This window comes from Allobosea psychrotolerans, assembly GCF_002917105.1.
Classification (GTDB): Bacteria; Pseudomonadota; Alphaproteobacteria; order Rhizobiales; family Beijerinckiaceae; genus Allobosea; species Allobosea psychrotolerans.
Map to the genome: position 1 here is coordinate 113,718 of NZ_PQFZ01000009.1, position 56,640 is coordinate 170,357.

The window sequence follows — 56,640 nt, forward strand, 5'->3', positions numbered from 1 at the left end:
CCAGCTCCTTGTTGTCGAGATTACCGCCGAAGGCGCGCGGTATGAGCGAGGTCAATTTGCCCCAATGCGCCGGAGGCGCGGTGCCCATCACGCCGAAGAAGGGCGCCAGCGGCAGCTCCATGCCCCAGGGCAGATGCGCCAGATTGGTTTTCGCATCGAGCCCGATATGGATCAGCTTATGTGTGTCGAACTCGTCGGGCAGCGTGCCGGCAAGCGGCTTGATCATGGTGTAGCCCCAGTCGGTGCGCAGCTTCACCTCGCGGATGCGCACCTCCAGGACCTGGCCGGGCCTGGCGCCCTTCACCGCGACCGGGCCGGTCAGGATATGGCCGGGCACCGAGCGGTCGGCCTTGGCATGGATCTCGTGGATCTCGGGCAGGACATGGAAGCCGGATTTCGGCTGCGCCTCGGCCGGGCCGGTGACGGTGCGGATCGTCACGCTGTCGCCGCTCGCGACCGTCAGCACGGGCTTCAGCGCGGCGTCGAAGAAGCCCCAATGGCAGGTCGGAAGGCCGGCCTCGAGCAGATGATGGGTCACGGGCGGCCTTTCGGATGTGAGGCAGTTCAAGGGCCCGGGCTGGGAGCGAGCGCCGGCCGGGCATTCTTGCGGATGGTGTAGAGCGTCGCGCCGATGACGATGGCGGCGCCGATCCCGGTGGTCAATGCCGGGATTTCGGCGAAGAACACGAAGCCAGTGAAGCAGGACAGGATCAGCCGGGAGAAGTCGAGCGGCGCAAGCGCGGCCGCCTCGCCGACCTGATAGGCCCGCGTGAGCAGCCATTGTCCCGCAGTGCCGAAAAGGCTGAGCAGGACGAGCCAGAACCATTGCTCCGGGCTCGGCTGTGTCCAGAACCACCAGCACGGCGCGGCCAGCACCGCCATCAGCACGACGCCCTGATAGAGCAGGATCGTCTCGGTGCGCTCGGTCGCCGCCAGCATGCGCACGCTGACGGTAACGCCGGCGCCGAAGAATGCGCCGGCGATCGAGGCCAAGGCATAGATGTTGAGCCCGCTCGCGGACGGATCGAGCATGATCATCACGCCGGCGAAGCCGATGACGGTGGCGATCCAGCGCCGCGAATCCACCTTTTCCTTCAGCACGAGCACGGCCGCGATGGTGACGAAGAAGACCTGGCTGAAGCCGATCGCAGTCGCCTGCGCCAGCGGAATGTGGATGACTGCCGAGAAGCCGCACAGCATCGAGGCGAGCGTGATCAGGCCGCGCGTGATCTGCAGTCCGGGGCGCGTCGTTCGCATCAGCATCGGCAGCGCCGGGCCCGCGATCGCGACGATGACCAGGCTCATGATGATCTGGCGGATCATCAGGATCTCGATCAGTGGGATTGCGGCCCCGACATGCTTCATCGCGCCGACCATGACGGCGTAGACCAAGAGCGACGACAGCATGTAGACCGAGCCGCGCAGATTGGGGCTCGCAATAAGCCAGCGATGGGCGAGGCGATGCCGCAGCCGGACCATCCAGCCGCGCCGCGCGGGCGCGGCGATTTTGGATATCGAGCCGACAACGATGGGCGGAGCCGCCTCCGGGGGCGACTCGTTGGCATGCAGCGGACGGAACGAGGCGTCTACGGCGTCGTCATCGAAACCCGAACGGCCCTGCCGCCCGGTTAGCCGCTCTTCACTCATCGCCCGAACCATCGGCCGCACTTTCTAGCGCGCGGCTCAGTTTCCATCCCCGATGCGAAACCATTGATGAAACGGACATCTTCCGCCAGAGGCCCGGACACATGCCTGGGTTGTGCGCGGCGGGCCGGCCGATGCGTGGCAGCGGCAAGGGCGGCATTCCAGTCCCGGTCTGTTGCGCCCATGCAAAGGCGTGTAGGACGCCTCCAACTTGCGCGGGCGTGTGCCTGCTTCATGCTTGCCAGGGTTCAAGTCGGACGTATGAGGGATCTGCTGTCGAGTCTGTCGGGGGGCCTTCGCGCGCTCGCGCCGGGGCGCTTCCCTTATCGGCGTTTTGCGTTGGCGTTGGTCCTTGGCGGTCTCGGCGGCTGGCTCTTCGTGCAGGGGCGGTTGCCGCTGCCCTGGATGCTGGGCTCGATGGTGATCTGCACGATCGCCGCCCTGCTGCGCGTGCCAGTCGCCGCGCCGCCGGTGATCCGACCGCCGATGACGATGGTGATCGGCGTCATGCTCGGCGCCGGCTTCAAGCCGGAGGTGATCGGACAGATTCCCAACTGGCTGCCGACCATCGCCGGCCTTGTGCTGTTCATGTGCGCCTGCGGCTTCGCCTGCGTCGGCTATTTCCGAAAATTCGCGGGGTTCGACCCGGTCACCGCCTTCTTCGCCGGCATGCCGGGCGGCCTGGTCGAGATGGTCACGGTCGGCGAGGAAAAGGGCGGCGACGCCCGCATCATCGCGCTCATCCACTCGGCCCGCATCCTGCTGGTGGTGATGACGCTGCCCTTCATCGTGCAGTGGATCGGCGGCGTTCCGCTCGGCGGCACGCGGGTCGCGGGACCGTCATTCCAGCAGACGCCGCTCCTCGCCGAGGCCAGCTTGCTGGCCTGCGGGCTGGCCGGCATCGTCGTCGGGCACTGGTTGAGATTGCCGGCAAAATTCCTGCTCGGGCCGATGCTGGTCAGCGCCGCAGTGCATCTGGCGGGGCTGAGCAACGCCGTTCCGCCTTTCGAGATCGTCAATGCAGCCCAGCTCGTGCTCGGCGTCACCATCGGCTGCCGTTTCGTCGGCACGCCGCCACGCATCATCCTGCGCGTGCTCATGCTCTCGGTCGGGTCGACGGTGCTCCTGCTGGCGCTGACCCTGAGCTTCGCCTGGCTGGTCGCGCTGGTCTCGGTCCACGGCCATGTGCCGTTGATCCTGGCCTATTCGCCGGGCGGCCTCGCCGAGATGAGCCTGATCGCGCTGGCGCTGCACACCGAGGTCGCCTTCGTGGCGGCTCACCACATCATCCGCGTCTTCCTGGTGATGGTCTGCGCCGGCCCGCTCTTCGGCGTCATCATCGGACAACGCAAAACGACCGATGGGCGAGTGGCCAATCGCGAGTAGCCAATAGAGATTGGCTACGGTTTCACCGCGTGGATCGACGCTCGAACAACCGGGCGCGCAGCATGCGCAGGACGAAGACCGGATTGCCGAGCACATAGCGGCGCCAGAGCCGGCTGGGCTCCAGCCAGAGCCGGAAAAGCCATTCCAGCCTCAATTGGCGGAACGCCTCGGGAGCGCGCGGAACCTCGCCGGCCAGGAAATCGAACAGGGCGCCGACGCCGGCCGCAACCGAACAATGCTGCGGTCCCAGCTTCTGCGAGATCCAGCGTTCCTGCCGTGGATTGCCGAAGGCAACCAGAAGGAGATCGGGCGGCGTGGCCTCCAGCTTCGCCAGCAGCGCGGCCTCCTCACCGGGAGCGAAATAGCCGTGGCTGAGCACGCTGAAGCGATGCTCGGGATATTGCAGGGACAGGCGCACGGAGGCACGGGCGGCGACACCGGGGCGCCCACCGATCAGGGCGACACGCAGCCGCCGCTTTCCCGACGCGAGCAAGCCGGGGATGAAGTCCGTGCCGTTGAGATTGGCCGGGAAGGAGGCGCCATGCAGCAGCCAGCCGCCGAGATCGATGCCGATCCCGTCGGCAAGGACCAGGAAGCCAGCCAGATCGCGGCGCAGCGCCTGGTCATGCGCCGCCAGATTGACGAGATTGGCGTTGCAGAAGGCAAGCTTGAGATGGCGCTGGTTGGCCATCGCATCGTCGACTTCCGCGAGCGCGGCGGAGCGCGTCAGCACCGCGATGCCGATGCCGCCAATGTCGCGCGTGGCGAAGCCCGGCTTGGCCGGGGCGTCCGCTTGGGTCGCGAGATTGAGGGACAGGGTGGCGGCCACGGGTTCACGCTTGCTCGATGGAACTGGAGCTTACGTCAGCGCCGATAGGGACCATGGGTCAAGTTGAACCCAACGGGAAGGTGAACGGCCTCTTCCTGCAATTGTAGCGTCCGGGTTAATCGAAAATCGCTGCAGATCGACGGTCTGTTTCGATCCGGCACGTCACCGAGACGATGCTCTCGCAACTACAGCTGTAAGTCGAAAAATCTAACCTTTCCGAGTTGCACGCTTCATTCTGGCACGGCGACCTGGCCGCGCGGCGATTGCTGATATGGTTACCGAAATCTATCGATTGATATCCAATCTTGACGCGGCCCGGGCGAACGTGGTGCAGCCGCCGGCTTTCCCGGCTTGCTCCTCTCCCGCAGCGTCCGCTCCAATTGGAGCGTTCGACGGCGCCTGCTTTTTTGCCTTAACGCGCTGTCTTCACGCGACCCGGCGCCCGCCGCGCTCGAGACGCATCTGTTTCAGCCGCCGTCCCTGTCGCGGCCGAATCCGTGCGTTCTGCGCGCGGGCCCTGATGCTGGAATGGGTTCACAGTCGCGGCGGTCACCCGGCTCGCATCGACGAGCGAGCGGGCTCAATGCGAAAAACCGGTTCCCACTTTTTCGCATCCTGCTCTAGGTTGCGGCACCACCGAGCCAGGGGCCGAAGATGAATCAAATCGATTTAAAGAACCGCGTCGCCATCGTCACCGGCGGAGCCCAGGGCATCGGCCGCGCCGTCGCCGAGCGTTTCGCCGCCAGCGGCGCCAAGGTCGCGATCTGGGATCTCGACGGCGATCTCGCGCGCAAGGCCGCGGCCGAGATCGGCGGCGAGGCGACGGGCCTCGCAATCGACGTGACCGATGCGGCTGCCGTGAAGGCGGCGAGCGACGCGCTGGAGGCCCGGCATGGCAGCGTCGACATTCTCGTCACTAGCGCCGGCATCGCCGGCCCCAACCTCAAGACCTGGGAATACCCGCTGGAGGAATGGGCGCGGGTCATGCGCCTCAATGTCGACGGCACGCTGCATTGCTGCCAGGCGGTGATCCCGGGGATGATCAAGCGCAACTATGGCCGTCTCGTCCTCGTCGCCTCGATCGCCGGCAAGGAAGGCAATCCCAACGCCTCCGCCTACTCCGCCTCGAAGGCGGCGGTGATCGCGCTGACGAAGTCGCTCGGCAAGGAACTGGCGACGCAGGACATCGCGGTGAACTGCATCACTCCCGCCGCCGCGCGCACCCGCATCTTCGACCAGATGAGCGAGGAGCATATCGGCTACATGCTGGCCAAGATCCCGCGCGGCCGCTTCCTGCTGCCCGACGAGGTCGCCTCGATGGTCGCTTTTCTGGCCTCGGCCGAGAACAGCTTCACCACTGGCGGCGTTTTCGACCTTTCGGGCGGCCGGGCGACTTACTAAGCTGGTTGCATGACTCAAATGCTTCCCTCCGCAGCCGTGCTCGGTGCGCGCGCCTTCGCCGCGCTTTCCGGCCTCAACCGTTTCACCGACGAGCCGGGCAGGTTGACGCGGCTTTATCTCTCGCCGGCGCACAGGCAGGCGGCCGAGTGGACCAAGGGCGCCATGGAGGTGGCCGGGCTGACCGCCTTCATCGACGCAGCCGGCTCCGTGCAGGGTCGGCGCGAGGGCGCGACGCCCGGCCTGCCGGCGGTGATGATCGGCTCGCATATCGACACGGTGAAGGATGGCGGGCGCTTCGACGGCAATCTCGGCGTCGTCGCCGGCATCCTGGCGGCGCAGGCCTTGCGGGATGCGGGCGTCGTCCTGCCCTTCGCGCTCGAGGTCGTGGCCTTCGGCGACGAGGAGAATGTCCGCTTCCCGACCCATCTCTCGACCTCATGCGCGCTCGCCGGCGATCATGATCCGGCCTCGCTGGAGGCTCGCGATTCCGAGGGAACGCGGCTTGCCGACGCGCTCGTCGCCTTCGGCGGCGACCCCTCCGCCGTCGCCGCGCTGGCGCGCAAGCCCGGCTCGGTGAAGGCCTATCTCGAGGTCCATATCGAGCAGGGCCCGGTGCTGGAAGCCGAGAACGAGGCGGTCGGCATCGTCACCGCGATCAACGCGCAGAGCCGCGCGCGCATCCGCGTCACCGGCGAGGCCGGCCATGCCGGCACGGTGCCGATGAGCCTGCGCAAGGACGCGCTCGCCGCCAGCGCCGAGATGGTGCTGGCGCTGGAGGCGATCGCCGCCGCCCATGACCAGGCGGTCGGCACGGTGGGGGCGCTGCGGCCCGAGCCCGGCGCCACCAATGTCGTGCCCGGAGCCGTGGAGTTCACGATCGATTTCCGCAGCCCCTCGAACGGGACGCTCGTCGCCATGGAGGCCGATATCCGCGCCCGCTTCGCCGAGATCGCGGCGCGCCGGGGCGTGACGATGACGCTGACGCCCTATGCCAAGGCCGAGGCCGTGCCGATGGATGAGGGCCTGCAGGAGGCTTTCGCGGCAGGCATTGCGCGTGCGGGCGCGAATTTGAGCGCGCGGCGGTTGCCGTCGGGGGCCGGCCATGACGCCATGACGATGGCGAAACTCTGCCCGGCTGCGATGCTGTTCGTCCGCAACGAGAAGGGCATCAGCCATTCGCCGCTGGAGAACATGACCGAGGCCGATGCCGGTATCGCGATCCGCGTGCTATTGGAGACGCTGCTGGATCTCGCGCGCCGGGAAGCCTGAGGCGCGATCGGGGCATTTCCCCCGCGACACCGCGTGCCATTTCCCGCTTACGCCCATTTGCGTAGGAGGTAGGCCGTCAGGAGGCGTCCGATGGACTACGAGAACTTCTTCCGCACGGAGCTCGAAGGGCTCCACAGGGAAGGCCGCTACCGGGTCTTCGCCGATCTCGAACGCCATGCCGGCCATTTTCCGCGCGCGACCTATCACGGCGCGCAGGGCCCGCGCGACGTCACCGTCTGGTGCTCGAACGACTATCTCGGCATGGGCCAGCATCCCGATGTGCTCGCCGCGATGCATGGCGCGCTCGATGGCTGCGGCGCGGGCGCCGGCGGCACGCGCAACATCGCCGGCACCAACCACCATCACGTGCTGCTGGAGCGCGAGCTTGCCGACCTGCACGGCAAGGAATCGGCCCTGCTGTTCAACTCCGGCTATATGTCGAACTGGGCCTCGCTTTCGACGCTCGCGTCCCGCCTGCCCGGCTGCGTCGTGCTGACGGACGCGCTGAACCATGCCTCGATGATCGAGGGCATCCGCCATTCGCGCGCCGAAAAGCACGTCTTCGCCCATAACGATCCCGAGGATCTGCGCCGCAAGCTGAAGGCGATCGACCCTGGCCGACCCAAGCTGATCGCCTTCGAGTCGGTCTATTCGATGGATGGCGACATCGCGCCGATCGCGGCGTTCTGCGACATCGCCGACGAGTTCGGCGCCATGACCTATATCGACGAGGTCCATGCGGTCGGGCTCTACGGCCCGCGCGGCGGCGGCGTCAGCGAGCGCGAGGGCTTGAGCCATCGCCTGACCGTGATCGAGGGTACGCTTGCCAAGGGCTTCGGCATCATGGGCGGCTATATCGCCGCCTCCGCCGCGACCTGCGACTTCATTCGCAGCTTCGCCTCGGGCTTCATCTTCTCGACCTCGTTGCCGCCGGCCTTGGCTGCCGGTGCGCTGGCCTCGATCCGCCACCTCAAGCGGAGCCAGGCCGAGCGCCAGGGCCAGCAGGATCGCGTCGCCGCCCTCCGCGCCCGGCTCGACACCGTCGGCATCCCGCATCTGCCCAATCCCAGCCATATCGTGCCGGTGATGGTGGGCGACGCCGTGCTGTGCAAGCGGATCAGCGACGAATTGCTCGAGCGCTTCGACGTCTATGTCCAGCCGATCAATTACCCGACCGTGCCGCGCGGCACGGAGCGCCTGCGCATCACGCCCTCGCCGATGCATAGCGATGCCGATATCGACCATCTCGTCGGTGCGCTGACGGCGATCTGGGCCCAGGTCGGGTTGAAGCGCGCGGCGTGAGGCGTGTCATCCCGCACGCGCCGCAGCACGTAGTGCTGCTGCGCAGACACGGGATGACCACGGTTTTCAGACCGTCGCCAGCGCCTGCTTGATATCGGCGATCAGGTCGTCGGGATGCTCGAGCCCGATCGAGAGCCGGATCATCCCGTCGGTCACGCCCATCGACGCCCGCACTTCGGGTGTGAAGCGCTGATGCGTCGTCGTGGCGGGATGGACGATCAGGCTCTTGGCGTCGCCGAGATTGTTGGAGATGCGGATCAGCTTCATCGCGTTGAGCAGGCGGAAGGCCGCGTCCTTGCCGCTGGCGACCTCGAAGGCGATCAGCGTCGAGGGGCCGCTCATCTGCTTGGCGATGGTCGCGGCCTGGGGGTGGTTCTTGTGGCCGGGGAAGATGACCTTGGACAGCTTCTCCTGGCCTGCCAGCCAGTCGGCGATGATGGCCGCGCTCTGCGCCTGCCTCTGCACACGCAGCGGCAGGGTCTCCAGCGCCTTCAGCATCACCCAGGCGTTGAAGGGCGACATCGCCGGGCCGGTCTGGCGCAGATAAGTCTGGATCTCGGTCTGGATGAGCTCTTCGGAGGCGAGCAGCAGCCCGCCGAGACAGCGTCCCTGGCCGTCGATATGCTTGGTGGCGGAATAGACCACGATGTCCGCGCCCAGCTCCAGCGGGCGCTGGAAGAGCGGCGTCGCGAAGACGTTGTCGACGACAAGTCTGGCGCCGACTTCCTTGGCGATCGCGGCCACCGCCGCGATGTCGATCACCTCCAGCGTCGGATTGGAAGGGCTCTCGAGGAAGAACACCTTGGTGTTGGGCCTGACCGCCTTGCGCCAGGCCTCGATGTCGGGCCCGTTCACCAGCGTCGAGGCGACGCCGTAACGCGGCAGATGCTCCTCGACGACATAGCGGCAGGAGCCGAACAGCGCCTGTGCGGCCACGACATGGTCACCGGCGCGCACGAGCCCCATCACAGCGGCCGTGACGGCGGCCATGCCGGTCGCGGTGGCGCGGCAGGCCTCGGCACCCTCGAACGCGGCCATGCGCTGCTCCAGCATGGTCACGGTCGGATTGGAGAAGCGGGCATATTGGAAACCCGGATCCTTGTTCAGGAAGCGCGCCTCGCATTGCTCCGCACTGTCATAGACATGGCCCTGGGTCAGGAACAGCGCCTCGGAGGTTTCGCCGAATTGCGAGCGCAGGGTGCCGGCATGGACCAGCCGCGTTTCGGGGTGCAGGCTCGCCGCGCCGCCTTCTGAACCTGACATCACCCACACTCCGACCGTTCGTTATAACGGATACGGGGAATATCAGCTTCGTGATCGTTCGTAAAGACGAACGATTTTTCCTCTGAGGGGAACGGGACTATGTTCGAGCCAGCGCGTCAGCCGGGCTGGCGCGGTGTCCCCAGCGGGGCAAGGAAGCGGGTCAGGTCGTCCGTGACATAGTGCACATGCCCGGCATCGATCGCGGCCTGCTCCCAGACCTCGCGGAAGGGGTCGGGCGTGCGCGGGATGATCAGCACGGTCTTCATGCCCAGCGCGCTGGGAACAATGAGGTTCTTCTCGATATCCTCGAACATCGCCGCCCGGCCGGGATCGACCGCATGCTTGGCGAGGAAGTTCTCATAGGTCGCCCGCTCGGGCTTGGGCAGGAAGCCGGCCTGGACGATATCGAAGATGTCCTCGAAATGATGCAGGATGCCGAGCTTGCCGGCGACGTTCTCGGCATGGCCGCGCGAGCCGTTGGTCAAGATCAGCTTGCGCCCGGGCAGAGCCGCGATCGCATCCCCCAGCGCCGGGTTGGGATCGAGCAGGGTCAGGTCGATCTGGTGGGCGAAATCGAGGAAATCGTCGGGATCGACGTCATGCTCCTCCATCAGCCCCTTCAGCGTCGTGCCGTAGCGCTCGTAATAGTAGCGGCGCAGGGCATGCGACGACAGGCCGTCGAGGCCGAAGAGTTCGAGCAGGAACAGCGTGATCCGCTCGTTCACCTGCGGCCAGACCATCGCCTCATGCGAGTACAGCGTGTTGTCGAGGTCGAAGACCCAGTGGTCGACATGCGCGAAGGCCTCCGCGGACAGCGGCGGCAGAGAGGCGGGAGGTGAGGCGTGCGTGTTCATGGGGACTCAGGAATGTGGAGCGCCCAGCCTGACATGCAAGTCCTCTGCTAAGGTTTAAGCACGAGGCCGGCTCCACGCCGTCATTGCGAGCGCAGCGAAGCAATCCAGAAGGGTTCGCATTGCGGCCCTGGATTGCTTCGTCGCCATGCTCCTCGCAATGACGGATGGGGAGGCGCGGATTACCGCCGGATGATCGTGCCCGAGCCGGTATCGGTGAAGAGCTCGATCAGCGCCGCATGCGGCACCTTGCCATCGAGGATGACGACCGCCTCGACGCCCTTTTCCAGTGCGTAGATGCAGGTCTCGATCTTCGGGATCATGCCGCCCGAGATCGTGCCGTCGGCGATCAGCCTGCGGCATTCCTCCACCGTCAGCTCCGGGATGAGCTGCTTGTCCTTGTTCAGGACGCCGGGCACGTCGGTCAAAAGCAGCAGGCGCTTGGCGTTGAGCGCGCCGGCGATCGCACCGGCGAAGGTGTCGGCGTTGACGTTGTAGGTCTGGCCGTCGTCCGCCGCACAGACCGGCGCGAGCACCGGGATGAGTTCGGCCTTCAGCACGGCGTCGAGCACCGTGGTGTCGACCTTGTCGGGCTCGCCGACGAAGCCGAGATCGAGGATTTCCTCGATCTTCGAATCCGGATCGACGATGGTGCGCGTCACCTTGCGGGCGGTGACCATGTTGCCGTCCTTGCCGCACAGCCCGATCGCCTTGCCGCCCTCGCGCGAGATGTAGCCGACGATTTCCTTGTTGACCGAACCGGCGAGCACCATCTCGACGATCTCGACCGTGGCCTGGTCGGTGACGCGCAGGCCCTGCTTGAATTCCGACTTGATGCCGAGCTTGGTCAGCATGCGCGCGATCTGCGGCCCGCCGCCATGGCAGACCACGGGCTTCACGCCCGACTGCTCCAGCAGCACGATGTCCTCGGCGAAATCCTCCGCCGTCGCGGCGTCGCCCATGGCGTTTCCGCCATATTTGATCACGACGACCTCTTGGTCGTAGCGCTGCATATGCGGCAGTGCGACGACCAGGAGGTCGGCCGATTGCGACGGTGTCAGAAGGGCGGGGTTGATCATCGAGCAGGCTCCGCAAGCGCGCGCAAGACAGCCGCGCCGGTGCGCCTTCTAGAGCATCATGCCGAAAAGTGGAAACCGGTTTTCGGCGGTCTCAGTTGCGTGGCGCAAGCGCGGCCGCCACGGCCAGCCCGAGCCAGCCACCGAGCATGAACCAGCCGCCGATCGGCGCGGCGCGCGGGAACAGGGCCTCGTTGAAAAAGCCCCGCCGCGTCAAATCGGCAGCGAACAGGGCCGCGCCCAGGATCAGCGCCGAGAGCGCCAGGCGCGCCACGAAATCGATCAGGAAACCGGCCTTGCGGGCTGCGGTCGCGCCGATCACGGCAGGGGCGTGGAAGAGCAGGATCTGTCCGGCGGTCCCAACATTCTGCGTGCCGGTGACATGCGCGGCCGCCGCCAGCAAGGCGACGCCGGCAAGGCCCATCAGCGCGGCGAGGGTGAGATGGATCTTTGCGGCGGTCATCTCTCAGTCCTCGATCGCGAGTTCGACGAAGCCGGCCGGGTCGGCACAGAACTCGCGCATGATCCGGAAATGGGCGGTGTCCTCAAGTGCGATGGGCTCCAGCCCGTATTTCGACAAGCCGAGCAGGCGCGCGCCAGGAAACGCCATCAGCATGGGGGAATGGGTGGCCATGATCACCTGCGTATGTCCCGCCCGCTCGATCCGCCGTAGCAGCTTAAGGAATGTCATCTGGCGTGCCGGCGACAGCGCGGATTCCGGCTCGTCGAAGATGAAGAAGCCCTGCCGCACGCAGCGCTCCTCGAAGAAGCGCAGAAAGCCCTCGCCGTGGGAATGAGACAGAAAGTCCGGCGGCGGCCCAGAGCCGATCGCGGCCTCGTCCAGATAGCGGGCCACCGAAAAGAAGCTCTCGGCCCGGAAAAACCAGCCATTCGTGATCTTCGGCAGCCAGCTCGCTCGCAAGGCCGGGCCGAGCGTGCCGCCCATCGCCTCGATCGCAATGGAATGATCGACCGGACGATAGCCCTTGCCGCCACCTGCCTCATCATAACCCGCCAGTGCCGCGATCCCCTCCAGAAGAGTGGACTTCCCGGTTCCGTTCTCACCAACGATGATCGTGATCGCGCGGTCGAAGTCGAGCTCGAAACCCCGTGCCAGAAAAGGCAGGCAGAACGGATAAAGCGAGGGATCGGCGACCTTCTCCTCGTCCAGCCAGACCCTTTTCAGGAAAGGGGCAGGCAAGCGGGTCGGTCGCGATCCCCTCATCATCCGGGCCTTTCCGCTCACTGCGCATCGAACCAGGCTCTCGACTGCCGCGTCTATATTTCTGGTTGCCGGTCGTGAGCGCCGCTCACTCCCGCTCCGCCAGCACGCGGCCCACGGCCGCCCGCAATTCGGGGATGCCGAGACCGCTCTCGCTGGAGGTCAACAGCACCTCGGGGAAGGCGGCCGGGCGGCGCTTGATCTCGTCATAGGTCGCCTCGATCATGAACTGCTGATCGGCCTTCTTGAGCGCGTCGCCCTTGGTCAGCACGATCTGGTAGGAGACGGCGGCCTTGTCGAGCGTCGCCAGCACCGCGCCGTCGACATCCTTGATGCCGTGCCGGGCGTCGACCAGCACATAGACGCGCATCAGGTTGGAGCGGCCGCGCAGATATTCATGGATCAGATTGGTCCAGGCCGCGACCTTGGCCCGGCCGACGGCGGCATAGCCATAGCCCGGCATGTCGACGATGGTCAGGCGCTCATCGCCCCCGACCTGGCGGAAGAAATTGAGCTGCTGGGTGCGGCCGGGCGTATGCGAGGTCCGCGCCAGCGCGTTGCGGCGGGTGACCGCGTTGATCAGGCTCGACTTGCCGACATTGGAGCGCCCGGCGAAGGCGATCTCCTGGCCGACCATGGGCGGCAGGTCATCGACATGGGTCGAGGCCCAGACGAAGTCCCAGGGGCCCTCGAACAGCTTGCGCGCGCTTTCGATCTCGTCGTCGCCATAAGGCGTGGTCAGGCTCGTCGTCATCGTGCTTGTCTACTCATCGTCCTTGCCTACACGGCCGCGCGCAGCGCGTCGATGTCGGCTGAGGCGATGACGCCGATATTGCGCGCGATTGTCTCGGGCTCCCAGTCCCACCAGCGGATGGCGAGCAGCTGCGCCACGATCTCGGGCGCGAAGCGCATCTTCACGACGCGTCCGGGATTGCCGACGACGACGGCATAGGGCGGCACGTCGCGCGCGACCTGCGCCCGCGTGCCGATGATGGCGCCGTCGCCGACCGTGACGCCGGGCATGATCACGGCCTCGCGGCCGATCCAGACGTCGTTGCCGATGACGGTGTCGCCGCGAAAGCCGGCGTTTTCACGGCTATAGCCGGGCGCATTCTCGAAACCGAACATGCCGAAGGGAAAGGTCGAGAAGCCGCCCATCGGATGGTTGGCGCCGTTCATGATGAACTGCGCGGCCTGGGCGATGGCGACGAATTTGCCGATGATCAAGCGGTCGCCGATGAAGTCGAAATGATAGCGCACGCAGCGCGCGACGAAATGCTCGGGCCCGCGCGAGTCGTCGTAATAGCTGTAATCGCCGACCTCGATCAGCGGGTTGTCGACGATCGCCTTGAGGAAGGCCGTTCCCTTCCAGCCCGGAATGGGATGTCGGGTCAGCGGATCGGGGAGGGGCATCGCGGCCTCCTCGTCATCCCGTCGACCGCAGGTCGGCCGGGATGACGGTATCTGGAGCGGCGGCTGGAGTGGGCGCCGCCTTACTTCTTGTTGCTGTTGGCCGGCTTGGTGGGAGCCGCGACCGCGGTGGCTGTCGTCGCCGGCGGCTTCTTGCCGAACAGGCCCTTGATGTTGTCGAATAATTCGATCTTGGCGCCGTTCTTTTTCATGATGTAGCCCTGCTGGGTCACGGAGAGCAGGTTGTTCCAGCTCCAGTAGATCACCAGGCCGGCCGGGAACGAGCCGAGCAGGAAGGTGAAGAACACCGGCATCCAGGTGAACATCATCTTCTGCACCGGGTCCGGCGGCTCCGGGTTCATCTTCATCTGGATGAACATCGTGATGCCCATGAAGATCGGCCAGGCGCCGATATGCAGGAAGGCCGGCGAGGCGAAGGGCAGGAGTCCGAACAGGTTGACGATCGAGGTCGGATCCGGCGCAGCCAGATCCTTGATCCAGCCGAAGAACGGCGCATGCCGCATCTCGATGGTGATGAACAGGATCTTGTAGAGCGCGAAGAACACCGGGATCTGCAGCAGCACCGGCCAGCAGCCGGCGATCGGGTTGATCTTCTGCGTCTTGTACAGCTCCATCAGCGCCTGCTGCTGCTTCATCTTGTCGTCCGCATAGCGCTCGCGGATCGCGACCATCTCCGGCTGCACAGCCTTCATCTTCGCCATCGAGGCGTAGGATTTGCTCGCGAGCGGGAAGAACAGGCCCTTCAGCAGCAGCGTGACGCCCAGGATCGCGATGCCGAAATTGCCGACATGCTTGTAGATCCAGTCCATCACGAAAAACATCGGCTTGGTGATGAAGTAGAACCAGCCCCAGTCGATCAGCAGCTCGAAGCGCTTGATGCCGAGGTTCTTCTCATAGCCGTCGATTGCCGCGACTTCCTTGGCGCCGGCGAAGAGATGCGCCTGGCTCGCCGCGCTCGCGCCCGGCGCGACGGTGACGGCTTCGCCGAGAAAATCGGCCTGATAGGTGCGCTGCGACCCGGTCTGGACCGAGGAGTAGCGGCCTTCATATTTGCGCGCCTGGTCGGGGGCGACCGCCGCGGCCCAATATTTGTCGGTGATGCCGACGAAGCCGCCGACGGCGTCCTTCCAGACCTTGCCATTGGCGCCGGGCGAGAGCAGCGGCTCCTTGTCGATCTTGTCGTAGGTGTATTCCTGCAGGCCCTGCTCGCCGAGATTGCCGATCAGGCCCTCATGCAGGACGTAGTAGCCCAGCGTAGCCGGCTTGCCCTGGCGCACGACCTGGCCATAGGGGAAGAGCGAGACGGGCGCGCCGCCCTTGTTCTCGACCTGGTCGTTGATCGTGAACATGGCATTGTCGTCGATGGTGATGACGCGCTTGAACAGCAGGCCCTGGCCATTGTCCCAGGACAGCGTCAGCGGCGTGCCGGACCGCAGCACCGGCCCGTCGGCACTCCAGAGCGTCGAGGCGTTGGGCAGCGGCACGGCGGCGCCGGGAGCGGCCACCCAGCCGAAATCGGAATAATAGGCGTTGGGCCCGCCAAGCGGCGAGAGCAGGACGATGATGGGGCTGTTGGGATCGACCGTCTCGCGATAGGCCTTGAGCGAGACGTCGTCGATGCGCGCGCCGGTGAGCGCGATCGAGCCGGCGATCTTGGCCGTCTCGATGCGCACGCGCGGGCTGCGGGCAAGCGCCTGCTCGCGGGTCTCTGAGGCCAGCGTCGCAGGGACGGCGCCCGGAGCGGCGGTGCCGGCAGGCTGGCCGGGCACGGTCGAGGGGGCAGGCGTCGCGGCGGGCGAGCCGGCGGGCGTGGATTGCGCCTGCTGGTTCTGCTGGGCGATCTGCTTCTGCTTCTCCATCTGCGGCACGCCGTAGAAGAACTGCCAGCCGAGCAGCACGACCACGGAGAGCGCGATCGCCAGAAGCAGGTTGCGGTTGTCTTCTTTCATCATGATCGGAAACAAATCTCGCTGACGCCCGACGGGGCTTAAGGTTTGGCGGCCGCGCTGCCGGTATCGGGCGCGCGGCGCTGGTCTTGCGGGGGCTTGCGGCTGGATCCGGCCGCAATGGGCTTGGCCGGACGGGGCTTGGCCGGCCGAGCCCGGTCGAGCGCGATCGAGAGATCGGCGACCAGGGCCTCGAAGCCGGCGCTCAGCGTTTCAGTGCGCGCGATGATCACGACATCGCAGGCCCGCCCGGCCTGGGCGCCGAGGGCGAGCTCGGCGGCGGCGCGCAGGCGGCGGCGGATGCGGTTGCGCTTGACGGCGTTGCCGACCTTGCGCGAGGCGGTCAGCCCGAGGCGCAAGCCGTCGCGGCCCGCCTCCTCGGCAGCATCGCGCACCTGCACCGTGAGGAGCGACGAACGAAAACGGCGGCCGTGCTCGGCCGCCGCCAGGAATTGCTTGCGTTGGGTCAGACGGGCGAGGCGCATGGCGATTGGCCAGTCTTCCAGACAAGAAGGCGCGCGAGGCTCACGCGCCGGCAGCTCAGGCCGAAAGCTTCTTGCGGCCGTGGGCGCGGCGGGCTGCGATGACCTTGCGGCCGCCGGCAGTCGCCATGCGGGCGCGGTAGCCGTGGCGGCGCTTGCGAACCAGCTTGCTGGGTTGATAAGTTCTCTTCACGATCCGTCTCCGGGGCCTTGTCAGCCCGGCAGTCGCGGCTTCCCTCGGGAAGCGTGACCATGCGAGCCTGTCATGCAAAAGGTTCTGCGCCGCCTATAAGGCTGCGCAAGTGGCGGGCTTATGGCGGATGGCTCCGTCCAAGTCAATGCCGAATGCCCGGCCGAATGCCCGGGTCGCGCGCGCTGGCCTGCGACCCTTCGTCCTTGGAGGCGGTCGTGACCCGCCCAGGCCGGCTTGAACCGGGAACAGCGACAGGCAGGCTTGCGCTCGGGCGCGACATCCCCGATATAGCGCCCGGGAGGTTGGCGAGGGACGTCTCACTCGCCAACCGGGTCAGGTCCGGAAGGAAGCAGCCCTAACGAGACCGAACGGGTCTTCGTCCAGCCTCCCACCTCATGCACAGGATCGGCATGCGGCCTGGCGGCGCGGTTGCGACATGTGCGACGCCCTTCAGGCCATCCGCGACAAGACCAGGCCCTGACCGTCACTAAGCGTTGACCGTCGCCTCGCGATTGGCGAAAGCAGTCTGATGACCGACGAGACCGACGCCGCCTCCACAGACGAACCTGGCTTTGCCGGCTTCGAACCGGCGCCCGCTCCGGCCGCGCCGACGCCTTACCGCGTGCTGGCCCGCAAATACCGCCCCGCCCATTTCGGCGACCTGATCGGCCAGGACGCGATGGTGCGCACGCTCACCAACGCCTTCAGCGCCGGCCGCATTCCCCAAGCCTGGATGCTGACCGGTGTGCGCGGCGTCGGCAAGACGACAACCGCCCGCATCCTGGCGCGTGCGCTGAACTACCAGACCGAGGACGGCGGCGGCGCGCCCACGACCGACCTCACCCGTTTCGGCATCCACTGCAAGGACATCATCGAGGGCCGGCATATCGACGTGATGGAGATCGACGCCGCCTCCAACAACGGCGTCGACAATGTCCGCCAGATCAACGACGCCGTGCGCTACGCGCCGGTCTCGGCCCGCTACAAGGTCTACATCATCGACGAGGTGCACATGCTCTCGGCCGGTGCGTTCAATGCCTTCCTGAAGACGCTGGAGGAGCCGCCGCCGCATGCGCGCTTCATCTTCGCGACGACGGAGATCCGCAAGGTTCCGGTGACCGTGCTGTCGCGCTGCCAGCGCTTCGACCTGCGCCGTGTCGATGCGAGCCTGCTGGTGTCGCACCTCTCCGGCATCTGCAAGGCCGAAGGCGTCGATGCCGATGACGAGGCGCTGGCGGCCATCGCACGCGCAGCTGAAGGCTCGGTGCGCGATTCGCTCTCGATCCTCGATCAGGCCATCGCCCATGCGGCGGGCACGATCATGCTCGACGATGTCCGCTCCATGCTCGGCCTCGCCGACCGGGCTCGCATCATCGACCTGTTCGAGGTCGTGATGAAGGGCGACATCGCCGCCGCGCTCGGCGAACTTCGGGCGCAGTATGACGCGGGCGCCGACCCCGTCGTGGTGCTGACCGATCTCGCCGAATTCACCCATCTGGTGACGCGCCTCAAGCTCGTGCCCGAGGCGCTGAAGGACAACACGCTGAACCAGGCCGAGCGCCTGCGCGGCGGTGATTTCGCCCAGCGCCTGTCGATCCGCGTGCTGGCCCGGACCTGGCAATTGCTGCTCAAGGGCATCGCCGAGGTGAAGCAGGCCGACAGGCCGGTCATGGCGGCCGAGATGGTGCTGGTGCGCCTCGCCCATGCCGCCGATCTGCCGACGCCCGACGAGGCCCTGAAGATGCTGCGCGACGGCTCCGGGGCGATATCCGGCGGCAATGGCGCGCCCTCCTCCGCGCCGCGCCCGCCCTCGGGCGGCGGCAACACGGCGCTCGCCGCGCGGCCGGTGCTCGCCAGCGCCAACCCGATGCCGGCTCCCATGGCCGCCCCGCGCGCCATGGCCCAGCCGCTGGTGCAGGTGGCTTCGCTGGAGGACGTCGTGGCGCTCGCCTCGCAGCATCGCGACATCACGCTCAAGATCGCGCTGGAGCGCGATGTCCGCCCGGTGCGCTTCGAGCCGGGCCGGATCGAGTTCTCGGTGACCTCGGGCGCATCGCGCACGCTCGCCACCGATCTCTCGCGCAAGCTCAAGGAATGGACCGGCCAGACCTGGATGGTGGCGGTCGTCACCGCCGAGGGCGGCGCGACCCTGCGCGAGCAGGCCGAGGCCGAGAAGGACCGGCGCGAGAGCGACGCGGCCTCGCATCCGGCGGTCAGGGCGGTGCTCGAGCGCTTTCCGGGCGCGCGCATCGTCGATGTCCGCGATCCGCGCGCCGCGGCCTCCGAGACGCCTGCCATGGCGGCCTCAGAGGATGATTATCTGCCCGAGGCCGAACCGCTCTTCGACGATAGCGAGCCGGATTTCGACGGCATCGATTTCTGATTTCCGGTATCCGGTTTCCAGAGGCAGTCAGGGACAACGGGAGAAGCGACCATGCGCGACATGATGGGCCTGATGAAGCAGGCGCAGCAGATGCAGCAGAAGATGGCCGATGTTCAGGCCGAGCTCGACACCATCGAAGTCGAGGGCGCGGCCGGCGGCGGCATGGTGAGCGTCACCATGACGGCCAAGGGCGCGGTCAAGGCAGTGAAGATCGACCCCGCCTTGATGCTCGCCGATGAGCGCGAGATTCTGGAAGACCTGATCGTCGCCGCCTGCAGCGATGCGCGCAGCCGCTCCGAGCGGGTGATGCAGGAGCGCATGGCCGAGATCACCAAGGGCCTGCCGATCCCGCCCGGCATGAAGCTGTTCTGAGCGTCTGCCCCGCATGACCCGCGCCATCGCCGGCCCCGAGATCGAGCGCCTGATCCAGCTCCTGGCCAAATTGCCGGGGCTGGGGCCGCGTTCGGCCCGGCGCGCGGCGCTGCACCTCGTCAAGAAGCGCGAGCAATTGCTCGGCCCCCTCTCGGAGGCCATGGCGGTCGCCCGCGAGCGCATCGTCGTCTGCTCGAGCTGCGGCAACATCGACACCAGCGACCCCTGCTCGCTCTGCCGCGACCCGCGCCGCGACGACGGCCAGATCGTGGTGGTCGCCGATATCGCCGATCTCTGGGCGCTGGAGCGCTCGGGCGCGGTCCAGGGGCGTTATCACGTGCTGGGCGGGATTTTGTCGGCGCTGGACGGCGTCAGGCCCGAGCATCTGACGCTCGAGCCGCTGGTGGCGCGCGCCTCCGATCCGGCGGTCAAGGAAATCATCCTGGCGCTCAACGCCACGGTCGACGGCCAGACCACGGCGCATTTCGTCACCGACCTTCTGGCCCATCTGCCGGTCAAGGTGACCAAGCTCGCCCATGGCGTGCCGGTGGGCGGCGAGCTCGACTATCTCGACGACGGCACGCTCGCCGCCGCGATCAGGCAGCGTACGGGTTTCTAGAACGCTTCCTGCCAACCTCCATCGTCATTGCGAGCGCAGCGAAGCAATCCAGCTTCAGGCGCACCCCTGGATTGCTTCGCTGCGCTCGCGATGACGGGCACTGGTGCGCAGAGCCGCCGGCGGCGCCTGCTCAGAACTTGTAGGCGAGGCTCGCGCGCACGCTATGCGTCTTCGCCTCCTGCTCGCCGGTGAGGCCCAGCGCGGAGTTCCGGGCCGTGGGGTCGAACTTGCCGTAATCGGTGTAGCGGTATTCCGCTCCCAGGATCAGGTTGCTGGTCAAGGCGTAGTTGACGCCGCCGCCGAACGTCCAGCCGGCCCTGGAAACCTGCGTGCTCCCACCGAGGCCGGAGACGGGATCGTAGGATCTGAGATTGAATTCGGTGAAGGCCGCGCCGCCCGTGCCGTAGATCATCACGGTGTCGAAGGCGTAGCCGATGCGGCCGCGCAGCGAGGCCTGCCAGTCGCGCTGGCTGCGTCCGAGCCCGAAGCTGCCGCGCTCCTGCAAGGCTTCGAGATCGCCTTCGAGACCGAGCACGATCGAGTCGAACTGGACATTCAGGCCGGCCTGTCCGCCGCCGAGCGCGCTTCCCGGCGTATCACGGAAAGTGCCGGCATAGCCCAGCCCGGTGGCGGAGAGCTGCCGGATCTTGTCCGAACCCCAGGAGTAGCCGCCCTGCGCGCCGAGATAGAAGCCGGTCCAGGAGTAGAAGCTCGGCAAGGCCGGCGCGGGCGGCAATTGCCTGCTCGAGGACAGATCGGCAGCCATGGCGCCGCCGCCGGTCAGGATCAGCAGGGCGGCCAGCGCAGTTCTCAGCGGCGTTCTCATCGCGACCTCAACTCTCAAACGACATCTGGGACTCGGGGCTCTGGCGCCGCACCTTGCAGCACGGCCCTTCCGGAGCATCCGAGCCTTTCCGCGCATTCGTCACGCGCGCCGGTCCTTGAACAGAAGAAAGCGTTAAGGTTAACAATCACCTAAGCTGCCGCACCGGCGCTGATACGGAACCAGCGTGGCGCTGCGTTGTTGCAGCCACGCTGTCGTCATTGCATTGAGCGCCGAAGGCCGAAGCCAGCGCTGGATCGCTCACGATCCGCTGCGGAAAAATTTCGGTCGCTGAAATTCCCAGACGAAATAGAGACTCTAGAAATGACAGACGAGCCGATTAAAGCGCTTCTTCCAAAGTCGGGCGGCCACCAGTTCGTAATGTATGGAGATTCATGTTCCGGCGTTCCAGGCGCATTGCACGAGCGAACCTTTGCGGACGTGAATGCTATCGTGAATCGATTAAGCCCCGGTCCTGAGTTTATATTATTTCCCGGCGATGAAATTATTGGCTTAACTCCTGATCCCACTGCTTTACGCGACCAGTGGAAACACTGGTTCGATGTCGAAATGGCCTGGCTCGATCGCCAGAAAACGCCGATGTGGCACACGACAGGTAATCACACAGCCTATGACAGGATGAGCGAAGACATTTTCAGGGAGGTCCTCCAGCTTCCTGATAATGGTCCGAAGGATCAAAAAGGCCTGTCCTATTGGGTCCGTCGCGACGATTTATTGATGGTCTTCGTCCACACCCTTTGGTCCGGCCTCGGTGGCGAAGGGCATGTTGAAACCGAATGGTTGGAAGCCGTTCTCAAGCAGCACGCCGACGCAAAGTATAAAATCGTGCTCGGTCATCACCCGGTGTTTCCGGTGAACGGATTTTCCGGAACTTATCAGCGCGAGATCGGGCACGAATATGCCGAGACGTTCTGGAACATTTTGGTGGATGCCGGCGTCTTTGCTTATGTATGCAGCCATATTCTCGCTTACGACGTTCAGGTGCATCACGGCGTGCTTCAGATATGTACGGCAGGAGCCGGAACAGCGCACAGAATGCCGGAAGATGTTGAGTATCTTCACTGTATTCAGGCGGCGCTCGATGAGGACGGCCTAAGATATCAGGTTCTGGATACGGGCGGCGTTGTCCGAGAACGGCTGCAATGGCCGCCGAAACCTGTCGGCACGTCTTCCGAATGGCGGCGTCTTGCAGCCGGCAGATCTGAGGCGCCCTTTACCGGATTGATAGATGCCGGAGATATTGTCGCGTTTCGTGTCACCGGGAGAACGGCGTTAAAGCCTTGGGCTCCGGAGCAGACGCTGTTCACTGCCCATTCCCCCGAGGCGATCGCTCCTATCTGGCTTGGTTCGCGCGGCCCGAACCAGACCCTCACGCTCGTCGTGGGAAAGCAGCCCGGACGGAGCCCCTCATATTGGTTTGGGCCCGATCTGCCTGCCAACGGCGATTTCGATTTCCATGTCGCGTTTTATCCGGAGATGGGGCCTGGAGGTATTCTCTATCGCGCCCATCGGGAAACCGTATGGACCTCGCTCAAGGCTGCCGCGGCAACCGGAGTTGAAAACGTTCGATGGCCCAACGCGTGGAATGTTGGGTATGGTCAGCATGGATCCGCTGACCGCCCGTTCAAAGGTCATGACCTGGCGGTGAATGTTTGCATGGGATCGTCCTAAGGTGTCATTTCATCCCCGACTTGCCCCGATCAGCCGATGGCCTTCCTGAAACGCATTGCCGGGTTGGCCAGCGCAGCCGTGGCTCTGGGCTATGTCTATGGCGCGGTGTCGCGGCGCTTCACACGGAAATCGCGGGAGGCTGCGCGCGGGCGCACGGCCTCATCGCCGCTGGAGATGACCTGGCTCGGCTGGAAGGACGTGCTGCTGCGCTTTTTCGGCAATATGGCCGAGAACCGGCTGGCCTCGCTCGCCGGGGCGGTCGCCTTCTACACCTTGTTGTCGCTGGTGCCGGCGCTCTCGCTCCTGGTGACGATCTATCGCTCCTTCACCGATCCCTTGACCATCGCCGAGCAGCTCGACGGCCTCACCGTCGTCTTCCCCCAGGCCGCACGCGACCTCATCCATGAGCAGGCCATGCGGCTTGCCGGGCAGAGCGCCTCGGCGCTGTCGCTCACCGTCCTGATCAGCGTCCTCGTCGCCTTCTGGAGCGCGAACGCCGCCGTGAAGGCGATTTTCGATGCACTCAACATCATCTATCGCGAGCGCGAGAAGCGCAGCTTCCTCAAGCTCAATGCCCTGTCGCTGCTGACCACGATCAGCGGCGTGGTGCTGCTGGCGGCGGCGCTGATCGTCATCGCCTCCGTGCCTGTCGTGACCGCGCTGTTTCCCTTCGCCTATGAGCTGGAACGGCTGTTGCGACTGGTGCGCTGGCCGTTCTTCCTCGTCGTCGCGATGCTCTCCATCGCCTGCCTCTACTGGATCGGCCCGAGCCGGCGCGCGGCGCGCTTCGCCTGGGTGATGCCCGGTGCGGTCGGCGCGGCCTTGCTCTGGGCCGCCGCGTCCTGGGCCTTTTCCTGGTATGTCGGAACGCTCGGCAACTACACTGCGACCTATGGGTCGCTTGCGACCGTCGTGGTGTTCATGACCTGGCTCTGGCTTTCGGCGGTGATCGTGCTCGCCGGGGCCGAATTCAATGCCGAGCTCGAACACCAGACCGCCCACGACACCACCATGGGCAACCCCAAGCCGCTGGGCCAGCGCGGCGCGACCATGGCCGATTCGGTCGGCGAACCGACGGCGGATTGAGGCGGATGCTGGATCCAGACACCACCCGCCAGGACGATCTGCGCAGCGGCCGCGGCCCATGGCTTTCCGGCCCGGCACGCCCGGCCAGCGAAGAGCTGGTGGCCGATATCCAGTGCGATGTCGCGATCGTCGGCGGCGGCATCACCGGCGCGATGGTGGCAGAACATCTCTCCGCCTTCGGCCACAGGGTCATCGTGATCGATCGCGAGCGGGAGGGTTTCGGCAGCACGGCTGCCAGCACCGCCATGCTGCAATGGGAGATCGACCTGCCGCTGCGCCGGCTGGCGGAGCTTTATGGCTTCGACCGCGCCGCCGACGTCTATCGCCGCAGCTTCCGCGCCGTAGCGGGCCTCGGCGAGCTGGTCGCGCGGCTGGGACTCGGCTCGGCCTTCATTCCGCGCGAGACGGTCTATCTTGCCGCGGGCGAGGTCGGCCCGCGCGAGCTTCGGGACGAGCATATCCTGCGCGAGCGGGCCGGCCTTCCCGGCGCTCTGCTCGACCATGCGACGCTGCTCGGCGCCTTCGGTTTCGACCGCGCGGCCGCGCTCGTCTCGCCGGGCTCCGCCGAAGCCGACCCGCTCAGCCTGTGCCACGCCTTGCTGGCGCAAGCCGCCGGGCGCGGGGCGCGCCTGGTCCGGGACGAGGCAATTGCTTTCGAGAGCAGCTCGCAAGCGGCCGCCGTCACACTCGCTGGCGGGCGGACCGTCGAAGCCGGCCATATCGTGCTGGCGACCGGCTATGTGATGCCCGCTTGCGTGACGAGCGACCTGCACCGGACCGCCTCGAGCTGGGCGATCGCGACCCTGCCGCAGCCGCCGGCGGCGCTCTGGCCCGGCCCTGCCCTCATCTGGGAGGCTTCGCAGGACTATATCTACTGCCGCACGACGACCGATGGCCGCATCGTGCTCGGCGGCGAGGATGAAGCGACCGAGGATCCCGAGCTGCGCGAGCGGCTGGGCCCGCAGAAGACGAAAGCCCTGCTCGGCAAGCTCAAGGCTCTCCTGCCGCAGGCCGAGCCGACGCTTGGCCATGCCTGGTCGGGCGCCTTCGGGCAGACTTCGGACGGGTTGCCCTTGATCGGGCGGGTGCCCGGGCAGGCGCGCATGCTCGCGGCCTATGGCTATGGCGGCAACGGCATCACCTTCAGCTTCGTCGCCTCGCGCCTGCTCGCTTCGCTGATCGGCGGGGTGGAAGCGCCATGGTTCCAGCATTTCGCGATCGACCGGCGCGACCCGACCAAGCCGTGAGCCCTGCCCGCGATTGCGCGGCTGCAATCATGAGCTTGCCGGCGCCAGGGGCGACAAGGCGGGCGAAGATCGCCATGTTCCGGCTCACACGGCCAAGTGAAGGCCGGCTCATTTTCGGAGGCTGCCATGGTCGCGGTCCAAGATTCCTTCCGGGACGCCACATCCGCTTCGCCCGTCCGGCTCGAAGCGCTGGATGCGCCCTTCCATATCGGCGCGGTGGCACTGCGGGTTCACGATCTGGCGAAGCTGACGGCGTTCTATCGTGACGCGATCGGCCTTGCCCTGATCCATCAGGAGCCGGGCCTCGCCACGCTCGGCGTCGATGGCGAGGTTCTGGTGCGGCTGGAGGAGGGCGCCGAGCGCCCGACCTCGCCGGCCGGCCTGTTCCACCTCGCCATCCTGCTGCCCTCGCGCGGCGCCCTGGCCGATTGGGTCGGCCACGCCGCCAATGCGCGCATCGCGATCGAAGGCGCCTCCGACCACCTCGTCAGCGAGGCGCTCTATCTGTCGGACCCCGAAGGCAACGGCATCGAGATCTACCGCGACCGCCCGCGCGCCGACTGGCCGCGCCGCGACGGTGCGATCAAGATGGCGACCGAGCGGCTCGATCTGCAGGCGCTGCTGAGCGAGGCGCAGGCCGGCGCCTATGCCGGCATGCCGAGCGGCACGCGCATGGGCCATATCCATCTGCGCGTCGGCGATACGGCGGAGGCCGAGGCGTTCTACGCCGGCAAGCTCGGCTTCGCGCTGATGGTGCGCTATCCTGGCGCGAGCTTCCTCTCCAGCGGCGGTTATCACCACCATATCGCCGGCAATATCTGGAACAGCCGGGGCGCCGGCGCACGCGGCGAGGGCGAGGCGGGGCTCGGCTTTTTCGAGCTGGTGGCTCGCGAGGCCGGGGATTTCGAGGCGATGCGCCAGCGCATCCTGGCTGCCGGCGGCAGCGAGGATGCCAAGGGACCCTCGATCGCCGATCCCTGGGGCAACCGGCTCGTACTGCGTCGCTGAGCGGCCAGAGCATTTTCGAGCGAAGTGGATACCGCTTCGCGTGAAGAAAATGCGTCTAACAAAGATTGAGAGCAATCGAACGATCGGATCGGATTGGACCGGAAATTGCCCTCGGCTCAGCGCTCCAGCAGATGCGTACGCGTCGCGCCGCTGGGATCGCGCCGAAAACCTTCCGCATCCCAGAAGGCGGTGGCGCGGTCATCCGCCGCGCGCAGGGAGAGCCGCGCCGCCACGGCAAAACCCTGCTGGATCAGGGCCGCGGCGATGGCGCGCCCGACGCCATGGCGGCGGCGGGCGGGCCGCACATAGAGGTGGCGCAGCCGGGCGAGATCCGGCTCCGGGTCGTAAGGGTCGGGCGTGAGTGCGCCCAGCCCTGCCAACTCACCCTCCGCGAAGGCTGCGAAGAGCACAGGCAGATCGGCATCGCTGGCATAGTCGCCGCGCGCGACCTCCTCGGCCAAGCGATCGAGGAAGGCGTAATCCTCCCCGGCCGCCTCTTGCCGCAAGGCCTCGAAACCGTCCGGCAGCGCAGCGCTGACGCGGACGATCTGAATCGTGGTCGACGTCACAGCCCCTCGAACAAGGCGCTCGAAATATAGCGCTCGGCGAAGGAGGGGATGATCACGACGATGGTCTTGCCCGCGTTCTCCGGCCGCGCGCCGACTTCGAGCGCCGCGGCCACCGCTGCCCCCGACGAGATGCCGGCGGGAATGCCCTCGCTCTTGGCAAGAGCGCGCGCCGTCTCGAAGGAGGTCTGGTTGCCGACGGTGACGACCTCGTCGATCACCGAGCGGTCAAGGATGCCCGGCACGAAGCCGGCGCCGATGCCCTGGATCTTGTGCGGGCCGGGCGCACCGCCCGACAGCACCGGCGAATCCTCGGGCTCGACCGCAATGATCTTCACGTCGGGCTTGCGTGCCTTGAGCACCTGGCCGACGCCGGTGATGGTGCCGCCCGTGCCGACGCCGGAGATGAAGATGTCGACCTTGCCGTCGGTGTCGTTCCAGATTTCCTCGGCGGTCGTCTTGCGATGAATTTCCGGATTGTGCGGGTTCTCGAATTGCTGCGGGATGATCGAGCCCGGAATCTCCGCCTTGAGCTCCTCGGCCCGGGCGACAGCGCCGCGCATGCCGCCGGGGCCGGGTGTCAGCACGAGCTCGGCGCCGAGCAGCGCCAGCATCTTGCGGCGCTCCAGCGACATCGTCTCCGGCATCACCAGGATCAGGCGATAGCCGCGCGCGGCGGCGACAAAGGCAAGCGCGATGCCGGTATTGCCCGAGGTCGGCTCGATCAGCGTGCCGCCCGGCTTCAACGCGCCGGAGGCCTCAAGCGCATCGACCATGTTGACGCCGATGCGATCCTTGACGCTGGAGATCGGGTTGAAGAATTCGAGCTTGGCCAGGATCGTCGCCTTGACGCCGCGCTCGGCCGGCAGGCGGTTGAGCTTGACCAAGGGGGTGTCGCCGATGGTGTCGGTGATCGATTCATAGACCCGGCCGCGGCCTGGGGCCTTGCTCGGAGCGGGGTGGGGCGTGCGCACGGCCTCGGTCATGGGATCCTCCTGGGAATGATCGTGATTGATGGCGACGCTAATTCAATTCACAGCCCGTGTCGATGATAGGCCTTATATACAAATTCAGATTGTGAAATCAGCCGTCGCACCCGCCCCGTCAAAGGCTGCGCGCCGCTCCGCCTGCTGGCACAGCTCCTCGACCGTGACTCCATCCAGTGTCGAGAGAAAGGCCTGCGAGGCTCGTTCCACCTGCGGGCCGACTACGAGATCGATCAGGCGCGATTGCGGCATCGGACCGAGGCCGTCCTCGCCAGCCTCCTGCATCGCCGCGCGCGCGATCTCGCCGGCGGTGATCCGGCGGCGCTCGCGCGCCAGCTCATAGCCGCCGCGGGGACCGCGAACGCCCTTCAGGATGCCGACCCGGACCAGCGCCTGCAGCAGCGTCTCGAGATGGCGCGGCGGCAGATCGTGCCGCGCCGCCAGCATTTTGGCCGCAACCGGCGAGGGCCGCGCATGCAAGGCGATATCGACCACCGCCGCGATGGCGAGCAGGCTGCGGCGCGAGAGCAGGTTCACGCGTCGGCTCCCTTGATCACGTCCGACTTGGGCGCGTCCGAAACGCCCGTCGAGCCGAAGCCGCCGGCGCCGCGCGCGGTTTCATCCAGGATTGCCGTCTCGAGGAGATTGGCCTGCGTGACCGGCGCGATCACCAATTGCGCGATGCGGTCGCCACGACGGATCGTGAAGGGCTCCTGGCCCAGATTGACCAGGATCGCCGTGACCTCGCCGCGATAGTCGCTGTCGACCGTGCCCGGTGCGTTGAGCAGGGTGATGCCATGCCTCAACGCCAGTCCCGAGCGTGGGCGCACCTGCGCCTCGAAACCGGCAGGCAGCTGCAGGGCAAGGCCGGTGGGAACCGCGATGCGCTCGCCGGGCGCCATGACGAGCGTGCCCTCCTCTTCCAGCGCCGCGCGCAGATCGAGCCCCGCGGCGCCCGCGCTTTCATAGGCTGGCAGCGGCAGCCCGGCGCCATGCCCGACGCGGCGTACGGGGATCGTGACCATGCCTAGGCTCCCGCCTTCGAGACGCCCGTCAGCCCGGCGAGATGTGCGATCAGGCGACTCGCGACCTCCTCCTTCGCCAGGGTCGGCCAGGTCTCGACGCCGTCGCGGGTGACGAGATGGACGGTGTTGGAATCGCCGCCCATCACGCCGGTGCCGCCGACATCATTGGCGACGATCAGGTCGCAGCCCTTCCTCGCGAGCTTGGCGCGGGCATAGTCGATGACGTTTTCCGTCTCCGCCGCGAAGCCGACGACAAGCGCCGGCCGGCCGGTCTTGCGGTGAGCGACTGTCGCCAGGATGTCGGGATTCTCGACCAGCGCCAGGGCCGGCGTCCCACTGGGGCCCTTCTTCATCTTCTCCGGTGCTGCGTCCGCGACGCGCCAATCGGCGACGGCGGCCGCGAAGACCGCGATGTCGGCGGGCAGCGCCGCCTCGGTCGCCGCCAGCATCTCGCGAGCGGATTCGACATGGATCGTAGTGACGCCGTCGGGGTCGGGCAGGCCGACGGGGCCGGAGACCAGCGTCACGCTGGCGCCAGCGGCTGCGGCTGCGGCTGCGATGGCATGGCCTTGCTTGCCCGAGGAGCGGTTGGCGATGTAGCGCACCGGGTCGATCGGCTCATGTGTCGGGCCCGAGGTGACGAGCACATGCTTCCCGGCAAGCGGCTTCTGCGCGATGGCCGCGCCTCCCGGCATGCGGCCGAGGAAGCCGATGGCACGCGGCTGCGCCGCCATATCGCCGGCCAAAGCGCGCTCGATCGCGGCCAGGATCTCGAGCGGTTCGGCCATGCGGCCCGGCCCGCTCTCGCCGCGCTCGGCCATGGCGCCGGAATTGGGCCCGACGACGAGCACGCCGTCCTTCTCGAGCTGCGCCATGTTGCGCCGTGTCGCCGGATGCTCCCACATCCTGGGATTCATCGCAGGCGCGATCAGGATGCGCTTGTCGGTGGCGAGCAGCGCGGTCGAGGCCAGGTCATTGGCGAGCCCCGTCGCCATCTTGGCGATGAGATCGGCCGTGGCGGGCGCGACGACGATGAGGTCGGTCGAACGCGACAGCGCGATATGGCCGATATCGGCCTCGTCGGTCAGCGAAAACAGATCGGTGAAGCAGCGCTCGCCGGCCAGCGACGAGACGGAGAGCGGCGTGACGAACTCCTCGCCCGCCTTGGTCAGGATGCAGCGCGAGGCGATGCCGTGATCCTTCAAGCGCCGGATCAGTTCCAGGCATTTATAGGCGGCGATGCCGCCGCCGATGATCAGGAGAACGGAGCGGGATGCGGACAAGGGCGGAGGTTCCTGAGCCGGGATGCCCTTCACCTAGCATCCGGCGGGCGGGGCTGTCATGGGGCGGGCCGCCTTGCCGTCATGCTCGGGCGAAGACCCGAGCATCTCTTGCCGGAGGTTCTCGGGCCTGCGCGGAGTTTATCCTTGGGCCGATCGAAGATCGGACCCGAGGGCTTCGCCCGAGAATGACGGCTGGTCTTCCTCACCTGAACGGCGGCTCGTCGAAGCTCCTGAGCTTGCGCGAGTGAATGGTCGAGCCCGCTTCCTTGAGCTTCTCCAGCGCCGCGAGCCCGATCTTGAGGTGCTCGCCGACGGCGCGCTCATAGAAGGCATTCGCCGCGCCGGGCAATTTGATCTCGCCATGCAGAGGCTTGTCGGAGACGCAGAGCAAGGTGCCGTAGGGCACGCGCAGGCGGTAGCCCTGCGCTGCGATCGTGCCCGATTCCATGTCGACCGCGATGGCGCGCGAGAGGTTGATGCGGCGGCGCTCCTTGGTCCAGCGCAGCTCCCAGTTGCGGTCGTCCTGCGTCACGACGGTGCCGGTGCGCAGGCGGTTCTTCAGGCGGTCGCCGCGCTCGCCCGTGACTTCGGCCGCCGCCTGCTGCAGGGCGACCTGGACCTCGGCGAGCGCCGGGATCGGAATGTCGGGCGGCACCAGCTCGTCCAGGATGCCGTCCTGCCGGAGATAGGCATGGGCCAGGACATAGTCGCCGATGATCTGCGTCTGGCGCAGGCCGCCGCAATGGCCGACCATCAACCAGCAATTGGGCCTGAGCACCGCGAGGTGGTCGGTGATGTTCTTGGCATTGGAGGGGCCGACGCCGATATTGACCAGCGTCACGCCATCGCCCTTGCCGCGGATCAAATGATAGGCCGGCATCTGGAAGCGATGCCAGGGCGCCGACATCACCCGCTCGGCTGCCGAAACGTCGATGCCGTCGCGCTCGATCCGGACACCGCCCGGTGTCACCAGGGCCTCTGCCGTGCCGGCTTCGATCTCGGCCAGCGCCAGCCGCACGAACTGGTCGACATAGCGGTGGTAGTTGGTCAGCAGCACCCAGGGCTGCACGGCGCGCCAGTCGGTACCGGTATAGTGCACCAGCCGCCGCAGCGAATAGTCGACCCGCACCGCATCGAACAGCGAGAGCGGGCGGGGCTCGCCCTCGACGATGTCGAAGGTGCCGTCGGCGATCTCGTCGCCGACCAGCGAGAGCAGCGGCGTCGGGAAATGCCGTGCAAGCTCGGCGGCCGTGACCTTGCCGCGCCCGAACTCGTCGCCGCCTTCGAGCGCATAGGGGTAGGGGATCTCCTGATGGCTCACACCGGTCTCGATCGTCGCGCCATAGTCCTCGACGAGCGGCTGCAATTGGTCGAGCAGATAGGCGCGGAATTCGGCCGGCTGCGTCACCGTGGTCGAATAGACGCCCGGCGCTGCGAATTTGGCGAAACCGCGCCGCGTCGCGGCGGGCAGCTTCGAGGGCTCGTAGGTGACGCGCAGCAGCGGGTAGCGATAGCGCGCGCGCTCCTCGACTGTCGGCGCCTCGCCCGTATCGAAGAAGCGCTGCAGGTCGCCCCGCAACGCCCTCTTCGCGTCCGCATAGAGCAGCTCGAGCCGGTCGACGGCGGCGTCTGGCGTGGCAGCGGTCTCGAATGTCATGGGGCGAACGTACCTCTCGTTCGGTCGAGCTTCTAGCTGCGCCGCTGCCCTGCTGACAACAGGGATGGGTCCGATGCAGGCCGGCCGGGGTGTCCGCTTGACAGCGCAGCGCTGTGGCATTACTGAACCGTCAAGTTAATTAACTCATCGGTTTAATTGAATGTCGAGCGACCCGCTCAGCCTCACCTTGTCCGCCCTTGCCGACCCGACGCGGCGCGCCATCCTGGCGCGGCTGTCGCTGGGCGAGACCTCGGTGACGGAGCTGGCCGAGCCCTTCGCGATGAGCCTGCCGGCCGTCTCCAAGCATCTCAAGGTGCTGGAGCGGGCCGGACTGATCACGCGCGGTCGCGAGGCGCAGTGGCGGCCTTGCCGACTCGATCCCGGCCCGCTGCGCGAGGTCTCGGAGTGGCTGGAACACTACAGCCATTTTTGGGACCAGAGCCTGGGACGATTGGAGGAGGTGCTGCGCGAGATAAAGGCGGCGCCAGCCAAGGACGCGCAACCGTAGAGCGTTTTCGAGCGAAGTGGACACCGGTTCGCGTCAAGAAAACGCGTCAGAACAAAGAGAAAGAGCCGCGCGGCGGCGTCAAACGAGGACAATCCATGCTCAAGACCAGTCTTCTCAGCCTGCTGGCGCTCCTCGCCATCGGCATCGTCGTGGTGCTGATCCTCGCCGCAATGAAGCCCGACACCTTTCAGGTCCAGCGCGCCATCGCCATCAATGCGCCGCCCGAGCGCATCTACCCGCTGATCGCGGATTTCAGGGCCTGGGGCGCCTGGTCGCCCTGGGAGAAGAAGGACCCCAACCTGAAGCGCAGCTTCAGCGGGGCCGAGACCGGCAAGGGGGCGATCTATGCCTGGGCCGGCGACAAGAATGTCGGCGAAGGCAGCATGGAGATCGTCACGGCCGAACCGTCAAGCAAGCTCGGGCTCAAGCTCGACTTCATCAAGCCCTTCGAGGCCCATAACGCCGCCGTCTTCGCGCTGCAGCCGCAGGGAACGACGACCCATGTGACCTGGACGATGACGGGACCGACGCCGTTCTTCGCCAAGATCATCCATGTCTTCTTCAACATGGACCGGATGGTCGGCGGCGATTTCGAGGCCGGTCTCGCCAGCCTCAAGGCGCAGGCCGAGCGCCCCGCCTGACCGTCATGTCCCGCACATCACGAAAACCCAAGCTCAAGAACCGGAGAGGAGGCACCCCATGAAAGCAGAACCCCAGAAGGAACATGAGTGGCTCGCGGAGCTCGTCGGCGAGTGGGCCACGGAGATGGATTGCTCCATGGGCCCCGACCAGCCGCGCCAGACGTTCAAGGGCACGGAAAGCGTGCGATCGCTGGGCGGGCTCTGGACGCTCGGCGAAGGCCGGGGCGAGATGCCCGACGGATGCACCGGGAGGACGCTGATGACGCTCGGCTTCGACCCGGCCAAGGGCCGCTTTGTCGGCAGCTTCATCGGTTCGATGATGACCCATCAATGGCTCTACGACGGAGCCCTCGACGAAACCGGCACGGCCCTGGTGCTGGACAGCGAGGGGCCCGCCATGAGCGGCGACGGCTCGCTCTCGGCCTATCGCGACATCATGACCATCGTCAGCCCCGATCACCGCATCCTGACCTCGTCCGTGCCCGATGGAAACGGCGGCTGGACCGAATTCATGACCGCCCGTTACCGCCGGACCGGGTGAACGCGGGCCCATCCCCTCCAGACGCAAGGACAGATCCCATGAAGATCGCCCCCTATCTCTTCTTCCCCGGCAATTGCGAGGAAGCCTTCACCGCCTATGAAAAGATCCTCGGTGGCAAGATCATCGCCATGATGAACCACAAGGGCACGCCGGCCGAGAGCCAGGTCGCCCCTGATTGGGTTCCAAAGATCATGCATGCCTGCCTCCAGCTCGAGGGCGGGCAGATGCTGATGGCGTCCGACGCTCCGCCCGACCGCAGCGAGGGGCCGATGCAGAGCGTTTCGGTCAGCGTCACGGTCAAGGAGACGGCCGAGGCCGAACGCATCTTCGCCGCGCTCTCGGATGGCGCCAGGATCAAGATGCCGCTGGAGGAAACCTTCTGGGCGCCGCGCTTCGGCATGCTCCAGGACCGCTTCGGCACACATTGGATGATCAGCAGCGCCCCCGCGGAAGCCTGCGTGGCGGCTTAACCGGCATCCTCATCGTCATTGCGAGGAGCGTGGCGACGTAGCAATCCAGGGGGGCGTCGAGTGCTGCCGCTCCCGGATTGCTTCGCGGAGCCTGTGCTCGGGCTTGCCGAAGGCAAGACCCGGGTGCTCGCAATGATGGGATCGGGCTTATCCCAGCACCGCATAGGCGATCAGGCCCGCGATCAGCCAGAGCGCCCAATTGCCCCAGCGGTTGCGCTGGGCTTCGGCGCGGCCGATCGCCTCGATGCTGCGCTCATCCAGCGAAAACCCGTGCCGCGAGGCGTCTTCGAGCTGGCCGAGCACGCGCTCCGCCCGGCCGACCGTCTCGGGCAGGCTGGCGAGGCTGAAGGCGAGCGAGCGCATCCCGCGCCCGACATCCTCGATCTTGCCCAGCGGCCCGAGATTGCGGGTGATCCAGTCGCGCACCACGGGCTCGGCCGTCGTCCACATGTCGAGATGCGGATCGAGCGTGCGCGCGACGCCTTCGACCACCACCATCGTCTTCTGCAGCATCACGAGCTCGGTGCGCGTCGCCATGTCGAACAGCCCGGTGATCTCGAAGAGCAGGGTCAGGACCTTCGCCATCGAGATCTGGTCGGCGCTCTTGTCATGGATCGGCTCGCCGACCGCGCGGATCGCCTGGGCGAAATCCGCGACCGCATGGTGGCCCGGCACATAGCCGGCCTCGAAATGCACCTCCGCCACGCGAGTGTAGTCGCGGGTGATGAAGCCGAGCAGGATTTCGGCGAGGAAGCGCCGCTCCTTCAGTCCCAGCCGGCCCATGATGCCGCCATCGACGGCGACGAGCCGCCCTGCCGAGTCGACGAACAGGTTTCCCGGATGCATGTCGGCATGAAAGAAGCCGTCGCGGATCGCATGCTTCAGGAAGGACTGGATCACGGTTCGGCTGAGCGCCTGGAGATCATGTCCGGCGGCCCGCAACCCTTCGATGTCGGAGAGCCGGACGCCGTCGATCCATTCGTCGACCAGCATTTCGCGCGCGGTGAGCTGCCAATCCGGCGTCGGCACGCGGAAATCGGCATCATCCTTGGTGTTCTCGGCGAATTCGGAGAGGGCGGCGGCCTCCAGCCTGAGATCCATCTCCATCGTCACGGAGCGCGCCAGCGTCTCGACCACGCCCGACATGCGCAGGCGGCGCGCCTCGGGCGAGCGACGTTCCGCCATCTCCGCGCCGAAGCGCATCGCCGCGAGGTCGCGGTGGAAGCGGTCGCGGATGCCGGGCCGCAGCACCTTGACCGCGACCTCCGAACCATCCTTCAGCCGGGCGCGATGCACCTGTGCGATCGAGGCGGCGGCAACGGGCGGCCCGAATTCGGCGAAGATCGCCTCGACCGGCTGGCCATGGGCGGCCTCGATCGCGGCGCGCGCCTGTTCCATCGGGAACGGGGCCATCCGGTCCTGCAGAGCCGAAAGATCCTCGGCGATCTTCATGCCGACGACATCGGGCCGCGTCGCCAGGAACTGGCCGAACTTGACATAGGACGGTCCAAGCCGCGTCAGCGCCGCTGCGAGCCGCGTCGCCGAGGAGCCCGCGCCCTTGCGTTCGATCAAGCGCCCGAGCCGGATCGCGGCGCGCGCCAGAGGCGGCAGGACGGAGGGATCGACGAGGGCAAGCGCGCCCTCGCGCGCCAACACGAAGCCGACCCGCGCGGACCGGGCGAGATGAGCGATGGCAGTGATCATGCGCGTTCCGTCATGGCAGGGCTCGACCCGGCCATCTCCGGCAGGACACTCTGGCCTGAGATGCTCGGGGCAAGCCCGAGCATGACGCGTCCGGCATCGTCACAGCTTCCAGCCGGAATGCAGCGCCACGACGCCGCCGGTCATCGGCGTGAACTTCGCCCGCCGGAAGCCGGCATCCTCGATCATGCCGGCGAAGGCCTGCGGCTTGGGGAATTTGCGGATCGATTCGACGAGATACTGGTAGGGCTCGGCCTCGCCCGTCACCATCCGCCCCATCGGCGGAATGACATTGAAGGAATAGGCCTCATAGACCTTGTCGAGCAGCGGCACGTCGACATGGCTGAATTCGAGGCAGAGGAACCGCCCGCCGCGCTTGAGCACGCGAAAAGCCTCGGACAGCGCCTTGTCGATGCGCGGCACGTTGCGGATGCCGAAGGCGATCGTATAGGCGTCGAAATGGTTGTCGGGCAGGCCGAGCGCCTCGGCATTGCCCTGGACGAAGCGGATGCGATCGTCATCGGGAAAACGCTTCTGCGCCCGGTCGCGGCCAACGCTCAGCATCTGCGCATTGATGTCGAGTACGGTGACGTCGGTCTGCGGCCCGCCAGCGTCGAGCACCTGGAAGGCGACGTCGCCGGTGCCGCCGGCCACGTCGAGATGATGAAAGGGCCGGTCCTTCGCGGGCTTCAGCGTCGTGATCAGCGCATCCTTCCAGAGCCGGTGCAGGCCCGCCGACATCAGATCGTTCATCAGATCGTAGCGGCTGGCGACCTTGTGGAAGACGTCGTCGACCTTGGCCTGCTTCTGCGCGAGCGGCACGGTCTCAAAACCGAAATGGGTGGTGTCGGAGGCTGCTGTCACGGCGCGGGCTGCTCTTGTGTTCTGGTGAGGCGATGAATAGCGAAACGAGCGGGGCTTGTCGCGGCCCGTCTCGACGCAGGCTTGAGAGTGGATTGGAATGCCCGAACTTCCCGAGGTCGAAACCGTTCGTCGCGGGCTGGAGCCCGCCATGCTGGGGCAGGTCTTCGCGCGCGTCGAGCAGAACCGGCCCGACCTGCGCTTTCCCCTGCCTGATCGCTTCGTCGAACGGCTGACCGGCCGCAAGGTCGAAGCCCTGTCGCGGCGCGCCAAATATCTGATCGCCGATCTCGATGACGGCCAGGCGCTGATCATGCATCTGGGCATGAGCGGGCGCTTCGTGGTGGAGGCGCCCGGCACGCCGCCGACCGAGCCTGGCGCCTATTACAACGAGATCGGCCGGCACCTGCAGCACGACCATGTCGTCTTCCATCTCGGCTCCGGCGCCCGCGTCACCTACAACGATGTCCGCCGCTTCGGCTTCATGGACCTCGTTCCGCGCGCCGATCTCGCGACGTCCAAGCATTTCGCCGGCATGGGCATCGAGCCGCTGGGGAACGAACTCTCCGGCGACACTCTGGCGAAGCTTTTCGCGGGGAAATTCGCGCCGCTGAAGGCGGCCCTGCTCGACCAGCGCCTCGTCGCCGGCCTGGGCAACATCTATGTCTGCGAAGCGCTGTTCCGCGCCGGGCTCCATCCGGAAGCCGAGGCCGGTTCGATCGCCACCGCGACGGGCCGCCCGCGACCGGCGGCGCATGCGCTGGCCCAGATCATCCGCGAGGTGCTGGAGGAGGCGATCATCTCCGGCGGCTCGACCTTGCGCGACTTCGCCCATGCCGACGGCTCGCTCGGCTATTTCCAGCACCGGTTTCGCGTCTATGACCGCGAGGGGCAGGCCTGCGTGACGCCGGGCTGCGGTTCTGTGGTCAAGCGGCTGGTGCAGTCGGGCCGCTCGACCTTCTATTGCGAAAGCTGCCAGCCACCGCGCTGATCAGCGGGCGGCAACGGGCGGCGGCTGGTTCGGACAGGACGGCAGGTCGGTGTCGGTCAGGCCCCAGGACGGTGCGGACGCGGTCCAGATGAAGCCCTCCGGCTTGCCGAGCTCGCGATCGTCGAGCGCGCCGGCGCGGACCACGACCATCTCCGGTCGCGATGACGAGGTGCTGAACAGCGGCGTGCCGCAATGCGGGCAGAAGCTGCGGCGCATCGTGTTGCCGCTGTCGGAGAGGCTGACATAGTCGCGGACCTCGCCCTCCAATTCGCGGCTGGCGAGCGGGAAGATCAGGTTGATCGAGGCGTTGCCGGCCGAAAGATACTGGCAGTCGCGGCACCAGCAGGCTCGCTTCGCCACCGGCGGCTGATTGAAGCGGAAGCGTATGGAGCCGCAGAAGCAGGCGCCGGTGATGGACTCGGTCATGGGGTCGCCCTCCTCCTGCAAGACGGGGTGAGTGAAGGTGATCCGGCTTGCGACGGCAAGACCTGGTCACGGCAGCGCCCATGTCGGCGTGCGCTCCCTCGCATGGACCGCGCTCCTCCCGCCCGCTAAACGTGGCCCAACGAAGCATTCGGGAGGCCGCCATGGCTTATGAGACCATTCTCGTCGAGGTGAAGGGCAAGGTCGGCGTGATCACGCTGAACCGGCCGCAGGCGCTGAACGCGCTGAACGGCCAGCTCATCGACGAGGTCAACGCGGCCATCGACGGCTTCGAAAAGGATCCCAATATCGGCTGTATCGTCCTGACCGGCTCGGAGAAGGCCTTTGCCGCCGGCGCCGACATCAAGGAGATGCAGGGCCGGACCTTCCCCGGGACCTATCTCGACGACAAATTCGCCGATTGGGACCGCATCGGCCAGCGCCATAAGCCGATCATCGCAGCGGTTGCGGGCTTTGCGCTCGGCGGTGGCTGCGAGCTTGCCATGATGTGCGACTTCATCATCGCCGCCGACAACGCCAGATTCGGCCAGCCCGAGATCAATCTCGGTGTCATTCCCGGAGCCGGCGGCACGCAGCGCCTGACCAAGGCGATCGGCAAGGCCAAGGCCATGGATCTCTGCCTCACCGGGCGGATGATGGACGTCAACGAGGCCGAGCGTGCCGGCCTCGTCGCGCGTATCGTGCCCCTGGCCGATCTCATGGCCGAGACGATGAAGGCGGCCGACGGCATCGCCGCCAAGTCGCTTCCTTCGGTGCTGATGGCGAAGGAAGCGATCAACCGCGCCTTCGAGGTGGCGCTGAGCGAAGGGCTGCGCTTCGAGCGCCGCGTCTTCTCCTCGCTCTTCGCGACGCATGACCAGAAGGAGGGCATGGCGGCCTTCATCGAGAAGCGGAAGCCCGATTTCCAGAACAGGTGAGACACATCTTTCCGTCAGTCTCGCGCATTTCCGCGTTTCTCCGAAGCGCGGAAATGCTCTATCTCTTTGTTTTATCGCATTGTCTTCACGCGAACCGGTGTCCGCTTCGCTCGAAAATGCTCCAGACCTATGGCCGCCCGGCCGGCACGCCGGCGCGGATCTTCTTCGAAAACTCCGGATCGTCGAGCGACAGCGTCCGCGCCCGCTCGCTGATCCGCCCCTGCCGGACCAGCTCGTCGAGCGGGATGTCTGTCCTGACCGCGCCGATGCGCTGGAGATAGCCCGGCAGATAACCCGACAGCAGCACGCGCGGGTCGAGCGGCAGCGAGAAGGTCCAGCCGGGCGCGACAGAGCCGACGAGATGGTAGACCACCGTCGTGCAATTCGTCGTCAGCGTATTGTACCAGCGCGGCGTCGCCGCCAGCCGGTTGACGTCGGCGATATAGGCCATGAGCACGTCGCGCGCCTGGGCAGGCGTGGCGGCGAGCCGGAACAGGCGGACATCCTCCTGGCGGGCATGGCTGCGCAGGCCGACGATGTCGCGCTCGTCGGCGGCGACATAAGCCATCTCATAGGTGCGGAAGAAGCCGGCGAGCGAGGACCACTCCTCGCCCTTCTCGCGCCTGACCTCGATCGAGAAGGTCAGCGGCACCGAATCCTTGAAGGTGAAGCTGACCAGGAGATGGGCGATCGCCTCGCCCGACCAATAGGACAGGAACAGGTCCGCGCCCTCGATCCCGGTCAGGTCGTAGCTGCGCGTCTCCCAGCGCTGGTCGTAATCAGCCTCCGTGCGCCAGCGGAAATCGCGCAGATTGCCGACGGTGATCGTCTCGCCCTCGCGCGTGACCTGCGGCAGCTTGGCGAGTTCGGGAATCCAGTCCCGGTCGTGCGACGCCGCCATGCCGTTCCACCAGCCGAGCAGGCCGAGAAACAGCACCGCGAAGGAGAGCGGCAGTCGCGCCGTGCCGGTCCAGATCCCGACCGCGCCAGCAAGACCTGCGAGGCCGAAGCCGATGGCCGCCAGCGTCGCGATCGTACCGGTCAGGCGAAAGAGCAGGAGGCCGCAGCCCCATGCCGTCGCACTGAGGACGATCAGGGTGGTCAGGAGTTGGACAGTGACAAGAAGAAGGCGGCTCATCGCCGCCTTCTCCTATCACAGCTGGAGCGGGAAGCGCTCACGCCGCCAAGGAATTCACCGGCGCCGCGGCCTTGACCGCATCGTCGACATGGCTCTCGAAGCGCTTGAAATTCTCACGGAACATCCCGACCAGCCGCTTGGCCGTTTCGGCGAATTCGGCCTTATCCTGCCAGGTCTTGACCGGATAGAGGATGTGCGGCTCGACGCCGGGCACCGAGGTCGGCACCGCGAAGCCAAAATAGGGGTCGCGGCGGAAGTCGGCGCGGTTGAGCGAACCGTCCAGCGCCGAGGTCAGCAGACGGCGGGTGACGCGGATCGGCATGCGCCGGCCGACGCCGTATTTGCCGCCCGTCCAGCCGGTGTTGACCAGCCAGCAATCGACATGGTGCTTGGCGATGAAATCGCGCAGCAGATTGGCGTATTCCGACGGATGGCGCGGCAGGAAGGGCGAGCCGAAGCAGGTCGAGAATTCCGGCTCCACGCCGACGAGGCCGCGCTCGGTGCCGGCGACCTTGGCGGTGTAGCCGGAGAGGAAGTGGTACATCGCCTCTGCCGGCGTCAGCTTGGCGATCGGCGGCATCACGCCGAAGGCGTCCGCCGTCAGCATGACGATGTTCTTCGGCACGCCGGCGCGACCGGTCCGCGAGGCATTCGGGATGAAATCGAGCGGATAGGCCGAGCGCGTATTCTCGGTCTTGCTCTGATCGTCGAAATCGACGACGCGGGTGAAGGGGTCGAGCACGACATTTTCGAGCACCGTGCCGAAACGCTGGGAGGCGGCGAAGATCTGCGGCTCGGCCTCGGCCGAGAGCTTGATCGTCTTGGCGTAGCAGCCACCCTCGAAGTTGAAGATGCCGTTCTTCGACCAGCCATGCTCGTCATCGCCGATCAGCGTGCGATCGGGATCGGCCGAGAGCGTGGTCTTGCCGGTGCCGGACAGGCCGAAGAAGATCGCCGAATCGTCCTTGGAGCCGACATTGGCCGAGCAGTGCATCGGCACGACGCCCTTGGCCGGCAGCGTGTAGTTCAGATAGGTGAAGACGGACTTCTTCATCTCGCCGGCATAGGCCGAGCCGCCGATCAGCACGATCTTGCGGGTGAAATCGATCGCGATCACGGTCTCGCTGCGGCAGCCATGGCGCTTGGGATCGGCCTTGAAGCTCGGCAGGTCGACAATGGTCAGCTCCGGCACATAACCGGCGATCTCCTCGATCTCGGGGCGGATCAGGAGGTTGCGGATGAACAGCGAATGCCAGGCGAGTTCGGTGAAGACGCGCGCCTTGACGCGGTGCACCGGGTCGGCGCCGCCATAAAGGTCCTGCGCGAAGAGCTCCTTGCCCTCGGTGTGCTTGAGGAAATCGGCGAGCAGCGCCTCGAAATGCTCCGGCGACATCGCGCCGTTGTTCTCCCACCAGACCGTGCCTTCGGTCAGGGCGTCGCGTACCACGAACTTGTCCTTGGGCGAGCGCCCGGTATGCGTGCCGGTGTCGGCGCAGAGCGCGCCGCCTGCGGCCAGCCCACCTTCGCCGCGCTTCAGGGCCTGCTCGTAGAGCTGCGGCGCCTGCAGGTTCCAGGACAGGGATTTCAGCTTGCGGAAGCCGAAGGTTTCGGCGCCGTGAGCTGTGTTGAACTGACCAATGGTTTCCACTGGGACACTCCCGAGGCATGCCATTCAAGGCAAAAACGCATTTTAAAGATACGCGAACAGAGGTCGTCGCGCAGACGAGGCAGGCTTTAAAGATTTAAGTGGCAGGCTCTTTAGGCCTATGATGACGCCGGCTCAACCCGCCGAAAAGGCCTTCACCCGAAGAAAATCTTTTAAATCGTTTAAATGATCCGATGTGGTAAACCCCGTTCAAGCCCGGTGAATGTCCGGAAGATGCTGGCGGGCCTGCGCGGCCAGTTCCGCCAGCGTCTTTCGCAAGCTCGCCGGGCTATCCACGCAAGCGGGAAAGCCGAGCCGCAGCACGGCATCGCCGAGCGCAAGATCGAGCCCGTCCGGATCGAGCCCCGTCGCGCGCCAGGCCCCGTCGCGCGCTCCGAGCAGTACCCGCGCATAGAGCCTGAGCGCATCGGCATGGTCGGCATTCATATGCGCGACCGCGCCCTCCTCGATCTCGGCCAGGGCCTGCGCCCGGGTCGGTTCGCTCAGGATATCCGCGGGCCCCAACTCATAGGCCTTGCCGAAGCCGCCATTCAGGCTTGCAGCCTCGATACCGAGGGCAAAGAACGAGAAATCGCCGAAATCGGCATAAAGTGCGGCCTTGGGCTGGCGCGCCAGGAAGCGGCGGCGGATGCGCAGGCCTTCCTCCGTCTCGCGCGCGATGCGCCGTGCCCTGAGCTTGAGCGTGATGCGGGCATGGGCCAGCGGATCGCCCTTGCCGCCCGGCGCGATCAGGAGTGAGGCGCGCGGATCGGCGATCAGGTTGCCGGTATGGGCCGCGAGCGCCGAGACCAGGATCAATGGCGTGCCGTCGCTGTCGGTGGCAAGGCTCGTCAGCGTGGCAGTCGGGTGGCCGTCCTGACCCAAGGTCGCGAGCGAGCCGAAGCGCGCGCTACGCAAGAGATGTCGCGCCAATCCGCGCGCCGTCTCATCGGTCGGCCGGATTGGATTGGTTCGGGCAGGGTTCCCGCTTGGCTGGGCGGGCTCGTTACTCGACCTGACTGGGTCTTGATTCGAGCTGACGGCGTCTTCATTCCGCCTGACGGGATCTCGCACCACGGAACCTCTTTGCCTTTCCGGCCTTATTCTGATGACGGTAGCGGAACTGTCACGCCATCGCTAGATTGCAGCCACGGTTTGGCCGCTCTCTCGCGAGAGTGGACCCATTTATTGCAACGCGGCCAAGAGACGTAAAACTTATGCCAACAATTGCGCTGGTCGATGACGACCGCAACATCCTGACTTCGGTGTCCATCGCGCTCGAAGCCGAGGGCTACCGGATCATGACCTATACCGACGGCGCCTCGGCGCTCGACGGCCTGAAGCAGAACCCACCGGACCTGGCGATCTTCGACATCAAGATGCCGCGCATGGACGGGATGGAGCTGCTGCGCCGCTTGCGCCAGAAGTCCGATCTGCCGGTGATCTTCCTGACCTCGAAGGACGAGGAGATCGACGAGCTCTTCGGGCTGAAGATGGGCGCGGACGACTTCATCCGCAAACCCTTCTCGCAGCGGCTCCTGGTCGAGCGCGTCAAGGCGATCCTGCGCCGCGCCGGCGCCAAGGATGTCGGCGCGCCGGCCCGCCCCGAGGACGCCAAGGCGCTTGAGCGCGGCCTGCTGCGCATGGACCCGGAGCGCCACACCTGCACCTGGAAGAACGAGCCGGTGACGCTGACCGTGACCGAGTTCCTGATCCTGCAATCGCTGGCGCAGCGCCCGGGCGTGGTGAAGAGCCGCAACGCCCTGATGGACGCGGCCTATGACGACGAGGTCTATGTCGACGACCGCACCATCGACAGCCACATCAAGCGCCTGCGCAAGAAATTCAATCAGGTCGATGTCGATTTCGATATGATCGAGACCTTGTATGGCGTCGGTTATCGCTTCAAGGAAAGCTGAGCATCGGGGGACGGGTTTCAGCACTCATCCCGGAGAACCGCGAAGCGGCGTCTCGACCGATGCGCCACTTCGCAGCGGCAGCGCATACTGAACCGTCCCTCGCGGCGCGTTTCCCCCGAAACGCTATCCGGGGTGAAGGCCTTGGACCAGAGGCTGTTATGGACTGTCGGCTGCTCAGGAAATGCAGGGCGCTTGAGGCCTATGGCGACGGTCGATGACGAACGCAGGATTGTGATCCGCACGCAGCGCTTCGCGCCAATGCTGCGCAAGCGTCTGGCCGTGTTCGGCCGGCGCAGCCTGCGCGCCATCTCCTCGCGCGCCGCCTCCAGCCTGACGCGGCGCATCGTCGTCCTCAACCTGGCAGGGCTCGTCGCGCTGCTGCTCGGCTTCCTCTATCTCAACCAGTTCCGCGAGGGGCTGATCGAATCGCGGGTGCAGAGCCTGCTGACGCAAGGCGAGATCATCGCCGGCGCGATCTCGGCCTCGGCGACGGTCGAGACCGACACCATCACCATCGACCCCGACAAGCTGCTCCAATTGCAGGCCGGCGAGAGCGCCGGCATCGCCGAGGACCCGCTCGATTTCTCGATCAACCCCGAAAAGGTCGCGCCGCTGCTGCGGCGGCTGGTGACGCCGACCAAGACGCGGGCGCGGGTCTATGACAAGGACGGGCTGCTGACGCTGGATTCGCGCAATCTCTATTCGCGCGGCGACGTGCTCCGGCTCGATCTGCCGCGCGTGGGCGAGCCCGACGAGACGCCCTTGCTGGAGCGCACCTGGAACATGCTGCGCAACCGGCTCGGCCGGGCCGACGTTCCCACCTATGACGATTTCGAGAACGCCAACGGCAAGTCCTATCCCGAGGTGGCGCGCGCGCTGAACGGCACCCCGGCCAGCGTCGTGCGCGTCAACACGCGCGGGCAGACCATCGTCTCCGTCGCTGTGCCGGTACAGCGCTTCCGTGCGCTGAAGGGCGTGCTGCTGCTCTCGACGCAGGGCGGCGACATCGACGCCATCATCGCCTCCGAGCGCTACGCGATTCTCCAGGTCTTCACCGTGGCCGCCGGCGTGATGATCGTGCTCTCGGTGCTGCTCGCCGGCACCATCGCGGAGCCGATCCGCAAGCTCGCCGAGGCGGCGCAGCGCGTCCGCAAGGGTGTCAAATCGCGCGAGCAGATCCCCGATTTCGCCGGCCGGCACGACGAGATCGGCCATCTCTCGGGCTCGCTGCGGGAGATGACCAAGGCGCTCTACAGCCGGATCGAGGCGATCGAGAGTTTTGCCGCCGATGTCGCCCATGAACTGAAGAACCCGCTGACCTCGCTGCGCAGCGCCGTCGAGACGCTGCCTCGCGCCAAATCCAACGAGTCGCGCGGCCGGCTGCTCGCTGTGATCCAGCATGACGTGCGCCGGCTCGACCGCCTGATCTCGGACATTTCCGACGCCTCGCGGCTCGACGCCGAACTCGCCCGCAACGACGCCGCCCCGGTCGATATCGGGCAGGTCCTCGATGCCGTCGTCTCCGTGCAGAACGAGACCCGCCATGAGGGGCGCGCCGGCATCGAGCTCAAGATCGAGCGGCGCGGCCAGCGGCCGGGCGGGCGCGACGGCTTCCTGGTGATGGGCCATGATTCACGGCTGGGCCAGGTTCTCGTCAACCTGATCGACAATGCCCGCTCCTTCTCGCCGCCCGACAAGCCGGTGCGCGTCACGCTGTCGCGCGAAGGGGCCGACGTGCTGATCACCGTCGAGGATGACGGCCCCGGCATCGAGCCGCATGCGCTGGAGCGCGTCTTCGAGCGCTTCTACACCGACCGGCCCAATGAGGGCTTCGGCCAGAATTCTGGCCTGGGTCTTTCGATCTCGCGCCAGATCGTCGAGGCTCATCGCGGCTCGATCCGGGCCGAGAACCGCCTCGGCCCGGCCGATGGGGACGGCGAACAGCCGCGCATCGGCGCCCGCTTCATCGTCCGGCTGCCGGCCGTGCCGCTGGCTTCCTGACGCAGATGAACGCGACGAGCGCGCAGTCCAGCCGCATCCATGCCAGCACCGTCGCGATCGGCGAGGCCGGCATTCTCATCCGCGGCCCGTCCGGTTCAGGCAAATCGACGCTGGCGCTGGCGCTGATTGCGGCCGCGACGCAAGCGGGATCCTTCGCCAGGCTGGTGGCCGACGATCGCACCGAGATCGCCAGCCAGGCCGGGCGCCTGCTCGCCCGCCCGGTCGCGCCGCTGGAAGGGCTCGTCGAGCGGCGCGGACTCGGCCTGACGCCGGAGCCCCATCTGCCGGCGGTCCAGGTCCGGCTGATCGTCGATCTGCTCGCGGAGGAGCCGGCGCGCATGCCCGAACCGGAGGATCTGGTCGACCGCCTGGCGGGCATCGACCTGCCGCGCCTGAGGCTGGCGGGCCGTCCCGGCGACGAAAGGCTAGTCCTGGCGGCCTTAAAATTGTTTCTTGATCAGCCTTAAGTCGGGATTTCGACAAGTTTTAAGCGCGCCGGCTTGCGCATATCTCGCACCTGCCGCATAAACCGCGACCTTGTCCGGGCGCCACGCGCGCTCTCCAGGCGCCATAGTGAATGATCGGACTCGTCCTCGTGACGCATGGGCATTTGGCGACGGAATTCCGCGCCGCGCTCGAACACGTCGTCGGCCCCCAGAAAAACCTCGCCACCATCGCCATCGCCCCCGATGACGACATGGAGGGTCGACGCCGCGACATCATCGCAGCCGTCGAGGAGGTCGAGACCGGCCGGGGCGTCATCGTGCTGACCGACATGTTCGGCGGCACGCCCTCGAATCTCGCCATCTCGGTGATGGAGCCCGGCCGCATCGACGTCGTCGCCGGCGTCAACCTGCCGATGCTGATCAAGCTCGCCAGCGTGCGCGAGGAAAAGAGCCTCGACGAGGCCGTGACCAGCGCGCAGGATGCCGGACGGAAATACATCACCGTCGCCAGCCGCGTCCTGGCCGGCAAATAGGCGCTGACCCGATGAAGACGAGCAGTCAGGTGGATGAGCGGCAAGACGACGAGGATTGCGACTGCCCCGAGCCCGTGATCCCGACCGGTTCGCTCTATTGCGAATTGCCGATCGTCAACAAGAAGGGGCTGCACGCCCGTGCCACGGCGAAATTCGTGCAATGCGCCTCGAATTTCGACGCCGACATCACCGTGACCCGCTGCGGCGAGACGGTCGGCGCGACCTCGATCATGGGCATCCTGACGCTGGGAGCCGGCATCGGCTCGACCATCACCGTGGTGGCGAAAGGGCGCGAGGCGAAAGAGGCTCTGCAGGCGCTGGAAGCGCTGGTCGCCGACAAGTTCGGCGAGGGCGAGTAGTTCGCCATCAATCGATCGGCCTTGCCTGGGCGGAGCGAGGCATCGTCATCGCGCGCAGGACATTCGCCAGTACACGCGTCGCCTGCATGAAATCGACGATCTCCATCGCCTCGGCCGGATTGTGGCTGCCCTTGTCGTTGCGCACGAAGATCATTGCGGCCGGGATACCGGCATCGGCAAAATCCTGGGCGTCGTGCCCGCCGCCGCTCGCCATGGTCAGGAACGGGATCGACAATCCGCTCGCGCTGGCCTGAAGCGCCGCGACCAGCCCGGCATCCATCAAGGCGGGCGTCGCCCGGTCGACCGGGTCGAGCTCGAAGGAGACGCCGCGCCGGGCCTCGATGTCACGGGCGCTCGCGCGCAGAAACGCTTCCATGCCGTCCAGCACCGCCACGTCCTGGCTGCGGATGTCGATCGCGAAATCGACCTGCCCCGGTACCTTGGTGATCGAGTGCAGTTCCGCCTCGGTCGAGAATTTCCCGACCGTGACCACGAGATCGTCTCCCGCGGCACGGCGGCGGCTCCATTCGCTGTCCAGCGCCATGACCAGATCGGCCGTCGCGAAGACGGCGTCCTGGCGGTATTCATGGGGAACGGCCCCCGAATGCGAGTAGGCGCCGAGTGCCCTTGCACTGCGGGCGCGATAGGCGCCGCGGATGCCGGTGACGATGCCGACGGGAAGGCCGCGCTTCTCCAGAATCGGCCCCTGCTCGATATGCAGTTCGATATAGCCCGCGATAGCGGCCGGGTTCAGGAGCGGCGGCCCGGCCTCGATGCGGGCCGCATCGAAACCGGCCTCGTTCATCATCGCGCGCAGCGAACGGCCGGTCGCGACATGGATCGCGCTGTCGAGTTCGCCCTCCCAGAGCAGGCCCAGCGCGGCGCGGCTGCCGAAATGGCCGCCATGGCGCCCGACGAACCAGGCGCTGCTCTCCTCCGCCCTGAACGCCATCAGGACGATGTCGCAATCCGGCTGGAGCCCGGCGTCGATCATGGCCGCTACCGCGACCAATCCCGCGATGACTCCGGCCGCTCCGTCGAAGTTGCCGCCCTGGCGCACCGAATCGAGATGCGAACCGGTGATCCAGGCCGGACGCTCCGGATGCCTGCCGGGGAACCGCGCCGAGAGATTGCCCGCCGCATCGACCGAGACCGCAAGGCCGAGCCCCCGCGCCAGATCGGCGATCAGATCATGCGCTGCCTGTTCGCCCGCCATGTAGGAGGTTCGGGTCACGCCCGGCCCGTCGAGGCTCAAGGCGCGCAGGGCATCAAGGATCGAGACGGTGAAGGCCTCGCGGGCGATGACGGCGGCGTCGAGCAGGCGGCAAGGCTGAAAGGCAGCGGCGTTGGCGGACAAGGCTGTCTCCGAAGTGGCGTCGCAGGCGGCACGCAAGATCTGCTGTCTCCTCCTAGCCCAGCAAAGTGCTGGCCAACAGGATCTGCCCCGCACTGCCGATTCTCGTCTTCGAACAGATCAAAGACATAAAGACATCTTTATATCTTTGATTGCACTCCGCCGCCCGCACTGCTAAAGACCCGCCCGTCATTCCAGAACCAGCAGTGGAGCAGCCCCGTGTCGAAGACCGATTACATCGTCAAGGACATCAGCCTCGCGGAATATGGCCGCAAGGAAATCAACATGGCCCAGGACGAGATGCCGGGCCTGATGGCAATTCGTGCCGAGCACAAGGGCAAGTTCCCGCTCAAGGGCGCGCGCATCGCCGGCTGCCTGCACATGACGATCCAGACCGCCGTGCTGATCGAGACCCTGAAGGAACTCGGCGCCGATGTGCGCTGGTCGTCCTGCAACATCTTCTCGACCCAGGACCATGCCGCCGCCGCGATCGCCGCGACCGGCACCCCGGTCTTCGCCATCAAGGGCGAGACGCTGGAAGAGTACTGGGAATACGTCCTCAAGACCGCGACCTGGGGCGACGGCGGCACGCCCAACATGATCCTGGACGATGGTGGCGACCTGACCATGCTGATCATCCTCGGCGCCGAGGCCGAAGCCGGAAAGGCCGAGTTCCTGGACAAGCCGGGCAATGAGGAAGAGACGATCTTCTTCAAGCTGATCAAGCGCGAGCTCAAGGCCAATCCGGGTTGGTTCACCAAGACGCGTGCCGCGATCAAGGGCGTCTCGGAAGAGACCACCACCGGCGTGCACCGCCTCTACGAGCTGGCCAAGGCCGGCCGCATGCCGTTCCCGGCGATCAACGTCAACGACTCCGTCACCAAGTCGAAATTCGACAACCTCTATGGCTGCCGCGAGTCGCTGGTCGACGCCATCCGCCGCGGCACCGACGTGATGATGTCGGGCAAGGTCGCGGTCGTCTGCGGCTATGGCGACGTCGGCAAGGGCTCGTCCGCCTCGCTGCGCCAGGCCGGCTGCCGCGTGCTCGTCACCGAAATCGACCCGATCTGCGCGCTGCAGGCGGCGATGGAGGGCTACGAGGTCGTCACCATGGAGGAGGCCGCCCCGCGCGCCGACATCTTCGTGACCGCCACCGGCAATCTCGACGTGATCACCGTCGACCATATGCGCGCGATGAAGCACCGCGCCATCGTCTGCAATATCGGCCATTTCGACTCCGAGATTCAGGTCGCCGGCCTGAAGAACTTCAAATGGGACAACGTCAAGCCGCAGGTCGACGAGGTCGAGTTCCCCGACGGCAAGCGCATCATCCTGCTCTCGGAAGGCCGCCTGGTGAACCTCGGCAACGCGACCGGGCACCCCTCCTTCGTGATGTCCTGCTCGTTCTCGAACCAGACGCTGGCCCAGGTCGAGCTCTGGAACCACCACGCCAAATACGAGAACAAGGTCTACACCCTGCCCAAGCACCTCGACGAGAAGGTCGCAGCGCTGCATCTGGCCAAGGTCGGAGCCAAGCTCACCGTGCTCAACGACGCCCAGGCCAAATATCTCGGCCTGGCGCCGACCGGCCCGTTCAAGCCGGAACTCTACCGCTACTGACAGTCGGTATCGATAAAATCGGATCAGGCCCGGCGCGATCGCCGGGCCTTTTTCTTTTCCGGAACAGGCGCGCGGCCTGCCAAATATACTACTAATAGTAACTCGACGCGACCTGTCGTCTACTGGTTGACGATCGCTGGAAATCTTTGGCGCGATTTCGAAATTCGCCCGATTTACCATCCATTAAGCACTTCCTGCCGGAGTCTGCGGACGATTAGAGTGGGGCTGATTCGGGCCCGCCCCTTGGCATGGGCCGGATCGACACTCTGATGTGGTTGGCGTGGTGGCAGGCGTTGCGTCGGGTCCAGGAGGACGGCGTAGCGACCGGCCTCAAGCTCGATTCTAAGGCGTGCTTGGGTGGCCAGGCAGGCTACCCGCCGCCTTCAACGATAACGGACGCAGGATGAGACGGTCGAGGCGACAGAAACGAAGCGGCGGCGGTTGGCGCGGCCACGCGGTTCTTCCCGGCCTCGCCGCCGCGCAGGCGCCGACCGCGACACTCGCCCAGGCCGACTGGCTCTCGCCGCTCCACACGGAGACGCTGAGCACGGGGAGCCTGTCGCTGCTGCTCATCGGCCTCACCGTCTTCGCCGCAACGACCTCGCTGATCTATGTGCGCGAACGGGGACGCTGGCACCGCCGCGAAACCGAGATGGCGGGCGAGCTCGAGGCCGCACGGGGCCATCAGGACCGCCTTGCCGCCCTGCTCGCCGCCGACCCGCAGGTCGTTGTCAGCTGGAGCGGGCGCGACGCCCAGCCGATCTTCGAAGGCGACAGCGGCTTCCTCGGCGCTCCGGGCGCAACACTGGCGCTGGCCTATGGCGCCTGGGCTCCCCCGGCCGAGGCCAAGAAACTGGAGCTCGCCACGGATGCGTTGAAAGAGCGCGGCGAGGCCTTCGGCTTCACGCTGCGCGCCAAGACCGGTCCCTATATCGATGTCGAGGGCCGTCCCGTCGCCGGGCGCGCGGTGATCCGCTTCCGGGAGGTCACCGGCGAACGTGCGCAAGTCATGACCTTGCGCGGCGACCTGGAACGCCTGTCATCCGATCATTCCGCCCTGGTCGCCTTATTGGCGGGCCTGCAGCAGCCGGCCTGGACGCGCGCGGCCGACGGACGCCTGACCTGGTGCAATGCCGCCTATGCGCGCGCCGTGGAGGCCGCCGACGCCCCCGAGGCAACCAAGAGCGGCCTCGAACTGCTCGATCGGGGCGAGCGCGAGGCCGCGGCCAAGGCCAGGCGCGAGGGGCGCATCTTCTCGGTGCGGGCGCCGGCCGTCGTCGCCGGGCAACGCCGGACGCTCGATATCCTCGAACTGCCGACGCCCGTGGGTTTTGCCGGCATCGCCACCGATATGAGCGAATTGGAGGCTGTACGGACCGATCTGCAGCGCCAGATGGACGCGCATGTGCGCACGCTCGACCGTTTGAAGACGGCGGTCGCGGTGTTCGACGCCACGCAGCATCTGGTCTACCGCAACTCCGGTTTCGACACGCTCTGGTCGCTCGATGCCAGCTTCCTCGACGGCCAGCCGAGCGACAGCGAGATCCTCGACCGGCTCCGGGCCGAGCGCCGCCTGCCCGAGCTCGGCGATTATCGCAGCTGGAAGGCCAGCGTGCAGGCCGCCTATACCGCGACGCGCGCCATCGAGGATTGGTGGTATCTGCCCGACGGGCGCACCATCCATGTCGTCGCGAGCCCCAATCCGCGGGGTGGCGTGACCTATCTGCTCGACGACGTGACCGAGCGCTTCACGCTGGAATCGCGCTTCAACGCGCTGTCCCGCACCCAGCGCGAGACGCTGGATTCGCTGCGCGAGGGCGTCGCCGTGTTCGGCTCGGACGGTAGGCTCAAGCTCTCCAACCCGGCCTTCGCCCAAGCCTGGCGGATTCAGCCCGACATTGCCGGCGCCGCACCCCATATCGACGAGATCGTCAGGCTGTGCCGGCCGCTGTTTCCGCAGGACGAGGTCTGGAGCGAGCTGCACAGCGTCATCACCGGCGTGCGCGACGCGCGCGAGGATTATGGCTGCCGGATGGAGCGGCGCGACGGCTCGGTGCTCGACTGCGCCGCGGCGCCTCTGCCGGACGGCGCGACCCTGATCACCTTTGCCGATGTGACCGCGAGCGTGAATGTCGAACGCGCCCTGACCGAGAAGAACGAAGCGCTCGAGAAGGTCTCTCGCCTGCGCGAGGATTTCGTCCACCACGTCTCCTATGAGCTGCGCTCGCCATTGACCAACATCATCGGCTTCGCCCAGCTGCTGGGAACGGAGGCGATCGGCGCGCTGAACGAGAAGCAGCGCGACTACACCTCCCATATCGTACGCTCCTCGGGCGCGCTGCTTGCGATCATCAACGACATCCTGGACCTCGCCACGATCGACAACGGCGCACTGACGCTGGAGCTGAACGAGGTCGACGTCGCCGCGACCATCGCCGAGGCGGCTGCGGGGCTGCACGACCGATTGACCGACAGCAAGATGAAGCTGCAGGTCGAGATCGCGCCGCAGACGGGGCCGTTGCGCGCCGACGGCAAGCGGCTGCGCCAGGTGCTGTTCAACCTGATCTCGAATGCGATCGGCTTCTCCTCGCCGGGTCAGACCATCACGGTCAGCGCAGCGCGCAGCGGCGGCCATGTCCGCATCACCGTCAGCGATCAGGGTCGCGGCATCCCCGCCGAGGTGAAGGAGAAGGTGTTCGACCGCTTCGAGAGCCATTCGCTCGGCTCCAACCATCGCGGCGTCGGCCTGGGCCTCTCGATCGTGCGCTCGATCGTCGAGCTGCATGGCGGGCGCGTCGAGCTCGATTCGGCGCCTGGGCGGGGCACGCGGGTGACCGCGGTGTTCCCGTCCGAGGGACTGCCGCTTTCGGATGCGGCGGAATGAGCGAGGAGCTGGCGAAAAGCGGCGCGCATCGGCTCCTGCTGGCCGATGAGGCGGCGACCGCGCGGCTGGCGGCCGATCTCGCCGCCATCCTGAAGCCGGGTGACATCGTCGCGCTGTCGGGCCATCTCGGCGCCGGGAAATCGGCATTGGCGCGGGCGATCCTGCGCGAACTCGCCGGCGACCCCGCCCTGGAAGCGCCGAGCCCGACCTTCACCCTGGTGCAGAGCTACGACACGCCGCGCGGCCCCGTGCTCCATGCCGATCTCTACCGCGTCCGTTCACCCGACGAACTCGACGATATCGGGCTGATCGAGGATCTCGAGCGCATCGTCACCCTGGTCGAATGGCCAGACCGCGCCGGCACGCGGCTGCCCGCCGGACGCCGGCTCGACATCGTGCTCGACGTCGACCCGGGAAACCCCGAGACAGGCCGGATCGCGACGCTTGCCGGCGGCGTGCTCTGGCGGCAGCGGCTCAGCATCGCGATCGCGACGCGGCATATGCTCGACGAGGCCGGCTGGGGCGAGGCGCAGCGCGACTTCATGCAGGGCGACGCCTCCAGCCGCGCCTATGAGCGCCTGACGCGCAGCAATGGCGAGAGCGCGATCCTGATGATCTCGCCGCCGCGCCCGGACGGACCCGCCATCCGGCAAGGCAAGCCCTACAGCGCCATCGCGCATCTGGCCGAAACCATCGACGCCTTCGTGGCGATGGATCGCGGCCTGCATTCGCTGGGCTATTCCGCCCCGGAAATCCTGGCCCAGGACCTTTCGACCGGGCTGCTGCTGATCGAGGATCTCGGTGAGGAGGGCGTGCTCGACGCGGATGGCCCGATTCCGGAGCGCTACGAGGCCGGCGCCCGGCTGCTCGCCGATCTGCACCGCCACACCTTGCCGACGATCCTGCCCGTCACCGAGGGCCGCGACCATGTCGTACCCGACTACGACCGCGGCGCGCTGGCGATCGAGACCGAGCTGATCCTGGAATGGTATGCGCCCCATATCGCCGGCGTGACCCTGCCGGCGGTGACGCAGGCCGAGTTCGGGCGGATCTGGAGCCGGCTCTTCGACGAGATCCTGGAAGCGCCCACGACCTGGACCTTGCGGGATTTCCATTCGCCCAACCTGATCTGGCTGCCGAAGCGTCAGGGGCTTGCTCAGCTCGGATTGATCGATTTCCAGGACGCGGTGCTCGGGCACCCGGCCTATGACCTCGTCTCATTGGGTCAGGATGCGCGCGTCGACGTGCCCGCCGCCCTGGAGCTGCGGCTGCTCGCCGCCTATGGCGCGGCGCGGCGCGGCGACGACCCCGATTTCGACCTCGCCGGCTTCGCCCGCGCCTATGCGATCCTCGGCGCGCAGCGCAACACCAAGATCGCCGGCATCTTCGCGCGGCTCGACCGGCGCGACGGCAAGCCGGCCTATCTCGAGCACCTCCCGCGCATCGAAGCCTATCTGCGCCGCAATCTCGAGCATCCCGCGCTCGAAGAGCTCAAGGGCTGGTATCAGGCGCATCTGCCGAAGCTGTTTGCGGCGAACTGAATTCAGCTCGCGCCGTCATGTCCGAGCATCCACGTCTCGCGACGCGGATGAAGGGAAGATGTGGAACCTCGGGACAAGCCCGACCATGACGCGCTATGGATCGCGCAGATTCACCCCGCTCAGGAGATTCGCGTGACGGAAGCCGCATCGCCACCAATCCGCCGGGCCATGGTTCTGGCGGCCGGGCTGGGCCAGCGTATGCGGCCGATCACCGATACGCTGCCCAAGCCGCTGGTCAGGATCGGCGGCAAGGCGATGCTCGACCATGCGCTCGACCGATTGGCCGAGGCCGGGGTCGAAGAGGTGGTGGTCAATGTCCACCACCTCGCCGGGCAGATCGAGACGCATGTCGCCGGGCGGACAAGCCCGCGGATCGTGATCTCCGATGAGCGCGCCGCGCTGCTGGAGACGGGGGGCGGCACCAAGAAAGCACTGCCGCTGCTCGGCGACGGGCCGTTCTTCAGCGTCAATTCGGATACCCTCTGGAGCGAGACCGACGTCTCCAATCTCGCGGCGATGGCGCGGGCCTGGGATCCGGCGCGCATGGACATGCTGCTTCTCCTGGCCCGGCGCGAGACCAGCGTCGGCTTCACAGGAGCCGGAGACTTCGTCAGCGACGATGCCGGGCGTCTGATCCGGCGCGGCCAGGCTGCGAGCGCTCCCTATATCTTCGCGGGCGTCTCCGTGTTGACGCCGGCTTTCTTCGCCGGGACGCCGGACGGGTCGTTCTCGCTCAATCTGCTGTTCGACCGCGCCATCGCCACGGGCCGGCTCTTCGGCCATGTGCTCGAAGGACAATGGCTGCATATCGGCGCACCGCATGAAATCGCGCCCGCCGAAGCCGCCCTCGCGGCGGCGCAGGCGCTCGATGCCTGAACTCAACCTCTTCAGCATTCCCGCCGGCGCGCCCTTCCTGGAGGTGCTGGCGCAGGCGATGCTGGATGGCCGCTTCGGCAGGATCCACGACCCCGACGATCCCGCCGCGATGGCGCGCGCGACGCTCTATCTGCCGACGCGCCGGGCCGCACGCGCCTTCGCCGCCAGCCTTTCGGACAAGCTCGGCGGCCAGCCGCTGCTGCTGCCGCGGATCGTGCCGCTGGGCGATGTCGACGAGGCCGAGACCGCCCTGATCGGCGCCGGCGCCTGGACGGATGAGCGCGTCGCGCCGATCGACCCGGTGGTCAGGCGCATGCTCCTGACGCGGCTGGTCGACGCCTGGGGCAAATCAGCCAACCGCAGCCATCTCAAGCTCGATCCGTCCGAGCCGTCGCTCGTCCCGGCCACCCTCGCCGAGGCTTACGGGCTTGCCGGCGACCTCGCCGCGCTGCTCGACCAGTTGCAGACCGAGGGCGTGCCGGTCGAGCGGCTGCGGACCCTGGATGCGACGCGCTTCGACACAATCTGGCAGCTCAACGCCAGCTTCCTGGCGATCCTGGGCGAGGCCTGGCCGGCGATCCTGGCCGAGCGCGATGCCTGCGACCCGGCCGCCTTCCGCAACGCCATGCTCGCGGCCGAGCGGGAGCGATTGCTCGCGGGCGGCGCGACGGGGCCGATCATCGCCGCAGGCTCGACCGGCACGATCCCGGCGACGGCGCGGCTGCTCGCGGCCATCGCGCGCCTGCCCAACGGCGCAGTCGTGCTGCCGGGCCTCGATCTCGCCTTGCCGGAACGAGCCTGGAGCGCGATCGAGACCGAGCCTGCACCGTCGCATCCGCAGGCCGCACTGCATCATCTCATGCAGATTCTCGAAGCCACCCGCGCCGATGTGCGCTCCCTGGCCGAGCCCGACGCCTGCCGCGCGAGCCGGGAGCTCCTGCTGCGCGAGGCCCTGCTGCCGGCCTCCGTGACCGAGGCCTGGGCCGATCTGGCCGAGCGCATCACCGTTGCGGGTTCCGAAGCCGGCTTCCGCGATCTGCGCATCGTCGAGGCCTCGGCCGAGCGCGAGGAGGCGCTGGCAGTCGCCATCGCCCTGCGCGAGACGCTCGAGGAGCCGGGCCGGCAGGCGGCTCTAATCACGCCCGATCGCGGGCTGGCCGAGCGTGTCGGCGTCGAGCTGCGGCGCTGGGGCATCGATATCGACGATTCCGCCGGCCTGCCGCTGGCGCGCTGGCCGGCCGGCGCCCTGCTGCGATTGATCCTGGAGGCCGCTTTAAGTCAGGCGAGCCCGGCGAGCCTGGTCGCCCTGCTGGCACATCCGCTCTGCCGATTGGGGCTGACGCCCGAGGCCGTCGCGCGTGGAGCGGCGGCGCTGGAGATCGGCTGTTGGCGCGGCGTCTCGGTGGCCAAGGGGCTGGACGGTCTGCGCCTCGCGCTGGCCGACCTGGCGGGGCTCAAGCAGGAACCGCACGCGCCGGGCCCGCGCCGGCGGCTCAAGCCCGAGGACCAGGCCGCCGCCGCCCAGCTTCTCGATGCGCTTTGCGCGGCGCTCGGCCCGCTGATCGATGCCTTGCAGGCACCGGACGCCTCGCTTGCCACCACCATTGCCGCGGCGCGATCCGCGATCGAGGCGTTTGCCCGCGACCCTGATGGAAACACGCTCGCCTTCACGGGCGCGGACGGCGAGGCCCTGGCCGGGCTCTTCGACGATCTAGCCGGCGCGGAAGCCGACATGCCCGCAGGCGGGCGGGCACAGGATTTCATCGCGATCCTCGACGGGCTCTTGGCGGAGCGCGTGGTCAGGCGGTCGGGCGGCGGCCATCCGCGCGTCAAGATCTGGGGCCTGCTCGAAGCCCGCCTGCTCGAAGCCGACCATATCGTGCTCGGCGGGCTGAACGAGCTGGTCTGGCCGCCGGAAACGAAGACGGATTCCTTCATCAACCGGCCGATGCGGACCGAGCTCAAGCTGTCGCAGCCGGAGCGGAGGATCGGCCAGACCGCGCATGACTTCGTTCAGGCGCTGATGGCAAGGCAGGTGACGCTGACGCGGGCGCGCAAGGCCGGCGAATCCGAGACCATCGCCTCGCGCTTCTGGCTGCGGCTGAAAGCGGTGACGCCACCACCGCTCTGGAGCCAGGCGACAGCGGGCGGCAACCGATTGATCGGCCTGGCCGACCGGCTCAGCGCGCCCGCGGCGGCGCGGCCGAC

At 66.8% G+C, this 56,640-nt stretch carries 54 protein-coding genes and 1 other RNA gene (2 of these 55 running past the window's edge); 28 read left to right on the forward strand and 27 right to left on the reverse strand.

Going from position 1 to position 56,640, the window contains the following annotated elements; all coding sequences use genetic code 11:
• Positions 1–538, reverse strand: the 5' portion of a protein-coding gene (locus CYD53_RS16455) for an acetamidase/formamidase family protein (protein WP_103719170.1). Its footprint begins 398 nt before the window's first position; the window shows 538 of its 936 coding nt (coding positions 1–538); its start codon is at positions 536–538; its stop codon lies off the left edge, out of view.
• A gap of 26 nt (positions 539–564) precedes the next feature.
• Positions 565–1,479 carry a DMT family transporter gene (locus tag CYD53_RS16460; protein WP_181011909.1) on the reverse strand — a complete coding sequence of 305 codons (915 nt, stop codon included), beginning with the start codon at positions 1,477–1,479 and terminating at the stop codon, positions 565–567.
• A 504-nt stretch (positions 1,480–1,983) separates the two neighbouring features.
• Between CYD53_RS16460 and CYD53_RS16465 the strand changes: the two genes are divergently transcribed.
• Complete coding sequence (locus CYD53_RS16465; protein ID WP_245928272.1) at positions 1,984–3,030, forward strand: AbrB family transcriptional regulator; 1,047 nt, start codon at positions 1,984–1,986, stop codon at positions 3,028–3,030.
• Between the two features lie 22 nt (positions 3,031–3,052).
• Here CYD53_RS16465 and CYD53_RS16470 read toward each other — a convergent pair whose 3' ends face one another.
• A complete protein-coding gene (locus tag CYD53_RS16470) occupies positions 3,053–3,859 on the reverse strand; it encodes a WecB/TagA/CpsF family glycosyltransferase (RefSeq protein WP_245928273.1) in 807 nt (268 codons plus the stop codon).
• Between the two features lie 654 nt (positions 3,860–4,513).
• Here CYD53_RS16470 and CYD53_RS16475 point away from each other — a divergent pair.
• The 3 genes from CYD53_RS16475 (at position 4,514) to hemA (ending at position 7,831) form a co-directional block, all read left to right on the forward strand.
• The gene (locus CYD53_RS16475) at positions 4,514–5,260 is read left to right on the forward strand and encodes an SDR family NAD(P)-dependent oxidoreductase (RefSeq protein ID WP_103719173.1); all 747 of its coding nucleotides are present in this window, start codon (positions 4,514–4,516) and stop codon (positions 5,258–5,260) included.
• 9 nt (positions 5,261–5,269) lie between these two features.
• On the forward strand, positions 5,270–6,529 hold the full coding sequence (locus CYD53_RS16480; protein WP_103719174.1) for an allantoate amidohydrolase: 1,260 nt from the start codon (positions 5,270–5,272) through the stop codon (positions 6,527–6,529).
• A 90-nt stretch (positions 6,530–6,619) separates the two neighbouring features.
• Positions 6,620–7,831, forward strand: a complete 1,212-nt coding sequence (gene hemA, locus CYD53_RS16485) for a 5-aminolevulinate synthase (protein WP_103719175.1) — start codon at positions 6,620–6,622, stop codon at positions 7,829–7,831.
• A 66-nt stretch (positions 7,832–7,897) separates the two neighbouring features.
• Here the strand turns inward: hemA and CYD53_RS16490 are convergent, their stop codons facing one another.
• The 10 genes from CYD53_RS16490 to rpmH form a co-directional block, all read right to left on the reverse strand.
• Positions 7,898–9,094, reverse strand: a complete 1,197-nt coding sequence (locus CYD53_RS16490) for an O-succinylhomoserine sulfhydrylase (protein WP_103719176.1) — start codon at positions 9,092–9,094, stop codon at positions 7,898–7,900.
• 116 nt (positions 9,095–9,210) lie between these two features.
• Positions 9,211–9,948, reverse strand: coding sequence for a pyrimidine 5'-nucleotidase (locus tag CYD53_RS16495; RefSeq protein ID WP_103719177.1), 738 nt, complete (start codon positions 9,946–9,948; stop codon positions 9,211–9,213).
• 179 nt (positions 9,949–10,127) lie between these two features.
• Positions 10,128–11,024 (reverse strand): acetylglutamate kinase, encoded by an 897-nt coding sequence (gene argB, locus CYD53_RS16500; RefSeq protein WP_103719178.1) that lies wholly within the window; start codon positions 11,022–11,024, stop codon positions 10,128–10,130.
• Positions 11,025–11,115: 91 nt separating this feature from the next.
• On the reverse strand, positions 11,116–11,484 hold the full coding sequence (locus CYD53_RS16505) for a DUF423 domain-containing protein (protein ID WP_103719179.1): 369 nt from the start codon (positions 11,482–11,484) through the stop codon (positions 11,116–11,118).
• Between the two features lie 3 nt (positions 11,485–11,487).
• Entirely contained in the window at positions 11,488–12,249 is a 762-nt protein-coding gene (locus CYD53_RS16510; RefSeq protein ID WP_103719180.1) for an AAA family ATPase, read from the reverse strand.
• Between the two features lie 82 nt (positions 12,250–12,331).
• On the reverse strand, positions 12,332–12,997 hold the full coding sequence (gene yihA / locus CYD53_RS16515) for a ribosome biogenesis GTP-binding protein YihA/YsxC (RefSeq protein ID WP_103719181.1): 666 nt from the start codon (positions 12,995–12,997) through the stop codon (positions 12,332–12,334).
• Between the two features lie 26 nt (positions 12,998–13,023).
• Entirely contained in the window at positions 13,024–13,656 is a 633-nt protein-coding gene (locus CYD53_RS16520) for a CatB-related O-acetyltransferase (RefSeq protein WP_103719182.1), read from the reverse strand.
• Positions 13,657–13,736: 80 nt separating this feature from the next.
• Positions 13,737–15,623, reverse strand: a complete 1,887-nt coding sequence (yidC, locus tag CYD53_RS16525; RefSeq protein ID WP_103719283.1) for a membrane protein insertase YidC — start codon at positions 15,621–15,623, stop codon at positions 13,737–13,739.
• A gap of 38 nt (positions 15,624–15,661) precedes the next feature.
• Complete coding sequence (gene rnpA, locus CYD53_RS16530) at positions 15,662–16,105, reverse strand: ribonuclease P protein component (RefSeq protein WP_103719183.1); 444 nt, start codon at positions 16,103–16,105, stop codon at positions 15,662–15,664.
• A gap of 55 nt (positions 16,106–16,160) precedes the next feature.
• Complete coding sequence (rpmH, locus tag CYD53_RS16535) at positions 16,161–16,295, reverse strand: 50S ribosomal protein L34 (RefSeq protein ID WP_067253664.1); 135 nt, start codon at positions 16,293–16,295, stop codon at positions 16,161–16,163.
• 296 nt (positions 16,296–16,591) lie between these two features.
• Here rpmH and ffs point away from each other — a divergent pair.
• The 4 genes from ffs to recR all read left to right on the forward strand — a co-directional run bounded on the left by ffs (position 16,592) and on the right by recR (position 19,669).
• An RNA gene (gene ffs, locus CYD53_RS16540) (signal recognition particle sRNA small type) lies at positions 16,592–16,688 on the forward strand.
• Between the two features lie 136 nt (positions 16,689–16,824).
• On the forward strand, positions 16,825–18,678 hold the full coding sequence (locus CYD53_RS16545; protein WP_103719184.1) for a DNA polymerase III subunit gamma/tau: 1,854 nt from the start codon (positions 16,825–16,827) through the stop codon (positions 18,676–18,678).
• 51 nt (positions 18,679–18,729) lie between these two features.
• Positions 18,730–19,050 carry a YbaB/EbfC family nucleoid-associated protein gene (locus tag CYD53_RS16550; RefSeq protein WP_092172811.1) on the forward strand — a complete coding sequence of 107 codons (321 nt, stop codon included), beginning with the start codon at positions 18,730–18,732 and terminating at the stop codon, positions 19,048–19,050.
• 13 nt (positions 19,051–19,063) lie between these two features.
• Positions 19,064–19,669 carry a recombination mediator RecR gene (gene recR / locus CYD53_RS16555; protein ID WP_103719185.1) on the forward strand — a complete coding sequence of 202 codons (606 nt, stop codon included), beginning with the start codon at positions 19,064–19,066 and terminating at the stop codon, positions 19,667–19,669.
• Positions 19,670–19,799: 130 nt separating this feature from the next.
• Here the strand turns inward: recR and CYD53_RS16560 are convergent, their stop codons facing one another.
• Positions 19,800–20,495 carry an outer membrane protein gene (locus tag CYD53_RS16560; RefSeq protein ID WP_181011910.1) on the reverse strand — a complete coding sequence of 232 codons (696 nt, stop codon included), beginning with the start codon at positions 20,493–20,495 and terminating at the stop codon, positions 19,800–19,802.
• A gap of 321 nt (positions 20,496–20,816) precedes the next feature.
• On the opposite strand from CYD53_RS16560, the gene CYD53_RS16565 reads away from it, so the two are divergent.
• From CYD53_RS16565 to CYD53_RS16580, 4 genes are all read left to right on the forward strand, one after another.
• Positions 20,817–22,184: a metallophosphoesterase family protein gene (locus CYD53_RS16565; RefSeq protein ID WP_103719187.1), complete on the forward strand. Its 1,368-nt coding sequence runs from the start codon at positions 20,817–20,819 to the stop codon at positions 22,182–22,184.
• A 36-nt stretch (positions 22,185–22,220) separates the two neighbouring features.
• Positions 22,221–23,270, forward strand: coding sequence for a YihY/virulence factor BrkB family protein (locus CYD53_RS16570; protein WP_103719188.1), 1,050 nt, complete (start codon positions 22,221–22,223; stop codon positions 23,268–23,270).
• 5 nt (positions 23,271–23,275) lie between these two features.
• Positions 23,276–24,517, forward strand: a complete 1,242-nt coding sequence (locus CYD53_RS16575; protein WP_103719189.1) for an NAD(P)/FAD-dependent oxidoreductase — start codon at positions 23,276–23,278, stop codon at positions 24,515–24,517.
• A gap of 126 nt (positions 24,518–24,643) precedes the next feature.
• A complete protein-coding gene (locus CYD53_RS16580) occupies positions 24,644–25,525 on the forward strand; it encodes a VOC family protein (RefSeq protein ID WP_146055940.1) in 882 nt (293 codons plus the stop codon).
• A gap of 116 nt (positions 25,526–25,641) precedes the next feature.
• Here the strand turns inward: CYD53_RS16580 and CYD53_RS16585 are convergent, their stop codons facing one another.
• The 6 genes from CYD53_RS16585 to CYD53_RS16610 form a co-directional block, all read right to left on the reverse strand.
• The gene (locus CYD53_RS16585; protein WP_103719191.1) at positions 25,642–26,094 is read right to left on the reverse strand and encodes a GNAT family N-acetyltransferase; all 453 of its coding nucleotides are present in this window, start codon (positions 26,092–26,094) and stop codon (positions 25,642–25,644) included.
• Positions 26,091–27,077: a cysteine synthase A gene (gene cysK, locus CYD53_RS16590; RefSeq protein ID WP_103719192.1), complete on the reverse strand. Its 987-nt coding sequence runs from the start codon at positions 27,075–27,077 to the stop codon at positions 26,091–26,093. The genes CYD53_RS16585 and cysK overlap by 4 nt, the downstream gene beginning before the upstream one ends.
• Before the next feature lie 84 nt (positions 27,078–27,161).
• Positions 27,162–27,614, reverse strand: a complete 453-nt coding sequence (locus tag CYD53_RS16595; protein WP_092172784.1) for an RrF2 family transcriptional regulator — start codon at positions 27,612–27,614, stop codon at positions 27,162–27,164.
• On the reverse strand, positions 27,611–28,102 hold the full coding sequence (gene dut / locus CYD53_RS16600; protein ID WP_103719193.1) for a dUTP diphosphatase: 492 nt from the start codon (positions 28,100–28,102) through the stop codon (positions 27,611–27,613). The genes CYD53_RS16595 and dut overlap by 4 nt, the downstream gene beginning before the upstream one ends.
• A 2-nt stretch (positions 28,103–28,104) precedes the next feature.
• Entirely contained in the window at positions 28,105–29,385 is a 1,281-nt protein-coding gene (locus CYD53_RS16605; RefSeq protein WP_103719194.1) for a phosphopantothenoylcysteine decarboxylase domain-containing protein, read from the reverse strand.
• Positions 29,386–29,587: 202 nt separating this feature from the next.
• Positions 29,588–31,042 (reverse strand): AMP nucleosidase, encoded by a 1,455-nt coding sequence (locus tag CYD53_RS16610; RefSeq protein ID WP_103719195.1) that lies wholly within the window; start codon positions 31,040–31,042, stop codon positions 29,588–29,590.
• A 160-nt stretch (positions 31,043–31,202) separates the two neighbouring features.
• Between CYD53_RS16610 and CYD53_RS16615 the strand changes: the two genes are divergently transcribed.
• The 4 genes from CYD53_RS16615 to CYD53_RS16630 all read left to right on the forward strand — a co-directional run bounded on the left by CYD53_RS16615 (position 31,203) and on the right by CYD53_RS16630 (position 33,202).
• The gene (locus CYD53_RS16615) at positions 31,203–31,550 is read left to right on the forward strand and encodes an ArsR/SmtB family transcription factor (RefSeq protein ID WP_103719196.1); all 348 of its coding nucleotides are present in this window, start codon (positions 31,203–31,205) and stop codon (positions 31,548–31,550) included.
• Positions 31,551–31,645: 95 nt separating this feature from the next.
• Positions 31,646–32,191, forward strand: coding sequence for an SRPBCC family protein (locus tag CYD53_RS16620; RefSeq protein WP_103719197.1), 546 nt, complete (start codon positions 31,646–31,648; stop codon positions 32,189–32,191).
• 58 nt (positions 32,192–32,249) lie between these two features.
• On the forward strand, positions 32,250–32,732 hold the full coding sequence (locus tag CYD53_RS16625) for a DUF1579 domain-containing protein (RefSeq protein WP_103719198.1): 483 nt from the start codon (positions 32,250–32,252) through the stop codon (positions 32,730–32,732).
• Positions 32,733–32,770: 38 nt separating this feature from the next.
• Positions 32,771–33,202 carry a VOC family protein gene (locus tag CYD53_RS16630; RefSeq protein ID WP_103719199.1) on the forward strand — a complete coding sequence of 144 codons (432 nt, stop codon included), beginning with the start codon at positions 32,771–32,773 and terminating at the stop codon, positions 33,200–33,202.
• 147 nt (positions 33,203–33,349) lie between these two features.
• Here CYD53_RS16630 and ubiB read toward each other — a convergent pair whose 3' ends face one another.
• Together ubiB and ubiE are read right to left on the reverse strand one after the other, a co-directional pair.
• A complete protein-coding gene (gene ubiB / locus CYD53_RS16635) occupies positions 33,350–34,906 on the reverse strand; it encodes a 2-polyprenylphenol 6-hydroxylase (RefSeq protein ID WP_103719200.1) in 1,557 nt (518 codons plus the stop codon).
• Between the two features lie 99 nt (positions 34,907–35,005).
• Positions 35,006–35,767 carry a bifunctional demethylmenaquinone methyltransferase/2-methoxy-6-polyprenyl-1,4-benzoquinol methylase UbiE gene (ubiE, locus tag CYD53_RS16640; protein ID WP_245928274.1) on the reverse strand — a complete coding sequence of 254 codons (762 nt, stop codon included), beginning with the start codon at positions 35,765–35,767 and terminating at the stop codon, positions 35,006–35,008.
• Between the two features lie 97 nt (positions 35,768–35,864).
• Between ubiE and mutM the strand changes: the two genes are divergently transcribed.
• Complete coding sequence (gene mutM / locus CYD53_RS16645) at positions 35,865–36,755, forward strand: bifunctional DNA-formamidopyrimidine glycosylase/DNA-(apurinic or apyrimidinic site) lyase (RefSeq protein ID WP_103719202.1); 891 nt, start codon at positions 35,865–35,867, stop codon at positions 36,753–36,755.
• On the opposite strand, the gene CYD53_RS16650 is transcribed toward mutM, so the two are convergent.
• Positions 36,756–37,181 (reverse strand): GFA family protein, encoded by a 426-nt coding sequence (locus CYD53_RS16650; protein WP_103719203.1) that lies wholly within the window; start codon positions 37,179–37,181, stop codon positions 36,756–36,758.
• A gap of 161 nt (positions 37,182–37,342) precedes the next feature.
• Here CYD53_RS16650 and CYD53_RS16655 point away from each other — a divergent pair, with 161 nt between their 5' ends.
• Positions 37,343–38,116 carry an enoyl-CoA hydratase gene (locus CYD53_RS16655; protein ID WP_103719204.1) on the forward strand — a complete coding sequence of 258 codons (774 nt, stop codon included), beginning with the start codon at positions 37,343–37,345 and terminating at the stop codon, positions 38,114–38,116.
• Positions 38,117–38,243: 127 nt separating this feature from the next.
• On the opposite strand, the gene CYD53_RS16660 is transcribed toward CYD53_RS16655, so the two are convergent.
• From CYD53_RS16660 to CYD53_RS16670, 3 genes are all read right to left on the reverse strand, one after another.
• Positions 38,244–39,254 carry an Lnb N-terminal periplasmic domain-containing protein gene (locus CYD53_RS16660; RefSeq protein ID WP_103719205.1) on the reverse strand — a complete coding sequence of 337 codons (1,011 nt, stop codon included), beginning with the start codon at positions 39,252–39,254 and terminating at the stop codon, positions 38,244–38,246.
• Between the two features lie 37 nt (positions 39,255–39,291).
• Positions 39,292–40,926 (reverse strand): phosphoenolpyruvate carboxykinase, encoded by a 1,635-nt coding sequence (locus CYD53_RS16665; protein ID WP_425428310.1) that lies wholly within the window; start codon positions 40,924–40,926, stop codon positions 39,292–39,294.
• A 183-nt stretch (positions 40,927–41,109) separates the two neighbouring features.
• Positions 41,110–41,832 carry a HugZ family pyridoxamine 5'-phosphate oxidase gene (locus CYD53_RS16670; protein ID WP_245928275.1) on the reverse strand — a complete coding sequence of 241 codons (723 nt, stop codon included), beginning with the start codon at positions 41,830–41,832 and terminating at the stop codon, positions 41,110–41,112.
• Between the two features lie 284 nt (positions 41,833–42,116).
• Here CYD53_RS16670 and CYD53_RS16675 point away from each other — a divergent pair, with 284 nt between their 5' ends.
• The 5 genes from CYD53_RS16675 to CYD53_RS16695 all read left to right on the forward strand — a co-directional run bounded on the left by CYD53_RS16675 (position 42,117) and on the right by CYD53_RS16695 (position 46,157).
• A complete protein-coding gene (locus tag CYD53_RS16675) occupies positions 42,117–42,818 on the forward strand; it encodes a response regulator transcription factor (protein WP_069689160.1) in 702 nt (233 codons plus the stop codon).
• Positions 42,819–43,019: 201 nt separating this feature from the next.
• The gene (locus CYD53_RS16680; protein ID WP_103719207.1) at positions 43,020–44,819 is read left to right on the forward strand and encodes a sensor histidine kinase; all 1,800 of its coding nucleotides are present in this window, start codon (positions 43,020–43,022) and stop codon (positions 44,817–44,819) included.
• 5 nt (positions 44,820–44,824) lie between these two features.
• A complete protein-coding gene (locus tag CYD53_RS16685) occupies positions 44,825–45,286 on the forward strand; it encodes an HPr kinase/phosphorylase (protein WP_103719208.1) in 462 nt (153 codons plus the stop codon).
• 110 nt (positions 45,287–45,396) lie between these two features.
• The gene (locus CYD53_RS16690) at positions 45,397–45,798 is read left to right on the forward strand and encodes a PTS sugar transporter subunit IIA (protein WP_069689157.1); all 402 of its coding nucleotides are present in this window, start codon (positions 45,397–45,399) and stop codon (positions 45,796–45,798) included.
• Positions 45,799–45,809: 11 nt separating this feature from the next.
• Positions 45,810–46,157 (forward strand): HPr family phosphocarrier protein, encoded by a 348-nt coding sequence (locus CYD53_RS16695; protein WP_103719209.1) that lies wholly within the window; start codon positions 45,810–45,812, stop codon positions 46,155–46,157.
• 7 nt (positions 46,158–46,164) lie between these two features.
• Here the strand turns inward: CYD53_RS16695 and CYD53_RS16700 are convergent, their stop codons facing one another.
• On the reverse strand, positions 46,165–47,514 hold the full coding sequence (locus tag CYD53_RS16700) for a hydantoinase/carbamoylase family amidase (protein ID WP_210202360.1): 1,350 nt from the start codon (positions 47,512–47,514) through the stop codon (positions 46,165–46,167).
• 216 nt (positions 47,515–47,730) lie between these two features.
• Between CYD53_RS16700 and ahcY the strand changes: the two genes are divergently transcribed.
• The 5 genes from ahcY to addB all read left to right on the forward strand — a co-directional run.
• Positions 47,731–49,131, forward strand: a complete 1,401-nt coding sequence (gene ahcY / locus CYD53_RS16705) for an adenosylhomocysteinase (protein WP_103719210.1) — start codon at positions 47,731–47,733, stop codon at positions 49,129–49,131.
• 403 nt (positions 49,132–49,534) lie between these two features.
• Positions 49,535–52,015: a sensor histidine kinase gene (locus CYD53_RS16710; RefSeq protein ID WP_103719211.1), complete on the forward strand. Its 2,481-nt coding sequence runs from the start codon at positions 49,535–49,537 to the stop codon at positions 52,013–52,015.
• Positions 52,012–53,556, forward strand: coding sequence for a tRNA (adenosine(37)-N6)-threonylcarbamoyltransferase complex ATPase subunit type 1 TsaE (gene tsaE, locus CYD53_RS16715; RefSeq protein ID WP_103719212.1), 1,545 nt, complete (start codon positions 52,012–52,014; stop codon positions 53,554–53,556). The genes CYD53_RS16710 and tsaE overlap by 4 nt, the downstream gene beginning before the upstream one ends.
• Before the next feature lie 132 nt (positions 53,557–53,688).
• A complete protein-coding gene (locus CYD53_RS16720; protein WP_245928276.1) occupies positions 53,689–54,432 on the forward strand; it encodes a nucleotidyltransferase family protein in 744 nt (247 codons plus the stop codon).
• Positions 54,425–56,640 carry the 5' portion of a double-strand break repair protein AddB gene (gene addB / locus CYD53_RS16725; RefSeq protein ID WP_181011911.1) on the forward strand. The gene runs 892 nt beyond the window's last position, so 2,216 of the gene's 3,108 nt are visible here — the first part of the coding sequence; its start codon is at positions 54,425–54,427; the stop codon falls past the right edge of the window. The genes CYD53_RS16720 and addB overlap by 8 nt, the downstream gene beginning before the upstream one ends.

Coding starts and splice junctions, on each gene's coding strand:
- CYD53_RS16460 (WP_181011909.1), bottom strand. CDS start 1,479: ATGGTCCGGCTGCGGCATCGCCTCGCCCATCGCTGGCTTATTGCGAGC.
- CYD53_RS16475 (WP_103719173.1), top strand. CDS start 4,514: ATGAATCAAATCGATTTAAAGAACCGCGTCGCCATCGTCACCGGCGGA.
- CYD53_RS16480 (WP_103719174.1), top strand. CDS start 5,270: ATGACTCAAATGCTTCCCTCCGCAGCCGTGCTCGGTGCGCGCGCCTTC.
- hemA (WP_103719175.1), top strand. CDS start 6,620: ATGGACTACGAGAACTTCTTCCGCACGGAGCTCGAAGGGCTCCACAGG.
- CYD53_RS16490 (WP_103719176.1), bottom strand. CDS start 9,094: ATGTCAGGTTCAGAAGGCGGCGCGGCGAGCCTGCACCCCGAAACGCGG.
- CYD53_RS16495 (WP_103719177.1), bottom strand. CDS start 9,948: ATGAACACGCACGCCTCACCTCCCGCCTCTCTGCCGCCGCTGTCCGCG.
- argB (WP_103719178.1), bottom strand. CDS start 11,024: ATGATCAACCCCGCCCTTCTGACACCGTCGCAATCGGCCGACCTCCTG.
- CYD53_RS16505 (WP_103719179.1), bottom strand. CDS start 11,484: ATGACCGCCGCAAAGATCCATCTCACCCTCGCCGCGCTGATGGGCCTT.
- CYD53_RS16510 (WP_103719180.1), bottom strand. CDS start 12,249: ATGATGAGGGGATCGCGACCGACCCGCTTGCCTGCCCCTTTCCTGAAA.
- yihA (WP_103719181.1), bottom strand. CDS start 12,997: ATGACGACGAGCCTGACCACGCCTTATGGCGACGACGAGATCGAAAGC.
- CYD53_RS16520 (WP_103719182.1), bottom strand. CDS start 13,656: ATGCCCCTCCCCGATCCGCTGACCCGACATCCCATTCCGGGCTGGAAG.
- yidC (WP_103719283.1), bottom strand. CDS start 15,623: ATGAAAGAAGACAACCGCAACCTGCTTCTGGCGATCGCGCTCTCCGTG.
- rnpA (WP_103719183.1), bottom strand. CDS start 16,105: ATGCGCCTCGCCCGTCTGACCCAACGCAAGCAATTCCTGGCGGCGGCC.
- CYD53_RS16545 (WP_103719184.1), top strand. CDS start 16,825: ATGACCGACGAGACCGACGCCGCCTCCACAGACGAACCTGGCTTTGCC.
- CYD53_RS16550 (WP_092172811.1), top strand. CDS start 18,730: ATGCGCGACATGATGGGCCTGATGAAGCAGGCGCAGCAGATGCAGCAG.
- recR (WP_103719185.1), top strand. CDS start 19,064: ATGACCCGCGCCATCGCCGGCCCCGAGATCGAGCGCCTGATCCAGCTC.
- CYD53_RS16560 (WP_181011910.1), bottom strand. CDS start 20,495: ATGAGAACGCCGCTGAGAACTGCGCTGGCCGCCCTGCTGATCCTGACC.
- CYD53_RS16565 (WP_103719187.1), top strand. CDS start 20,817: ATGACAGACGAGCCGATTAAAGCGCTTCTTCCAAAGTCGGGCGGCCAC.
- CYD53_RS16570 (WP_103719188.1), top strand. CDS start 22,221: ATGGCCTTCCTGAAACGCATTGCCGGGTTGGCCAGCGCAGCCGTGGCT.
- CYD53_RS16575 (WP_103719189.1), top strand. CDS start 23,276: ATGCTGGATCCAGACACCACCCGCCAGGACGATCTGCGCAGCGGCCGC.
- CYD53_RS16580 (WP_146055940.1), top strand. CDS start 24,644: ATGGTCGCGGTCCAAGATTCCTTCCGGGACGCCACATCCGCTTCGCCC.
- cysK (WP_103719192.1), bottom strand. CDS start 27,077: ATGACCGAGGCCGTGCGCACGCCCCACCCCGCTCCGAGCAAGGCCCCA.
- dut (WP_103719193.1), bottom strand. CDS start 28,102: ATGGTCACGATCCCCGTACGCCGCGTCGGGCATGGCGCCGGGCTGCCG.
- CYD53_RS16610 (WP_103719195.1), bottom strand. CDS start 31,042: ATGACATTCGAGACCGCTGCCACGCCAGACGCCGCCGTCGACCGGCTC.
- CYD53_RS16615 (WP_103719196.1), top strand. CDS start 31,203: ATGTCGAGCGACCCGCTCAGCCTCACCTTGTCCGCCCTTGCCGACCCG.
- CYD53_RS16620 (WP_103719197.1), top strand. CDS start 31,646: ATGCTCAAGACCAGTCTTCTCAGCCTGCTGGCGCTCCTCGCCATCGGC.
- CYD53_RS16625 (WP_103719198.1), top strand. CDS start 32,250: ATGAAAGCAGAACCCCAGAAGGAACATGAGTGGCTCGCGGAGCTCGTC.
- CYD53_RS16630 (WP_103719199.1), top strand. CDS start 32,771: ATGAAGATCGCCCCCTATCTCTTCTTCCCCGGCAATTGCGAGGAAGCC.
- ubiB (WP_103719200.1), bottom strand. CDS start 34,906: ATGATCACTGCCATCGCTCATCTCGCCCGGTCCGCGCGGGTCGGCTTC.
- mutM (WP_103719202.1), top strand. CDS start 35,865: ATGCCCGAACTTCCCGAGGTCGAAACCGTTCGTCGCGGGCTGGAGCCC.
- CYD53_RS16650 (WP_103719203.1), bottom strand. CDS start 37,181: ATGACCGAGTCCATCACCGGCGCCTGCTTCTGCGGCTCCATACGCTTC.
- CYD53_RS16655 (WP_103719204.1), top strand. CDS start 37,343: ATGGCTTATGAGACCATTCTCGTCGAGGTGAAGGGCAAGGTCGGCGTG.
- CYD53_RS16660 (WP_103719205.1), bottom strand. CDS start 39,254: ATGAGCCGCCTTCTTCTTGTCACTGTCCAACTCCTGACCACCCTGATC.
- CYD53_RS16665 (WP_425428310.1), bottom strand. CDS start 40,926: ATGGCATGCCTCGGGAGTGTCCCAGTGGAAACCATTGGTCAGTTCAAC.
- CYD53_RS16675 (WP_069689160.1), top strand. CDS start 42,117: ATGCCAACAATTGCGCTGGTCGATGACGACCGCAACATCCTGACTTCG.
- CYD53_RS16680 (WP_103719207.1), top strand. CDS start 43,020: ATGGCGACGGTCGATGACGAACGCAGGATTGTGATCCGCACGCAGCGC.
- CYD53_RS16685 (WP_103719208.1), top strand. CDS start 44,825: ATGAACGCGACGAGCGCGCAGTCCAGCCGCATCCATGCCAGCACCGTC.
- CYD53_RS16690 (WP_069689157.1), top strand. CDS start 45,397: ATGATCGGACTCGTCCTCGTGACGCATGGGCATTTGGCGACGGAATTC.
- CYD53_RS16695 (WP_103719209.1), top strand. CDS start 45,810: ATGAAGACGAGCAGTCAGGTGGATGAGCGGCAAGACGACGAGGATTGC.
- CYD53_RS16710 (WP_103719211.1), top strand. CDS start 49,535: ATGAGACGGTCGAGGCGACAGAAACGAAGCGGCGGCGGTTGGCGCGGC.
- tsaE (WP_103719212.1), top strand. CDS start 52,012: ATGAGCGAGGAGCTGGCGAAAAGCGGCGCGCATCGGCTCCTGCTGGCC.